This is a genomic window from Providencia sp. CIM-Carb-044, from assembly GCF_033901115.1.
Taxonomy (GTDB): domain Bacteria; phylum Pseudomonadota; class Gammaproteobacteria; order Enterobacterales; family Enterobacteriaceae; genus Providencia; species Providencia hangzhouensis.
On record NZ_JAXADV010000003.1, the window covers coordinates 422124 to 479794 of the forward strand.

Annotated in this window: 50 protein-coding genes, 1 tRNA gene and 1 pseudogene (2 of these 52 cut by a window edge); 28 read left to right on the plus strand and 24 right to left on the minus strand. The window is 39.7% G+C overall.

The window, feature by feature from the left end; translation table 11 throughout:
* Together SJ312_RS08420 and SJ312_RS08425 are read left to right on the plus strand one after the other, a co-directional pair.
* Positions 1-580: the 3' portion of a M20 family metallopeptidase gene (locus SJ312_RS08420; protein ID WP_153673169.1), read on the plus strand. Its footprint begins 551 nt before the window's first position; only the last 580 of its 1131 coding nucleotides appear in the window; the start codon falls outside the window, past its left edge; it ends in the stop codon at positions 578-580.
* 23 nt (positions 581-603) lie between these two features.
* A complete protein-coding gene (locus SJ312_RS08425; protein ID WP_036958490.1) occupies positions 604-2046 on the plus strand; it encodes a YfcC family protein in 1443 nt (480 codons plus the stop codon).
* 77 nt (positions 2047-2123) lie between these two features.
* On the opposite strand, the gene SJ312_RS08430 is transcribed toward SJ312_RS08425, so the two are convergent.
* Positions 2124-2612, minus strand: coding sequence for a DUF7000 family protein (locus SJ312_RS08430; protein ID WP_004262327.1), 489 nt, complete (start codon positions 2610-2612; stop codon positions 2124-2126).
* Positions 2613-2755: 143 nt separating this feature from the next.
* Between SJ312_RS08430 and dbpA the strand changes: the two genes are divergently transcribed.
* On the plus strand, positions 2756-4129 hold the full coding sequence (gene dbpA / locus SJ312_RS08435; protein WP_004262330.1) for an ATP-dependent RNA helicase DbpA: 1374 nt from the start codon (positions 2756-2758) through the stop codon (positions 4127-4129).
* A 69-nt stretch (positions 4130-4198) separates the two neighbouring features.
* On the opposite strand, the gene SJ312_RS08440 is transcribed toward dbpA, so the two are convergent.
* Positions 4199-4642, minus strand: a complete 444-nt coding sequence (locus SJ312_RS08440) for a PACE efflux transporter (protein ID WP_004262335.1) — start codon at positions 4640-4642, stop codon at positions 4199-4201.
* Between the two features lie 101 nt (positions 4643-4743).
* Between SJ312_RS08440 and SJ312_RS08445 the strand changes: the two genes are divergently transcribed.
* The 4 genes from SJ312_RS08445 to cfa all read left to right on the plus strand — a co-directional run bounded on the left by SJ312_RS08445 (position 4744) and on the right by cfa (position 9957).
* Positions 4744-5628, plus strand: coding sequence for a LysR family transcriptional regulator (locus tag SJ312_RS08445; RefSeq protein ID WP_136135160.1), 885 nt, complete (start codon positions 4744-4746; stop codon positions 5626-5628).
* A gap of 161 nt (positions 5629-5789) precedes the next feature.
* Positions 5790-7037, plus strand: a complete 1248-nt coding sequence (codB, locus tag SJ312_RS08450) for a cytosine permease (protein WP_187710470.1) — start codon at positions 5790-5792, stop codon at positions 7035-7037.
* Positions 7030-8322 carry a cytosine deaminase gene (locus SJ312_RS08455; RefSeq protein ID WP_165879225.1) on the plus strand — a complete coding sequence of 431 codons (1293 nt, stop codon included), beginning with the start codon at positions 7030-7032 and terminating at the stop codon, positions 8320-8322. Before codB ends, SJ312_RS08455 begins: the two co-directional genes overlap by 8 nt.
* A 471-nt stretch (positions 8323-8793) precedes the next feature.
* Positions 8794-9957, plus strand: coding sequence for a cyclopropane fatty acyl phospholipid synthase (gene cfa, locus SJ312_RS08460; protein WP_319867416.1), 1164 nt, complete (start codon positions 8794-8796; stop codon positions 9955-9957).
* Positions 9958-10008: 51 nt separating this feature from the next.
* Here cfa and torS read toward each other — a convergent pair whose 3' ends face one another.
* A complete protein-coding gene (gene torS / locus SJ312_RS08465) occupies positions 10009-12762 on the minus strand; it encodes a TMAO reductase system sensor histidine kinase/response regulator TorS (protein ID WP_319867418.1) in 2754 nt (917 codons plus the stop codon).
* Between the two features lie 84 nt (positions 12763-12846).
* Between torS and torT the strand changes: the two genes are divergently transcribed.
* Entirely contained in the window at positions 12847-13878 is a 1032-nt protein-coding gene (gene torT / locus SJ312_RS08470) for a TMAO reductase system periplasmic protein TorT (protein WP_094961310.1), read from the plus strand.
* Here torT and torR read toward each other — a convergent pair.
* Positions 13851-14552, minus strand: a complete 702-nt coding sequence (torR, locus tag SJ312_RS08475; protein ID WP_004262356.1) for a two-component system response regulator TorR — start codon at positions 14550-14552, stop codon at positions 13851-13853. The two genes, torT and torR, sit on opposite strands and share 28 nt — an antisense overlap.
* A gap of 136 nt (positions 14553-14688) precedes the next feature.
* Between torR and torC the strand changes: the two genes are divergently transcribed.
* Genes torC through torD form a run of 3 tightly spaced genes read left to right on the plus strand, consistent with a single transcriptional unit; the run spans position 14689 to position 19014 of the window.
* Positions 14689-15867: a pentaheme c-type cytochrome TorC gene (torC, locus tag SJ312_RS08480; RefSeq protein ID WP_036958495.1), complete on the plus strand. Its 1179-nt coding sequence runs from the start codon at positions 14689-14691 to the stop codon at positions 15865-15867.
* Positions 15857-18403, plus strand: coding sequence for a trimethylamine-N-oxide reductase TorA (gene torA, locus SJ312_RS08485; protein WP_153673167.1), 2547 nt, complete (start codon positions 15857-15859; stop codon positions 18401-18403). Before torC ends, torA begins: the two co-directional genes overlap by 11 nt.
* A complete protein-coding gene (gene torD, locus SJ312_RS08490; protein WP_094961307.1) occupies positions 18400-19014 on the plus strand; it encodes a molecular chaperone TorD in 615 nt (204 codons plus the stop codon). Before torA ends, torD begins: the two co-directional genes overlap by 4 nt.
* Before the next feature lie 99 nt (positions 19015-19113).
* On the opposite strand, the gene SJ312_RS08495 is transcribed toward torD, so the two are convergent.
* The gene (locus tag SJ312_RS08495; protein WP_227528911.1) at positions 19114-19320 is read right to left on the minus strand and encodes a hypothetical protein; all 207 of its coding nucleotides are present in this window, start codon (positions 19318-19320) and stop codon (positions 19114-19116) included.
* A gap of 140 nt (positions 19321-19460) precedes the next feature.
* Positions 19461-20084: an SDR family oxidoreductase gene (locus SJ312_RS08500; protein ID WP_165879221.1), complete on the minus strand. Its 624-nt coding sequence runs from the start codon at positions 20082-20084 to the stop codon at positions 19461-19463.
* A gap of 482 nt (positions 20085-20566) precedes the next feature.
* Here SJ312_RS08500 and SJ312_RS08505 point away from each other — a divergent pair, with 482 nt between their 5' ends.
* The 3 genes from SJ312_RS08505 (at position 20567) to SJ312_RS08515 (ending at position 25835) form a co-directional block, all read left to right on the plus strand.
* The gene (locus SJ312_RS08505) at positions 20567-21313 is read left to right on the plus strand and encodes a Slam-dependent surface lipoprotein (RefSeq protein WP_004262381.1); all 747 of its coding nucleotides are present in this window, start codon (positions 20567-20569) and stop codon (positions 21311-21313) included.
* A gap of 79 nt (positions 21314-21392) precedes the next feature.
* Positions 21393-22847, plus strand: a complete 1455-nt coding sequence (locus SJ312_RS08510) for a porin family protein (protein ID WP_036958532.1) — start codon at positions 21393-21395, stop codon at positions 22845-22847.
* Positions 22848-22871: 24 nt separating this feature from the next.
* Positions 22872-25835: a TonB-dependent receptor plug domain-containing protein gene (locus SJ312_RS08515; protein WP_319867424.1), complete on the plus strand. Its 2964-nt coding sequence runs from the start codon at positions 22872-22874 to the stop codon at positions 25833-25835.
* 77 nt (positions 25836-25912) lie between these two features.
* Here the strand turns inward: SJ312_RS08515 and SJ312_RS08520 are convergent, their stop codons facing one another.
* On the minus strand, positions 25913-26359 hold the full coding sequence (locus SJ312_RS08520) for a GNAT family N-acetyltransferase (protein ID WP_004262388.1): 447 nt from the start codon (positions 26357-26359) through the stop codon (positions 25913-25915).
* Positions 26360-27169: 810 nt separating this feature from the next.
* Between SJ312_RS08520 and SJ312_RS08525 the strand changes: the two genes are divergently transcribed.
* The 4 genes from SJ312_RS08525 to SJ312_RS08540 all read left to right on the plus strand — a co-directional run bounded on the left by SJ312_RS08525 (position 27170) and on the right by SJ312_RS08540 (position 31550).
* The gene (locus SJ312_RS08525; RefSeq protein WP_319867426.1) at positions 27170-27958 is read left to right on the plus strand and encodes a DUF3100 domain-containing protein; all 789 of its coding nucleotides are present in this window, start codon (positions 27170-27172) and stop codon (positions 27956-27958) included.
* A 12-nt stretch (positions 27959-27970) separates the two neighbouring features.
* Positions 27971-28447: a hypothetical protein gene (locus SJ312_RS08530; RefSeq protein WP_319867427.1), complete on the plus strand. Its 477-nt coding sequence runs from the start codon at positions 27971-27973 to the stop codon at positions 28445-28447.
* 18 nt (positions 28448-28465) lie between these two features.
* Complete coding sequence (locus SJ312_RS08535) at positions 28466-29791, plus strand: amidohydrolase (protein ID WP_110592205.1); 1326 nt, start codon at positions 28466-28468, stop codon at positions 29789-29791.
* A 580-nt stretch (positions 29792-30371) separates the two neighbouring features.
* A complete protein-coding gene (locus tag SJ312_RS08540) occupies positions 30372-31550 on the plus strand; it encodes a M20 metallopeptidase family protein (protein ID WP_094961300.1) in 1179 nt (392 codons plus the stop codon).
* A gap of 106 nt (positions 31551-31656) precedes the next feature.
* On the opposite strand, the gene SJ312_RS08545 is transcribed toward SJ312_RS08540, so the two are convergent.
* The 10 genes from SJ312_RS08545 to SJ312_RS08590 form a co-directional block, all read right to left on the minus strand.
* Positions 31657-32634, minus strand: a complete 978-nt coding sequence (locus SJ312_RS08545) for a LysR substrate-binding domain-containing protein (protein ID WP_187710475.1) — start codon at positions 32632-32634, stop codon at positions 31657-31659.
* A 389-nt stretch (positions 32635-33023) separates the two neighbouring features.
* Entirely contained in the window at positions 33024-33272 is a 249-nt protein-coding gene (locus tag SJ312_RS08550; protein ID WP_004262407.1) for a helix-turn-helix domain-containing protein, read from the minus strand.
* Between the two features lie 215 nt (positions 33273-33487).
* Entirely contained in the window at positions 33488-34018 is a 531-nt protein-coding gene (locus tag SJ312_RS08555) for a fimbrial protein (RefSeq protein WP_110592208.1), read from the minus strand.
* A gap of 30 nt (positions 34019-34048) precedes the next feature.
* On the minus strand, positions 34049-34579 hold the full coding sequence (locus SJ312_RS08560) for a fimbrial protein (RefSeq protein ID WP_319867428.1): 531 nt from the start codon (positions 34577-34579) through the stop codon (positions 34049-34051).
* A 212-nt stretch (positions 34580-34791) separates the two neighbouring features.
* On the minus strand, positions 34792-35334 hold the full coding sequence (locus SJ312_RS08565) for a fimbrial protein (protein WP_004262414.1): 543 nt from the start codon (positions 35332-35334) through the stop codon (positions 34792-34794).
* Between the two features lie 58 nt (positions 35335-35392).
* Complete coding sequence (locus tag SJ312_RS08570; protein ID WP_319867429.1) at positions 35393-35956, minus strand: fimbrial protein; 564 nt, start codon at positions 35954-35956, stop codon at positions 35393-35395.
* Between the two features lie 20 nt (positions 35957-35976).
* Positions 35977-37065, minus strand: a complete 1089-nt coding sequence (locus SJ312_RS08575) for a fimbrial protein (RefSeq protein WP_319867432.1) — start codon at positions 37063-37065, stop codon at positions 35977-35979.
* A gap of 37 nt (positions 37066-37102) precedes the next feature.
* Complete coding sequence (locus SJ312_RS08580) at positions 37103-39682, minus strand: fimbria/pilus outer membrane usher protein (RefSeq protein ID WP_319867434.1); 2580 nt, start codon at positions 39680-39682, stop codon at positions 37103-37105.
* 102 nt (positions 39683-39784) lie between these two features.
* A complete protein-coding gene (locus SJ312_RS08585; protein WP_137018917.1) occupies positions 39785-40489 on the minus strand; it encodes a molecular chaperone in 705 nt (234 codons plus the stop codon).
* Positions 40490-40548: 59 nt separating this feature from the next.
* Entirely contained in the window at positions 40549-41067 is a 519-nt protein-coding gene (locus SJ312_RS08590) for a fimbrial protein (protein ID WP_094961292.1), read from the minus strand.
* 578 nt (positions 41068-41645) lie between these two features.
* On the opposite strand from SJ312_RS08590, the gene SJ312_RS08595 reads away from it, so the two are divergent.
* Together SJ312_RS08595 and SJ312_RS08600 are read left to right on the plus strand one after the other, a co-directional pair.
* Entirely contained in the window at positions 41646-42272 is a 627-nt protein-coding gene (locus SJ312_RS08595) for a response regulator (RefSeq protein ID WP_004262426.1), read from the plus strand.
* Positions 42273-42279: 7 nt separating this feature from the next.
* Entirely contained in the window at positions 42280-45897 is a 3618-nt protein-coding gene (locus tag SJ312_RS08600; protein ID WP_319867436.1) for a response regulator, read from the plus strand.
* A gap of 143 nt (positions 45898-46040) precedes the next feature.
* Here the strand turns inward: SJ312_RS08600 and arsC are convergent, their stop codons facing one another.
* From arsC to SJ312_RS08620, 4 genes are all read right to left on the minus strand, one after another.
* Positions 46041-46472, minus strand: coding sequence for a glutaredoxin-dependent arsenate reductase (gene arsC, locus SJ312_RS08605; protein ID WP_319867438.1), 432 nt, complete (start codon positions 46470-46472; stop codon positions 46041-46043).
* A 10-nt stretch (positions 46473-46482) separates the two neighbouring features.
* A complete protein-coding gene (locus SJ312_RS08610; protein WP_110592217.1) occupies positions 46483-47772 on the minus strand; it encodes an arsenic transporter in 1290 nt (429 codons plus the stop codon).
* A 129-nt stretch (positions 47773-47901) separates the two neighbouring features.
* Entirely contained in the window at positions 47902-48234 is a 333-nt protein-coding gene (locus tag SJ312_RS08615; RefSeq protein ID WP_004262433.1) for a metalloregulator ArsR/SmtB family transcription factor, read from the minus strand.
* A gap of 485 nt (positions 48235-48719) precedes the next feature.
* Positions 48720-49250, minus strand: a complete 531-nt coding sequence (locus tag SJ312_RS08620) for a GNAT family N-acetyltransferase (protein WP_096863249.1) — start codon at positions 49248-49250, stop codon at positions 48720-48722.
* Between the two features lie 435 nt (positions 49251-49685).
* On the opposite strand from SJ312_RS08620, the gene SJ312_RS08625 reads away from it, so the two are divergent.
* Together SJ312_RS08625 and SJ312_RS08630 are read left to right on the plus strand one after the other, a co-directional pair.
* Positions 49686-49964, plus strand: a complete 279-nt coding sequence (locus tag SJ312_RS08625; RefSeq protein WP_110592218.1) for a nitrogen fixation protein NifS — start codon at positions 49686-49688, stop codon at positions 49962-49964.
* Positions 49965-50283: 319 nt separating this feature from the next.
* Positions 50284-50772, plus strand: coding sequence for an isochorismatase family protein (locus SJ312_RS08630; protein ID WP_004262441.1), 489 nt, complete (start codon positions 50284-50286; stop codon positions 50770-50772).
* Positions 50773-50984: 212 nt separating this feature from the next.
* On the opposite strand, the gene SJ312_RS08635 is transcribed toward SJ312_RS08630, so the two are convergent.
* Complete coding sequence (locus tag SJ312_RS08635) at positions 50985-51323, minus strand: hypothetical protein (protein ID WP_004262443.1); 339 nt, start codon at positions 51321-51323, stop codon at positions 50985-50987.
* Between the two features lie 373 nt (positions 51324-51696).
* On the opposite strand from SJ312_RS08635, the pseudogene SJ312_RS08640 reads away from it, so the two are divergent.
* Positions 51697-51981: pseudogene (locus SJ312_RS08640) on the plus strand (site-specific integrase); the annotation flags it as partial.
* A gap of 21 nt (positions 51982-52002) precedes the next feature.
* On the opposite strand, the gene SJ312_RS08645 reads toward SJ312_RS08640, so the two are convergent.
* Positions 52003-52079: transfer RNA gene (locus tag SJ312_RS08645), tRNA-Arg, on the minus strand.
* Between the two features lie 187 nt (positions 52080-52266).
* On the opposite strand from SJ312_RS08645, the gene folD reads away from it, so the two are divergent.
* The 5 genes from folD (at position 52267) to fruA (ending at position 57609) form a co-directional block, all read left to right on the plus strand.
* Complete coding sequence (folD, locus tag SJ312_RS08650; RefSeq protein WP_096863250.1) at positions 52267-53124, plus strand: bifunctional methylenetetrahydrofolate dehydrogenase/methenyltetrahydrofolate cyclohydrolase FolD; 858 nt, start codon at positions 52267-52269, stop codon at positions 53122-53124.
* Positions 53125-53142: 18 nt separating this feature from the next.
* Positions 53143-53355 (plus strand): ribosome-associated protein YbcJ, encoded by a 213-nt coding sequence (gene ybcJ / locus SJ312_RS08655; protein WP_094960990.1) that lies wholly within the window; start codon positions 53143-53145, stop codon positions 53353-53355.
* A gap of 446 nt (positions 53356-53801) precedes the next feature.
* Complete coding sequence (fruB, locus tag SJ312_RS08660) at positions 53802-54962, plus strand: fused PTS fructose transporter subunit IIA/HPr protein (RefSeq protein WP_206277281.1); 1161 nt, start codon at positions 53802-53804, stop codon at positions 54960-54962.
* Positions 54959-55903: a 1-phosphofructokinase gene (gene fruK / locus SJ312_RS08665; RefSeq protein WP_004260245.1), complete on the plus strand. Its 945-nt coding sequence runs from the start codon at positions 54959-54961 to the stop codon at positions 55901-55903. The genes fruB and fruK overlap by 4 nt, the downstream gene beginning before the upstream one ends.
* A gap of 11 nt (positions 55904-55914) precedes the next feature.
* On the plus strand, positions 55915-57609 hold the full coding sequence (gene fruA, locus SJ312_RS08670) for a PTS fructose transporter subunit IIBC (protein WP_319867445.1): 1695 nt from the start codon (positions 55915-55917) through the stop codon (positions 57607-57609).
* A 54-nt stretch (positions 57610-57663) separates the two neighbouring features.
* On the opposite strand, the gene SJ312_RS08675 is transcribed toward fruA, so the two are convergent.
* Positions 57664-57671, minus strand: the 3' end of a protein-coding gene (locus SJ312_RS08675; RefSeq protein WP_319867447.1) for a protein-tyrosine phosphatase family protein. Its footprint extends 1054 nt past the window's final position; 8 of the gene's 1062 nt are visible here — the last part of the coding sequence; its start codon lies beyond the right edge, outside the window; its stop codon occupies positions 57664-57666.

The following is a 57671-nucleotide window of genomic DNA, read 5'->3' on the forward strand; positions in this document are numbered from 1 at the left end:
TGTATTAAATATTGAAGGAAAAGCCTCTCATTCAGGTATTGCCCCCGAAGCAGGCATTAGTGCAATTCAGGAATTATCATATAAAATCCAAATGTTACACGCACTCTCTGCTCATGATAAAGGCCTATCCGTTAACGTTGGCCTAATTTCTGGTGGAACCTCTGTGAATACTGTAGCTCCGAATGCCAGAGCAGAAATCGATGTCCGTATTTCGTCTGAAGAACAGGGTATTGAGATCGATAAAAAAGTCAGGGAAGTATGTAGTACACCAGTATTAGACGGCATCAAACTCACCTTAACAGGCGGAATTAATCGCCCACCTATGGCTAAAACGGATGAAAGCACCGTTCTTATCAACATCATTAAAGAAGAAGCTGCGCAACTAAACATTGATTTACTTGATGTTTCGACGGGTGGTGGCTCTGATGCCTCTTTTACTGCAGGTGTCGGAACGGCCACTGTAGATGGGTTAGGCCCGATTGGTGGATACCAGCACAGTGATAAAGAATACTTAGAAATACCGTCACTCACAGAACGTGCACAGTTATTTTTCAATGTATTACAACGCATTACACAATAAATAATAATCCAATAGGAAACTCTATGACAACGATGTCAACAAACACAACAACACCACCACCTAAAAAACGTTCTGAAGGTCTAAACCCTTATGTTCTTTTGTTTTTCATCTTAGTATTGGCAGGTATTGCAACGTGGATCGTTCCTGCGGGGCAATATGCATCAGAAACAAAAGTCATCACCATGGTAAAAGATGGTATAGAAACAAAAGTATCTAGTTCTTATACCATTCCCGGTAGTTATGAGCGCTTACCAGAACAACACGGTATTTTGCCAGGGCAAATTTTCACCTCAATTGCTGATGGTCTAATCAAAGCTGCTCCTATTATCTTTTTGATTATTTTCACTGGAGGTGCTTTACATCTTCTTGAGGAAACTGGGGCCATCAAAAAAGTACTCAATAATATCTCGCGCAGTAAAAGACTTAATGACTTTTTACTAATCAGTATATTCTTTGTCGTTTTTTCTATTTTAGGGACAACAGGGATTGTCGTTAACTCAATTATTGCATTTGTTCCTATCGGTCTTTTAGTCGCTAAATCCGTGGGAATGGACGACAAATTTGGTGCTGCTTTAGTCTATGTTGCGGCTTATTCGGGCTTTAATGCCTCAATCATGGCACCAATGACAGTGGGTTTATCTCAAGGTTTAGCCGACGTCCCGTTGTTATCCGGCCTCGGTTTTAGAATGGCTATTTATATTGCATTTGTTATCGCGGGTATTCTATTTTTAACGATTTATACCAAGAAATGCCGTAATAAAGGCATGGTTCGTCCTGAGATTGAAATTAATACCGACGAACACCAAACCTCTAAAATTTCAGCTTTGCATGTCATTACTCTTTCCTATAGCGCATTCTGCTTAGTCGGATTTATTTTCGGTGCTGTTGAGTGGGGCTGGGGAGAAAAAGAGATGATGGCTATGTTTATCATCTTAGGCGTTGGCGTGGGTGTTTTAAACCGCATGTCTCCTAATACCATTGCAACAGGCTTCTTAAAAGGTTGTGCGGGAATGGTAGGTGGCGCGTTTATCGTTGGTATGGCACGTGCTATTGCTATCGTATTATCTGATGGGATGATTTTAGATACCATCGTTAATGCCATTATTTCAATGATGGATGGCTTACCGAAGACCTTATCTGCCCTTTCCATGTTCGCAACCGCGGCAATTATGCACTTCTTTATTTCATCAGGTTCTGGTGAAGCGGCAGTGCTTGTACCTATTTTTACGCCAATGGGCGATTTATTAGAAATCACTCGCCAAACGACAGTGCAAACTGTATTGCTTGGAGAAGGGGTTGTTAACTGTATTAACCCAACCTCTGGAATTTTAATGGCTGTACTTGCAACGGCAAAAATTCCTTATACACAATGGGTGAGATTTATTTGGCCGTTAGTCTTCACATGGATAGCCATTTCTATTATCGCTCTAATATATGCTGTAATGACAAACTTAGGCCCTATCTAAGACATCAATATTGAATACCCCCATCTTTTTAGCACCACTTTTAAGTGGTGCTAAAAGCCATCGACATTTCCAAAACATCATTTGCTACTTTCAAGATATTGAATAACCTCTTCCATAACTGGAAATATTGTCTTTTCAATATCCATAAATAGTGTATCTTTATCGGTAAAATCAGGTTCAACAAGTAAATTGATTGCTAACACACTGTATTGTGGCATTTCAGTTTTATCCAGATTCCAAGGGCTATTTTTCAAACACTGCCAGTATTCTTTTTGTACGGCTGCATTTTGCCCCATTAACCACAGTTCCAAATTTAGCGTGTTATGATTTAGCACGAGTCCAAATCGAAGTTTTCTTGCCGTCAAAAAACTATTAACTAATGGAAAATAGGTATAATCCAAATAGCCTGGGGATACATTTCCACACTTAAATTCTGTATCTGGATTTCTTGCAATATATTGTTTTACTTGCATGATAGTTTTAATCAAATACTCATAAGCAAATTTCAATTCACCACTTTCTAAGTGCTGCCGATAATTAATTAGCCGCTGTTGCAAATTTTCCATTTCATTACTTCCTGTTGATTTAATTTTGAACTATATCAGTGATAGCCGGATTCTACATTAATGACGAATTAAAAACAGACAGAGTAAGGTAGGAATAGTATTATTAGCGCTATTATGCCTTTTATTCTATTTGAGATTGTATTGTGACTTCATTTGCTGACCTAAATGCGCTTTCTGCGGAACAACTCACTAACTTGCAAGAGTTAGGCTACCTAAACATGACGCAGATCCAAGCTGCCGCTCTTCCCCCTATACTTGCTGGAAAAGACGTCCGAGCACAAGCTAAAACGGGCAGCGGCAAAACTGCGGCTTTTGGTCTGGGTTTATTACAACATATTGACGCCAAATTATTTAAAACTCAGTCATTAGTTTTATGTCCAACTCGTGAACTGGCAGATCAAGTCGCCAATGAATTGCGCCGTTTAGCTCGCGCGATCCCTAATATCAAAATTTTGACACTCTGTGGTGGTGTGCCTTTCAGCGTACAACGCGACTCCCTTGCCCATGCAGCACATATCATTGTTGCCACACCGGGGCGTTTACTTGATCATTTAAATCGTGAAACAGTACAACTTGATGCATTGCAAACTTTAGTTTTAGACGAAGCAGACAGAATGCTCGATATGGGCTTTATGCCAGATATTGAGACCATAATTGATTACGCACCAATTAATAGACAAACATTATTATTTTCAGCCACTTGGCCAGAAGAAATTGCACGAATTAGCCAGCAAATTCAAAATAACCCACAAACTATTGAAATCAATAGTGTTGATGAGCTCCCAGCAGTTGAACAACAATTTTATGAAGTCGCTCGTCACGAAAAAATTGAATTATTACAAAAGCTCTTAAGCCGCGAACAGCCCGCTTCTTGTGTCGTTTTCTGTAATACTAAGAAAGATTGCCAAGCCGTTTATGATGCCTTAACAGCCAGCAAACAAAGTGTCTTAGTGCTTCATGGTGACATGGAACAACGTGAGCGTGACCAAACTCTTGTGCGTTTTGCTAACGGAAGTAGCCGTGTGTTAGTGGCTACGGATGTCGCATCCCGTGGGTTAGATATTAAAGCCCTCGAAATGGTGATTAACTATGAATTATCATGGGACCCTGAAGTGCATGTTCACCGCATCGGCCGAACTGCACGTGCCGGTGAAAGCGGTTTAGCAATTAGTTTATGTGCGCCAGAAGAAGCCCAACGAGCCAATGCTCTAGAAGAAATGTTAAACATGAAGCTTAATTGGCAAACCGAACCGACAGGTTTACGAGTCACTCCGTTAGAAGCGACAATGATGACCTTATGCCTTGATGGCGGTAAAAAAGCCAAAATACGTCCTGGAGATATTTTAGGTGCTTTAACCGGAGAAGTTGGCCTCAATGGTGCCGATATTGGCAAGATTGTGATCCACCCTACCCATGCCTACGTCGCACTCAAACGTGAGGTTGCCGTACAAGCTTGGAAGCATTTACAGCAAGGAAAAATTAAAGGGAAATCCGTTAAGGCTAGGTTATTAAAATAATATGTGTGATTCGAGTTTCCTTCTGCACGATGTTAGTACGGAAGGAAACTCGATAATTTTCTTACTTTTCTATGATGTGGCGTTATTCTCTTGCGGCAAGGCAGATTTAGGTAATCCAAAAATCTTATCAAATGCCCAATTAAAAAAGAAAGTATAAATTGGGATAAAAATAATTAAGGCGAAGTCGAGTATTAACGCCTGTAAAAGACTAATTGATAACCACCATGCAATTAAAGGAATTAAAAAAATCACCAACGTTAATTGAAATAATATGGCGTGTACAAACCGGCGCCTAAAGGTTCTAATGCGTGATTTTTGTTTTGATTCCCAATATTCAAATGCGGTATTGAAAATAAAGTTCCAGCTCACTGCAATAGTCGTTATGACTAAAGCTAATGGGCCTGTTGTTTCCGCTGAATTACCGGAAAGAAAAGCCAATGCCAACGCTGAAATTAACCAACCAATAACCTCATAAGCTGTGACAAAAACAATTTTACGTTTAATCCCCTGCATTTTCCCACCTCCAAAAATATCATTATCAACAAGGTGGTAAAATAAATATAATTCAATGATAATAAAAGTCAGCTTCTATCAGTTTTATTGAAAGGTGAATAATGCCATTTAATAGTGACAACCTAACGATTTTTCTCACCGTGTTAGATAAAGGCTCATTTTCTGCGGCGGCTAGAGCATTGAAACGCGTGCCATCCGCGGTCAGTATGGCCGTGGCGAATCTAGAAGCTGAACTTGGATTTGAACTATTTGATAGACACACTAGAGAGCCTAAACCCACTGAAAAAGCGCTTTCATTAGCGCCCTATGCACGGCATATTGTGGCTAATTTATCACAACTCAATACTTTTTCTTTAGAGTTGACCCAAGGTGTCGAAAGTAAATTGACCATTGGTATTGCAGCAGGTATCAATGCCAATTTACTCTTTGATGCTCTACATATTTTAAGCCAGCGTTATCCTTTACTGCATATTGAACTGATTACCGCACCTCAAGATGATCTTCTACCGTTATTACATGAACAACAAATTCACCTTGCGATTGTCTTTGGCGGTTTAAATGTTAATTCTCAAGAGCAATTTCATTATATTGGCGAAGAATCAATTATTGCCACCATTTCGGCTAAACATCCCTCTTTACAAAATAAAACATCGCTCTATATCGAAGACCTTGTTGAAAGCCGGCAAATTATTATTGCGAGCCGCCAACGTGAATTGAGTGATATACGCATTCTAGTTTCCAGTAATTATTGGAAAACAGACAGTTTTTCTTTGGCTCTCGGTTTAGTCGAGAGTGGTATGGGATGGGGAAATTTCCCTTTGTCACTAATTAAAGATAAATTGAACGATGGCTCACTAAAACCCCTTGAGTTTAAAAATACCCCAAATGGCTTCAAACTGCCTATTCACGCGGTATGTTTGAAAGGCCATGTGCTTAAACGTGGTGCTCAAGAATGCATTGAATTACTGAAAAATAAGGCAATTTAAACCCTAAGTTATCTATTATTTCTACTTTTAATTCCATAAATAAAATTATTCTTGAATACATTAATTATTTTAAATTATTGACGAAAACGTTTGCTTTTTGTTTTGATGGCTATAAAATGCGTCGGATTTTTTTGGCCTGAAAAAAATAACTGGAGACAATCGTGCCTGACGATAAAAATTATAGCCATGGCCCCGTGCCCATATCAGCGCGGAAAGGCGGACTAGCATTAACCTTTGTGATGCTAGGTTTAACGTTCTTTTCCGCCAGTATGTGGACCGGAGGCGCTCTCGGTACCGGTCTTGATTTTCATGATTTCTTCCTCGCAGTTCTTATCGGTAATCTTCTTCTTGGTATCTACACCGCATTTCTTGGTTTTATTGGTTCTAAAACAGGCTTAACCACTCACCTTCTTGCTCGTTATTCTTTTGGTATTAAAGGCTCATGGCTCCCCTCTTTCCTATTGGGCGGCACACAAGTTGGCTGGTTTGGTGTCGGTGTTGCGATGTTTGCCATTCCTGTTGGTAAAGCAACAGGCTGGGATATCAACTGGTTAATTGGTATTTCCGGGGTCTTAATGACCGTTACTGTGTTTTTTGGTATTTCTGCTCTTACAGTTCTGTCAATCGTTGCTGTTCCTGCCATTGCGATACTCGGTAGTTACTCTGTTTACCTTGCTATCACTGATATGGGTGGAATGAGTGCATTGCAGGCTGTCGTACCCGCAAAACCCATCGATTTTAACCTTGCTTTAGCCATGGTTGTAGGCTCTTTTGTGAGTGCAGGAACATTAACGGCCGATTTTGTGCGTTTCGGGCGAAGACCTAAAATTGCAGTACTTGTCGCTATTATTGCCTTTTTCCTTGGTAACTCATTGATGTTTATCTTTGGCGCCGCTGGCGCTGCATCATTAGGTATGGCAGATATCTCTGATGTGATGATTGCTCAAGGTTTACTATTACCCGCAATTATCGTTTTAGGCCTAAATATTTGGACAACTAATGATAACGCCCTATACGCGTCAGGCTTGGGGTTTGCCAATATCACCGGTTTATCCAGCAAAACCTTATCCATTGTCAATGGACTGGTAGGAACGCTATGCGCACTGTGGCTATATAATAATTTTATCGGCTGGCTAACTTTCTTATCAGCGGCTATCCCCCCTATTGGTGGAATTATCATCGCAGACTACCTCATGTACCGTCACCGCTATGAAACCTTTGACCGCAGTAAAATGCGTGATGTCAACATCAGTGCATTAATCGCTGTTGCCGCTGGGGTTATCGCAGGTAACTGGTTACCAGGAATTGTCCCTGTCAATGCCGTGCTGGGTGGTGCATTATGTTACGCTATCCTTAACCCATTATTAAATCGCCGCCATACTACTGATTCGGAGATGACCCGTGCTTAATCAAACTATCAAACATATCCATAATATCCGTTTACCCGAGCGTGATGGGCTGTGGCGTATTGATATCGACAACCAAAAAATTCAAGCTATCCTTCCACAACCTGAAGGCGAAATATTGCCAAACAGCTTAGACGGTGAAGGTGGTTTGGTGACCGCGCCCTTCGTTGAGCCACACATTCACTTGGATACTACTCAAACCGCTGGGCAACCAAGCTGGAACCAGTCTGGAACACTCTTTGAAGGCATTGAACGTTGGGCGGAGCGCAAAGCGCTGCTTACCCACGAGGATGTTAAAAACCGCGCGTGGCAAACCCTTAAATGGCAAATTGCCAATGGTATTCAACATGTTCGCACCCATGTAGATGTGTCAGACCCAAAATTAACCGCACTGAAAGCGATGTTAGAAGTAAAACAAGAAATCGCGCCTTGGGTTGATGTGCAAATTGTGGCTTTTCCACAAGAAGGTATTTTGTCTTATCCAAATGGCGAAGCGCTGTTAGAAGAAGCATTACGCCTTGGAGCCGACGTCGTTGGTGCTATTCCACATTTCGAATTTACTCGTGAGTATGGTGTAGAATCACTCCATAAAACGTTCGCTTTAGCACAAAAATATGACCGTTTGATTGATGTCCACTGTGATGAAATCGATGATGAGCAATCCCGTTTTGTGGAAACTGTCGCAGCGCTAGCACATGCACAGGGGATGGGTTCTCGCGTCACGGCAAGCCATACTACTGCGATGCATTCATACAATGGCGCTTATACTTCCCGTTTATTTCGTCTGCTAAAAATGTCTGGGATTAACTTTGTGGCTAACCCGCTAGTGAATATTCACTTACAAGGCCGCTTTGATACTTATCCAAAACGCCGTGGGATTACGCGAGTGAAAGAGATGCTAGCCGCAGATATTAATGTCTGCTTCGGCCACGATGATGTTTTTGACCCTTGGTACCCACTTGGTACAGCTAATATGCTGCAAGTCCTGCATATGGGGTTACATGTTTGCCAATTAATGGGTTACCAGCAAATCAATGATGGGCTGAAACTGATTAGTGAGTACAGCGCACGTACGTTGAACTTGCAAGATTATGGTGTGAGTGAAGGGAAGCGAGCTAGTTTATTGATTTTACCAGCAGAAAATGGCTTCGATGCCGTGCGCCGTCAAGTTCCTGTACGTTATTCGGTTCGTGATGGTCAGGTGATTGCCAATACCCAACCTGCGGTAACCCAGATTCATTTAGAACAAACGGAAATAATCCGTTATGGATATACTCCAAAAATCTAACCATTAATTTTTTATTCCAAAATGGCTCTCTACAACAGTAGGTGAGCCATTTGTCTTATAGCTCATCATTAATTTAAATAAAACCAGCCCGAAGAACTAATCTTAATCGGATAAAAAGCAACTAATAACGTATTTCTTACACAAAATTCATTCCTATATACTAGACTTAATCCAATACTTATTGCAGAGCTTAAAAGCTTTGGTGAGCAAATAAACGTCTTATAAGAACTCCTTTTTTGGTTATAAGTGCCATTTCTAAGTATTAAACGCAATTTCTATTGAAATTCAATGCGAACGTTTTATATTTTTTAGAGAGTTATCTGAAACTGGATTTGAGCTTTATTTATAGCAACAATAACGCTAATACACTGACTGTCATGCAGCGGTGGCCAATATTCCTGTTTTGCTGTACCGCGAATACGTCACAAATAAAGTTCTCTGAATCCCACTTTGAAAAAAATTGGAGATCAGATGAGTACTGAACAAGTCGTTAACCAAAAAAATACTATCGATTCTTGGCAACGCATTGCTGCTGAATTATTAAGTGAAGCTGGTATTAAAATTAATGGCTCCCGCCCTTTCGATATTCAAGTTCACAACCACCAATTCTTTAAACGAGTGCTACAACAAGGCTCATTAGGATTAGGTGAAAGCTATATGGATGGTTGGTGGGATTGCGAACGTTTAGACATATTTTTCCAACATGTATTACGCCATAAGCTCGATAAAAAAATACCTCATAATTTCAGTGATACATTGAAAATTGCTGTCGCACGCGTTCGCAATTTACAAACCCTAAAACGTGCTCGCATTGTTGGAGAAGAACATTACGACCTCGGGAATGACTTATTTTCCCTGATGCTCGACCCTTATATGCAATATTCTTGCGGCTACTGGAAAGGTTTAGAAACGGTTCCTGAAAACCTCCCTCTTGCTCAAGAACAAAAATTAAATTTAATCTGCGAAAAACTGCAATTAAAACCAGGTATGCGATTACTGGATATCGGCTGTGGATGGGGCGGGCTAGCTGCCTATGCAGCAAAAAATTATGGAGTTTCTGTCACGGGTGTCACTATTTCCGCTGAGCAACAAAAATATGCTCAAGCTCGCTGTGCAGGCTTAGATGTCGATATTAAATTAGACGATTATCGGAATCTCAACGACCAATTTGACCGTATTGTCTCTGTAGGCATGTTTGAGCATGTCGGGCCTAAAAACTATGTGACTTACTTTGATGTTATTCAACGCAATTTAAAAACTAATGGCTTGTTTTTACTTCACACCATTGGTTCTAATCAAAATAAAGTAAATGTCGACCCATGGACTAACAAGTATATTTTCCCAAACGGCTGCCTACCGTCTGTACAAAATATTGGCGAAACCAGCGAAGGCAAACTGGTAATGGAGGATTGGCATAATTTTGGTGCAGATTATGACCATACACTTATGGCGTGGTATTCCCGTTTTCAAGCGGCTTGGCCAGAGCTCGAACATAATTATACGCCTCGCTTCAAACGCATGTTTTCTTATTATTTAAATGCTTGTGCAGGTGCATTTAGAGCGAGAGATATTCAATTATGGCAAATACTTTGGAGCCCACAAGGTGTGACCGGGGGCCTACGGGTTGCTCGCTAAGCTTTTGTCCTGAATATATATCTTTGTTAACCTTACGGGCTAGTTAAAGAGTCAATGTATTTTATTCAACCATTGATCAATAGCCCGTAAGCCTTGCTGGATATCATCCTTCAATTGGGTATCCGCCATTGGCTGCTGTTCTAATAATACGCAGCTTTGTACTGCATTTTGCATTCCCAAACTGGCACAACTGCTTTTTAACTGGTGAGCAAGGCGCTTTATTTGTTCTGCGTTACTTTCTGCTCGTGCAATGTCAATTTGATCGAGCAAAGGCAAGGAATGTTGTTTAAAAATACTCACCCATTCGCGAATTTTCTGGAATCCCATTAATTCGGCATCACTGGCAAGTTGTTGTAAATTTATAACTTCTCCCTGAACACCAGAATCAGACAATGTATATTCACCACCTGAAATATATTTAACAATTAATTGATTTAACATATCTCTTGGTACCGGTTTTTGAATGATACCGCGAAAAACTTGGCTGGTTCGTTGGCGCAATGTTTCATCAATCACATGAGCACTAAAACCAATCAAAATCAATGTAGGGTAAGTTTTCGCTATTTGTTTAGCCAAGGTGATACCATCGATGTCAGGTAAGCCAAAATCCACCAATGCCGCCGTAAATTGTTGACCAGCTTGTAGAGTCGCCAAAGCCTCAGCAGCAGAGCCAACAACGGTTACCTGAGCCCCACTACGGGTTAACATTTCTCCACTAATTTTTTGAGTCAATGGGTTGTCTTCTATGAGTAATAAATTCACACCTCGCATGTCTAATGGCAGCTCAGCCGATTTACCCACTGGATGAGAGGTGATACATAGCGGCAATGTTAAACGAAAGCAGCTCCCGCTCCCCAACTGGCTACTAACCGTCAATTCACCTCCCATCGCTTGCGCTAGACTTGCACTAATTGTCAGCCCAAGCCCTGTACCACCCCGCTGGCTATCTACTTGCACAAATGGCTTAAAAATATCAGTAAATCGCGAGCTATCAATGCCACACCCTGTGTCTTCCACTTCAATAAACCAATATTTACCATAACGGCAACTACGCAAAGTGATTTGCCCCTTTTGAGTAAAGCGCAATGCATTACTGAGTAAATTCGTGATAATTTGTCGGATCCGTAGCGGGTCCCCTTGTAAAGCAATCGGCAAATCATCCGCAATATCTGCAACTAACTGAATAGCACTATTTTTATTACTGGCATTCATTAAATACAAAGTACTTTCTAATAACGGCTTGGGCTCAAAAGGCTCATCATTGATGGAAACATTTTGTCCCCCTGCTTCAATTGCGGAGTAGTCCAAAATGTCATTCAAAATTGCTAATAAAGATTCACCTGAGTCAGTAATCGCATATAAATCATCATGATATTGGTTAAGTGCTTTATTTTCTAATAACAGCTGCGCTGTCCCCAAAATCCCATAAAGAGGAGTGCGAATTTCATGGCTCATTGCCGCTAAAAATGCCGATTTAGCCTGATTGGCTTGTTCTGCTTCAGAACGAGCTTTGCGGTGCTCAACAACCATCACGCGCAATTCTGCCGTCCTCGCTTTGACTTCGTCTGCTAGCTGTTCACGCTGATTATTTAAGGCATGAACACTTTCACGAAATGCATCCATTAAACGGCCAATCGTATCAAGCTCTTTCACCCCTGCAGTTTCAGGAAATGCAGAGTCAATATCGCCCTCTAATAAGCGTTGAAGGGCTTGGGTTTGCTGTGCCAGCGGCTTTGTCACTAAACGATAAACCACTCGCCAAAGGATCAAGATAAGTGAGAGCAATGAGACAATACTCAATGCTAACAACCAATTCTGCCCTCGTTCACTGGCTTGTTTAAGTTGTCCCAATGCGGTTTGGTTACGAAGCTCAATGATGTCAACTAATTGCGCTACTTCACTACTAAAACGTGCAAATTGGTCAATATTATTTTGTGATAAAATCTGTAAACGTGTTGTGATGTCGTTATCTTGCCGGTACAACGCGATTAACTCGGTATAGCGCTTCACGCTATTTAACGCGTTTTCTACTTGGCCTCGCACTGCAGGGTCTTCAATATATTTTTGCCGACGTTGTAAGATTTTAACTGCAGAATTCAACTGTTTTTCTAATTCTGCCATATTGCGGTGGGGCTGGTTTGAACCTAAATTAAGTACCATTTGCTGTACACGCATCGCGCTTAATCGAAGCTCATTCATTTGGCTGGCATATTCAAGGTCAATATCAATTAGTTGATCAAGGGCTTGTTGTGCTTGTTCCCCTTGTTTCCTTTCAATAAGGTCGTAAATACTGACTTGAGTTGCTCCCGCTGAGGTGGCGGCATTGTTTGCCTGACCATGTGCCTTTTGGGCGATATCTCCCGCCGCTGTAATTATCTGCTGCCTTAATTGTTGCTGCTCTGCGCGCAGTTTTAACCGCTGCCCAACTAATTCACCCTGTTGGCTTAATGACTGAGCAATTTCTTTTTCTTGTTGTTCAATATTTTGTGTATTAAAGCCTTGCTCTCTTAATATTTTCAGTAAATTAGTGATTTTAAGGCTTTGTGCCGTTAACATTCGTCCTTGTGCTAACCAAATACTTTCGCTATCTGCATTTGTGAGATTTTGTGCAGAAAATAGCTCCCAAGCGCTCGCTTCACTCAGTTGCCTTGCCATATTCATGGTTGGGATCAGAGCCTCGGTGTTGGCCTGTTCAACTTGGCTAACAAAACGTAAGTTGTACCATCCCACAAGGGTGCTAATAAAGGTCAATGCAGCCATCAACGCAAAGCCCATCCATAGTCGTCTAGTTAGTGATAAATTCACGGTTTGGTTAGCCTAAAAATTAAAATGGTTGAGTTAGCAGCAAGAATGCATTTAGGATAAAGGTTTCTGGTTTGTGAGGCTATCATGCGTGTATTGATTTTACTACTGTTCACATTTCACTCGTTGTTGAGCCTAGCAACGGCGCACGATAGCTCACTAATTCAGTGGCGTGACACACTGCATTTTGACCAGCAACCACATGATCCCGTTACCGCCACAAAAACATGGAAGTTGTGTGCGCTTTATCCTAGCCTAAAAGATTCTTATTGGTTATCAATTAATTACGGAATGCAAAAAGCGGCAAAACACTATGGCATTGACCTAAACGTATTAGAAGCCGGTGGATATAACCAACTAGCAACCCAACAAAAGCAAATTACACAGTGCCAACAATGGGGAGCAGATGCCATCTTACTAGGCAGTAGCACCACAACTTTTCCAAACCTTAGCCAACTGGTAGAAAATACGCCTGTCATTGAAGTCATCAATGCGACACACGATAAAACAATTAAAACCCGCGTTGGTGTACCTTGGTTTCAAATGGGTTATCAACCGGGGCGCTATTTAGTCCAATGGAGTCAAGGTAAACCATTGAAAGTTTTACTTATGCCTGGCCCATTAAATGCCGGAGGCAGCCATGAAATGGAGCAAGGATTCCGAGAAGCTATTGCAGGTAGCCAAGTACAAATTGTGGATGTGGCGCAAGGGGATAACGACCTTGAGGTTCAACGCAATCTATTACATGAAATGTTAGAGCGTAACCCTGATGTCGATGTCGTCGTTGGCACTGCTATTGCTGCTGAGGCCGCAATGGGTGAAGGCCGAAACTTAACGAACCCATTGAATATTGTCTCTTTTTACCTTTCTCACCAAGTCTACCGCGGGTTAAAAAGAGGCCGAATTATTATGGCTGCCAGCGACCAAATGGTTTGGCAAGGTGAGCTAGTGATTGAACAAGCCATCAAAGTACTACAAAAGCAGCCGGTTCCAAACAATATAAGCCCGCCGATTTTAGTGCTTACCCAACAAAACGCAGATAGTGAACACTTACGCAACTCATTATCTCCAGGAGGCTTTAGGCCCGTATATCAATATACATCGGCGGCTAAAAAATAGCCTTCACCATGCTGAGTCACTAATAAATCCGCTTTGATTTTATGGCGTAAACGGCGAATAAGTACATCTATGGTACGTAAGTCAGGGTTATCAACTCGTCGGGCAGATAACATACGTAAAAGACGTTCTCGGCTTAAAATCTCCCGCGGGTTCGTCACAAAAGCCACTAGCATTTCATATTCAGCCCGTGTGAGTTTGATAGCCTGATGCTCAAATTCGAGCGTATGCATCGAAACATTTAGGCAATAGCCAGCAAACTGATAACAATTATCTTGTGAAACAACTTGAGCTTGCGAAGGCTTAGCAAGGTCAATTCGCCAAAGTAAATTTTTAACGCGAACGACTAATTCCCTGAGTTCCAAGGGCTTAGTAACATAGTCATCGGCTCCCATTTCTAAACCCACAATACGGTCAATTTGGTCACAGCGACCTGTGACTAAAATAATTCCTACCGTGAAACGCTCACGTAGTGCCCTTGTTAACATTAACCCGTTTTCATCTGGTAAATTAATATCCAACAGAATCAAGTCAACGGCTTGCTGGTCCATAATTTCGCGTAGCCCCGCGCCATTCCCCGTTACAGAAACACGATACCCTTCTTGCTCAAAGTAAGCCTGTAAGCGAGCCTGAGTAACGGGTTCATCTTCAACAACCACAATATGATGTGATGTCATTGATATACTCTCTTCTGTTCATATCTGTTCATATTTGCTCATATTTTGCCGTAAGCTGTTCATTCTGACTAGTACCGCTATTCATATTAACTCAATAAGATCGCCTGTATTAAACCATATAATTACAGGGGCTATTATGCGGAAACTCTGGAGAGCGTTGCGAAAACCAAGTGCTCGTTGGTCAATGCTAACGTTAATCGTTGTCGGGATTGCAGTGGGTGTTGCGTTAATCGTTGTTCCCCATGTTGGGATGAAAGTGACTAGCACCACCGAGTTTTGTGTCAGTTGCCATAGCATGGAACCCGTTTACGAAGAATATAAGCAATCTGTACATTTCCAAAATGCATCTGGCGTACGCGCAGAATGCCATGACTGCCATATTCCCTCCGACCTTCCAGGCATGATTAAACGGAAACTCGAAGCAAGCAATGATATTTATCAAACATTTATTGCTCACTCGATAGATACCCCAGAAAAATTTGAAGCCAAACGTGCCGAACTTGCGGAACGCGAGTGGGCCCGCATGAAAGAAAATAATTCTGCTACTTGCCGCTCTTGCCATGATTATGACTCAATGGATCACGCTAAACAAAATCCAGAAGCAGCTCGCCAGATGCAAATCGCTGCGAAAGAGAATCAATCCTGCATTGACTGCCACAAAGGAATTGCCCACCAATTACCTGATATGAGCAGCGGTTTTCGTAAACAATTCGATGAGCTGCGCGCTAAGGCAAATAGTGATTCAGATATTCTGTATTCACTTGATATTAAACCTATTTATGCAAATAAAGGGGATAAAGACCCTGCTGGCTCGTTACTTCCTGCCTCAGAGGTGAAAGTCCTAAAACGTGATGGCGATTGGCTACAAGTTGAAATCACAGGGTGGACAGAAACCGATGGTCGCCAACGAGTTCTATCTGAATTCCCCGGCAAGCGAATTTTCGTAGCTTCGATACGTGGTGATGTTCAAGAAAATGTGAAAAATTTAGAAAGCACCGTCGTCGCTGCAACAGATACGTCATGGAGCAAACTGCAAGCGACTGCATGGATGCAGCAAGGTGATATGGTCAATGATATCAAACCGATATGGGCTTATGCAGACTCTTTATATAACGGTTCTTGTAATCAATGCCATGGCGCGCCAGATATTGCTCACTTTGATGCTAACGGTTGGATAGGCACATTAAACGGTATGATTGGCTTTACCAGTTTAGATAAGCGAGAAGAGCGTACCTTATTGAAATACTTACAAATGAATGCATCTGATACCGCAGGATCTTCACACGGTGATAACGGAGTACAGAATGAAAAATAATCCAACTTTTCAAGCTTCTCGTCGACACTTTTTGTTCCAGCTTGGCGGGCTCACTGTTGCGGGTATGTTAGGCCCTTCCCTATTAACACCACGTAAGGCTAACGCTGCAACAGCTGGAGAACAAACTGCGGTGGTACAAGAAGGCATTCTAACTGGGTCACACTGGGGCGCAATTCGCGCTACCGTAGTTGATGGCCGTTTTATCGAAGCAAAACCCTTTGAACACGATAAATTTCCATCAAAAATGATTGCAGGATTGCCTGACCATGTGCATGGCACTGCCCGTATCCGTTACCCAATGGTGCGTGTTGACTGGCTACGTAAACGCCATTTAAGTGACACCTCACAACGAGGTGATAACCGCTTCGTACGTGTTTCTTGGGATGAGGCCCTTGATTTGTTCTATCAAGAATTAGAACGTATTCAAACAACTTATGGACCAAGTGGATTACTTACTGCAAATGGCTGGCAATCGACAGGGATGCTCCACAATGCATCAGGTATGTTAGCCCGCGCCATTGCGCTGCACGGTAATAGTGTCAGTACTGGCGGAGACTACTCGACGGGTGCTGCACAAGTGATTTTACCTCGAGTTGTCGGGTCAATGGAGGTTTATGAACAACAAACCTCTTGGCCACTAGTCCTTAAAAATAGTAAAACCATCGTATTATGGGGCTCTGACCTGATTAAAAACCAACAAGCTAACTGGTGGTGTCCTGATCATGACGTTTATGAATATTATGAACAACTGAAAGAGAAAGCTGCTAGTGGCGAGATAAAAGTCATCAGTATCGACCCGATAATCACCTCTACTCATGATTACCTTGGGCGTACTAATGTTCAGCATATTGCGATTAACCCGCAAGCGGATGTCCCACTGCAATTAGCCATCGCCCACACGCTTTACAGTGAAAACTTGCATGATAAAACCTTCTTAAAAGAATATTGTGTTGGTTTCGAGCAATTTGTTCCCTACTTAATGGGAAAAACAGATGGACAACCCAAAGATGCACAATGGGCGTCTGAAATTTGTGGTATTGATGCCGGCACAATCCAAGCCTTAGCCCGCCAAATGGCAGCAAATAGAACCCAAATCATTGCAGGTTGGTGCGTTCAACGCATGCAACATGGTGAACAATGGTCTTGGATGATTGTCGTTTTGGCTGCGATGTTAGGTCAGATTGGCTTACCGGGTGGAGGATTTGGCTTCGGTTGGCACTATAATGGAGCAGGAACCCCAAGCCGCCAGGGAATTATTTTAAGTGGTTTTTCCGGCTCAACCAAAGTGCCACCTATTCATGATAACAATGACTACAAAGGCTACAGCAGCACCATTCCTATTGCTCGTTTTATTGATGCTATTTTAGAACCAGGAAAAACAATCAACTGGAACGGTAAAGCAGTTAAATTACCTCCACTAAAAATGTGTGTGTTTGCTGGAACCAACCCATTCCACCGCCACCAACAAATTAACCGTATTATTGAAGGTTGGCGCAAACTAGAAACGGTTGTCTCTATTGATAATCAATGGACATCCACCTGTCGTTTTGCCGATATCGTATTACCGGCAACCACACAATTTGAACGTAATGACCTTGACCAATACGGTAACCATTCAAATCGTGGAATTATTGCGATGAAACAACTCGTTGAACCGCAGTTTGAGTCACGTAATGACTTCGATATTTTACGTGACCTATGCCGCCGTTTTGGTCGTGAAGAAGCCTTTACTGAAGGTTTGGACGAAATGGGTTGGATAAAACGCATTTGGCAAGAAGGCAGCCAACAAGGAAAAGGCCGTGGTATTCATTTACCCTCCTTCGATACGTTCTGGGAAAAAGAAGGCTATGTGGAATTTGAACATCCACAAATGTTTGTTCGTCATCAAGCATTTAGGGAAGATCCCGACTTAGAACCTTTAGGGACACCGAGTGGTTTAATTGAAATTTACTCAAAAACTATTGCTGATATGCAATATGATGATTGCCAAGGTCACCCAATGTGGTTCGAAAAAGCAGAACGCTCTCATGGTGGTCCAGGTTCAAAAAAATGGCCACTACATTTGCAATCCGCACATCCCGATTTTCGTTTACACTCACAATTGTGCGAATCCCCTGTATTACGTCAATATTATTCTGTGAGTGGCAAAGAGCCGGTCTTTATTAGCCCTCAAGATGCGAAAGCTAGAGGCATACAAAATGGTGATATTGTTCGTGTTTTCAACGACCGCGGGCAAGTGTTAGCAGGAGCCGTAGTTTCTGACTTATATACAGAAGGCGTTGCTCGTATCCATGAAGGAGCTTGGTATGACCCGACTAAGGGTGGAGAAATCAATTCCCTGTGCAAATACGGAAACCCAAACGTATTAACGCTTGATATTGGAACCTCTCAATTAGCGCAGGCCACCAGCGCACATACCACCTTAGTGGAGATAGAAAAATACACAGGACAAGTGGATAACGTCAATGCATTCGATGGGCCAATTGAAATGGTTGCTCAATGTGAATATGTTCCTGCATCACAGGTGAACAAATGACAAAACAAATCACTTTGTCGCCAGAACAAATAGCATGTGTTTATGCATGGCTAGCACGATTGTTCTCACGTGAATTAGATAATGCAACGTTAGCACAGATTCAATCTAGCGAAATGATGGATTGGTTTACGACTATCGAGCAGGAACCTGTTTTAACTTCGCTAATTCAAGAGGTTAAAACAAAAATCAAAGCGCTAATGATGCGAAATGATGCTCAGCTCGAATTAGCCGCAGATTTTTGTAGTTTATTCTTAATGTCAGATAAGCAATCAGCCTTACCTTACGCCTCAGTTTATCCAAACAGTGAGCATGGTAATGAACAGATTAAGTACCTATTAGCCGAGGCAGGAATGGAAACCAGTGAGGCATTTAACGAGCCTTCTGACCATATTTCAATTTTTTTGGAGCTATTAAGTCACTTACATTTTTCATTAAATGAAGCCCATTTGGACCAAGAGAAAGTGAAACAATTACGCCTAAAAACTTTGTCACTTTTACTGCAATGGCTGCCAGTATTTAGCCAAAATTGCCAACGATATGATGAGTTTGGTTTTTATGCCGCTTTGAGTCAACTGTCGTTAGCGCTAGTTCAACGGGATAAGCAAACCTAGTAGATGCCATTTAAATAATTTATATATTATTCAGCTATTATTAAATGAAGGGATATTGATAAATAATATCCCTTTTAAATTTTAGTCATAACACCTGAGTTACTGTAAAGAAATAAGTTTTTCACGGCTCAGCCCAGTGCTTTTCATTATTATCTCAATACTAACTCCTTGTTCCAAAAGATTCCGTGCCGTTGTTATATTTGCCTCTTCTTTGCCTTTTTGAAATCCTTCCTGCAGCCCTTCTTGCCGTCCTTCTTGTCGTCCTTCTTGTCGTCCTTTATCTTGCAATCGTTGCGCAATATTCATGATTGTCTCCTTATGCTTTTCTGTTTGTTCCCCTAAAACTTGAATAACTTGTTCAAAATTATGCGAGTCTAAGGCAATAAACAAATAATTGAGGATAGTTATGATGTCGTTGTCACTATGCAAAAAAATCCTTGGTTTTATTAAGAGGATGTCAGACCGGGTTGTACCACGCTATAAATTTGTTTTTTCAATTCCCCTTGCTTAGCCAACTGGTAAACATGTGAAGCAACATCCGCGCGCATCACTAAACCATGAACCTCAACCTCTTGTTGAAGAACTGCTTTTCCCGTTGGTTCACCATGTAATAACCCACCAGGGCGAATAATCACATAATCTAACGAGCTAGTTTGTAGCCATGATTCCGCAAGGGATTTTTCTCTCACTGCCTGACCAAACGCAGCGCGTGACCGAGCAGATAAATAAGGCCATGAATCTCCACAACCTAATGACGTAACTAACACCATGCGAGATATACCCGCTTGCTCGGCACAATCAATCACCGTACGGTGAGCTAAATAATCTTGCGTACCTCCCATGGTTGAAATAACTGTGGCATTTGTTCCTGCGGCATGGCAAGCAGCTTTAACCACCTCGCTATCACAAGCATCGCCGATGAAAACTTGCACCCCTACAGCCTCTAACGCTGCTGCAGATTGCCTATTACGTACAACTGCGATGACAGGATGTTTCTCTGCTATTGCCAACTGAGCAATCTGATGGCCAACACCTTTTCCACCAGCGCCAAAAATTAACCATGGTGCCATTACTTTATCCCTTAGCATTTTGAGTAAATATTAATCTAATAGTGATCGGTAAAAACTAAATTACCACACCATTAATGATAATGCGCCTTATTTTCATTTGCTATTTTAATTTATTTAGCCCGCCATTGACTAGCACCGATGATGAAACAGTAAACAACACTAACTTTAATGTTTTTTATGTAATTCTTTTAATCAAACACATTAAAATGTGACTAGTTTAACTTTTTTATTAAAAAATAATTATCATAAAAATTGATAAACCAACAAATTAATTACAAAAATAAATCGTAATATCAACAACTAACAATAAATAAAATACCACTATCCCATTGATACCCATAATTATTTTAATGTTAATGCGAAGAATTATCATTTGCATTTATATTATTATTTGATTTAATAACTCTCGTCATATATATGCGAAATAATAATTTCTTAATCAATAGTATCGTTAATATCTTTAATAAAAATGGAGTATTTCGATGAAAAAGTTAAATATTATCGCTCTAGCACTCGCAACCTGCACAATGACTTTTGGTGCTTCTGCAGCAATCGGTTCTGGCCAAAGCCAACCTTTCGATCCCAATGAACCTTCCATTCGTGTTGGAGCGACAGAAGGAACCGGTGGTGGACATGGTGGTGCTGCGGGTGATCCTGGTATTGGTGTGCAATCTGTTTACGGTGGAAAAATCATTTCATTCTCTGGGTTAACAAAAATGGCGCCAAAACAACCAGGGAATGAAGCACATGTGGTCTCTATGCCTAATAGCTCTGGTTCACATGACAAAATGGGCGTATTTAACTTTGCAAAAGTAGCAGATGCAGAAGTCTATTTCGGCGAATGGTCATCAACCGGACAAGCTAGTGACACAACACACACGGCTTACTACTCTGGTAAAGATGTCACCACCAATATGCCAACAGCGGGCACTGCGGAATACTCTGTTAAAGGGATAAGCCAATATAATGGAGGTGCCCTAGCCGCAGGTACTCTGACAGCCAACTTTGGAACTAAATCCTTAGCAGGGAATATTGGTGCAACCAATATTAATGCCACCATAAATAACAATGCCACTTTCGCCGGAGCGGCCACTCTTAATGGTGAATCAGGCTCAACAAATGGGCACTTCTTTGGCGACCAAGCTAAACATATTGCAGGGGTAACTGAATTTAGCGACCACAGCAAAGACATGGCCTTTGGTGGAAGCCGTGGGAATATCTCCCAGTAATCCGTAAATTAACCTCAGTGGCCAACTATAAAACGTGACAGGTAGTTGGCCACAGCCTTTTATTACCGAAGCTAATCCTATGCGATATCTGCTATTACCCCCTGCCATCATGATGCTTATGGTTGCGTTCTCTGCATTTCCAGCTAGCTTGGATACTGACCGAGAACAGTTGTTATGGCAAAAAGATAAACAAAATTATCGTGATAAAAGTGCAGTTGTCCCCAATAAAGACCAATTGCTACTCCCAGATGACCTATCAATAAAACTAAATGGGGAAAACTATACCCTAAAAAATAACGCTCAAGACTTAGGACAGGCAATTTATCTGGCAATCAACCATCGGCAATTTCAAGACGTACAACGCTTATTGCCTCGCTACCAGCAGCTAACTGATGCGGACCCATTGCTTATTTTATTTGCAAAAGCAGAAACTGCTAAAGCGCAAAACCATTACCCTGAAGCAATTGCCCACTACCAACAAATACTGGCACTTTCACCAAAGTTTCTTCGCATTAAATTGGAACTTGCCCGGGCTTATTTTGAAGATAATCAAAATAAGGAGTCTTTGGCTTTATTCCAAAATTTAATCAACGATGAAACACTCGCATTACCTGCCAGTGTAAAGCAAACCATTCAACAATTTATTGATGCCATAGAAAACCGTACTGCTTGGACAGGAAGCCTCTCTTTTGGCTATAAATACAACAGTAATATCAACCAAGTTCCTGATAAAAATAAAGTTTGGGAAACTCCGGGGGGAACCTGGAAAATGGCTAACCCTAAGTCATCGCCAGGGCTCACCTATGACGCAAGCCTAAGTAAAATTATTCCTATCTCGAGCAACCATTCCTTACAAATTAAGGGCACATCTTATGGCGACCGGTATCCTCACTATGCCGAGTTCAGTGAAAATACCTCTTCTTTGGCAACTTTATATCGTTTTAATGATGCAAATACGACTATCGCCTTTGGCCCATTAATTGAATTAAAAACAGTTAATGAAAAGCGCCGTTATTTAGGTATGGGCGGCAAAATTGAAGCCGACTACCAATTTACACCTCGGGTTATCCTCAGTACCTCCGCTGACTACCAACAACTTCATTACCAAAAACCGTATGACAGTGCTGATGGCAATCGAAGTAGCCTACATCTAACGGGTGTCTATGGTATTACCCCAGATACTTCCCTCTTTTTAGGGGCTGATGCGACTCGTCTCACAACTGAAGTTCGTAGTGATGATTATGACCAGCTAGGTATCCGAGGCGGCTTGTATACCGTACTCACACCCGATATTCATTTACTGGCACTCGCAACTTATCGAGAAAGCCAATTCAAGGCCTTCAACCAAATGTTGAATGTAAAACGCCATGATAAAGAAGCTATGTATTTTGCACGACTCAGCTTTCCAAATTATTCATTGCTCACATTCACGCCTTATACCAGTTACCGCTTTCGTGACAATCGCAGTTCCGCGGATGGAATTTACTCCTACCACCAGCACGAAATTTCTATTGGGTTAGAAACCCGCTTTTAAGCGTTATGGCACAGAGAAAACACTATGTATAAATACAAATTAACACCTATTACTACTGCAATTATTACTGCTCTTTTGATTCCAATAACCGCTTTAGGGGAAAAAGAAGAACACCTCGGCACCATTACCGTTCAAGATTCAGCAAAAACCATCAAAGAACGGGATCAACAAGGTTACGATGACCAATATGATGCCAAAGGTTCTAAAATTTATTTAGGAAAAGACCTTGTTGAACGTTATAAAGGCACCAGTACTGCAGATGTGCTAAATAGTGCAGTTGGTGTCTATAGCGGTGATGCAAGAAACAGTGGTGCGTTAGACCCAAATATTCGAGGGATCCAAGGGCAAGAGCGCGTTCCTGTCACGGTTGACGGCACAGAACAATCACTCACCGTTTATCGGGGTTATAATGGCGCAAATAACCGTAACTATGTGGACCCAAACCTCATTAGTAGCATTGAGATTGAAAAAAGTGGTTCTCTCGCTGGCGATATAAAAACCTCTGTCGGTGGAGGGATAGCCATCAGAACCATAGGGATAGATGATGTTGTTGCACCGGATGAAAAGTTTGGTGTCAGCTTAAAATTGGAAACCAGCAGTAATTCAACTCGTGAACGTATTCCCCACTATGGTTATGGCGAAGATTACCGAGATCACCCTGAGATTTATAAAAATAAGAACTCTGTCCTTTCCGACCCCGTTGTTAACATCACACCGAAATCCCGAGGAAATGCTCAATTTTTCAATTTTAAAGATAACGGAGGAAGGATCGCGGTTGGGACCCGACAAGAAAAATTTGATTTAATGGCCGCCTATGCTTATCGCCGGCAAGGTAACTACTTTGCGGGGAAAAATGGCGCTCACCGTTATAAAGAATCTGTTCAATTAAATGAACAACAAACAGTACAGCAACAACTTGGCCCAGACCCTTATTTACCTTTTGCCGCGAATGTATTTCGCCCCGGAAAAGAAGTGACTAATACCTCTAATAAGCTGGAATCCTATTTAGTCAAAACCAATTTATATCTCACTGAAAACCAAGCATTACACCTTGGCTTTCGCCGGAGTGAAAGTACCTATGGTGAAATTATGCCTTCACGTTTAGGATTTGCTGAGCTGGAAGGAAAACAAGTATTACCACAATGGCCATTAGCTCACTTTACGGTCAATGCCTATAATGCGGAATACAAATGGAAACCCGAAGATAATCAATGGATTGACCTAAATGCAAATGTGTGGATGACGCATTCGGTAGGAGATACCAACACCTCTGGCGGTTACCCGCGAGAACCTAAAGAACGTGATTGGGGGTTTGAATATGGTTATGGTGATGGAAAAGATCCTAACATTGATGGAACTTTAATTAATACCGCAGCAACCAATTCTGAAAATGACCGTATTGGATTTAATTTACGCAATACCATGGCGCTCACGCCCGATCTTGATTTAACCATTCGCGGCTCAATGCTCAAAGAAAAATTAGACTCTAACGACGTACCACCATCGCAGACGGCTAGCCCGTTTATTGCCCTTCCACGTAAAGGACATCGGCAAGAAACCAGTATTGCCTTTAACTTTAACTATCGTCCAACGAGTTGGCTGGAATTGGATGCTGGTGCAAAATATATTGATGGCTGGACAGAGGATGATTACTTAAAAGAGCAAATGCGCAATCGAACCAAAGGTTTTCAAAACCCTGATGAACGACTTGCAAAACAGATCAATTACAACCGAATTTTAACTCAAGAAGAATATAATAAGGCTGTTGCCAATGGTTACCAACCCTTCAATGGTGCCTATCAAAACAAACAAATCTTACTCAAAACAATAGGACTTGATGATACGAACTATACCGTTTTCATCACCAAGAGAAAAAACTCTCAGCACCCAGAAGAAAATGGCGTTTTAGACGTTAATTTCCGCACTGAATGGAAATCAGATAACGATGGGCGCTATACCACCAAAACGAACCCTTTCCATAACGGAACTTTTGACTCTCAAGCTCGCGCAGTCGACCCAGTAACCGGTAAAGAAGTTTATGTGTATGGTTCAAGTTACTCACACCCATCAGATGACATCAAACGTGAACTTACTGAAGAAGAAAAATGGAAATTCTCAGGCAAGCAAAAAAGCCATGGCTGGGCCCCCGCTTTTGGTGCCAATATTTGGTTGTCTGATAACGACCGTGTTTATGCACGTTACATTGAAACAGTACGCTTACCGAGTATCTTCGAAAGTAGCATTGGATTTGCAGGCGAAAGTGAAGCTCGTAAAGAGAGAATGGCATTTAAACCCGAACGTGCAAAAACCTTTGAATTTGGTTATTCACGTAATTTACAAGGTTTACTCGGAGCAGAACGCCATGCCGATGTTAAAATAGGCTATTACCATACGGTCATTGAAAATGCATTTGACCGCGATGGGCGTCTTAATTTCGTTCAAGTAAAAGAACATAAAACCGCAGGGATTGAAGCCTTAGCTCGCTACGATAATGGTGGGATATTTATGGATATTGGTGTTGATTACCGCCTCAAAAATGAGGTTTGTGATGACTCCGCGCCCGCTAATTTAGACCCAACTAACCGTTATAATCTCTCCCAATGTACAACAGCAGGTTTCCCCGGTGGCTTTTTACGCACACAATTACAGCCTAAATATGCGATTAACTCCAACCTAGGCATGCGCTTTATGGATGAAGATCTCGAAGTGGGAACACGTTTACGTTATACCAGTAGTGTGCAAAATAAAGATGAACGCAAACTGATGCAACAGTTCCCGGGAAGTTATTCGATGGCGAACAACAGCCCAATGCACTGGACACCCACCTTTACAGCGGATGCCTATGCAAGTTACCAAATTGACAAAAATATTAATGTCGAATTCTTAGTAACCAACTTAACTGATCGTTATTATATCGATCCACTGACACGTAGTATGATGCCAGCCCCGGGCCGCACACTACGCTTAGGATTAAATGCGCAATTTTAGATAAATACTGCCGATTTACCGCTCTATAAATATCCGCTGCTAACTTTTAGTTGGAGTGGATATTTATCACTTTAGTATCAGAAAAATAACCGCATAATAGTTTCATCAAATTCATCTTGCTCAACAACAGAAAAGCCAAATTGTTCAAAAAAAGGTTTCATGATGTCATTACCTTCGACATAGCAAATTGATACGGACTTATATTTGCCCAAATTTTTAATTTCCTCGAGAACTAGCGGAATAGCCCTAGAACCAAAACCTTTTCTTTGATGTTTTATATCAATCATCAATTGATCAATAAACACCTCTTCAGGCCTACCATTTTCATGGTTTGAATAATATTGAACAAAGCCAACAGGCTCATCATCAACATAGATACCTCGATTAATATAATAATCAAAAAATTTTGAGGCTGCGATTGACTCTGAGTTAAGAGCGACAAAGTCTTCCTGCTCTTTGGTTATTTCGAGACATATGATATCCACCCAATTGTCTTTGGTGATATCTTTTAGGGTAATGGCCATAAACACCTTACTTTAGATTTACCGATTACAATACCGTTGTGATAAAAGGATGACTCACCATAAATTAACAATAAATACTTTTTTGTTCGCGCCATTCGTGCCTTTGTATTTTTTGAGATGCTATAAACAAATAGCAGTTGATATGTTACGGATAACATTAATATCAGCATTTAGACTAAAATAAAATTTCGACTCATTTATTGCTTTCTAATTAATGAATATTCAGAATTGCGATCCAAGTCAAATATCACTGCCAAATACAATATTATTGTAATTTATAAAATTTTTTTGAAAGAAAAACAAAAAAACGCACTGGTTTATTAAACTAATAATTAAATTTAAATCAGATTAAAGTAGAACTTAAAACCCAAAAATACAACAACAAAACCCAGTTAATCCTCAATTTTCACCATTATGCAAACTCAACAAAAATAAAACCTTTTCATATAAAAATACATAAAACCTGAACAACCTCACATTTATTAGGTATTTGATAACTCTTCGCATTAATGCATCTGAAAATAAAAATCACTTATGAAACAACATGTTAAAAATTTAATAAATTTTTGTATCGCACTGAAAAATAAAAATATTTTTAATATTGAAATGCGAAAAACAATTCAAAGACTCCATTTTTATTAATTATTTTAATTTATTGATTTTAACCATGCCTTTTCGGCATGGTTAAGAGACTTTCGGAATATTGTCAGGAAAATAGTTTCATGGATAGTATGAATACGAAAATGATGCATTTTTATTATAAATATATACGAATAACTCTTAAAAACATTTCCAATGAAAGGTAACACTATGGGTATATTAAAAGATAGTAAGTTGCTTTTGGTTAGCTTACTTATCATTCTTCTTTCGGAAGCTATAGGGCAAATTAAAATCAGTTTAGTCATGGTTTTTCCAATGCTTTATTCCATGTTGATGGGTGGTATTATCAGTTTTCCAAAATTCAAAATTCTCAGCGAAAAAAACATGGCACACGCTAGCTCTATAATGAGTGTCGCGTTAGTTATCTTAATCGCAAAATTAAGCACCTCCGTTGGTGCATCTTGGGAAAAAATTATTCAAGCCGGTGGCGCATTAATATTGCAAGAAATCGGTCACTTTATCGGTACCATTTTACTTGGTTTACCACTTGCTATCATGTTAGGCATGGGCCGTGAAGCTGTTGGTGCGACCTACTCTATCGGTCGTGAACCTAATATTGCCATTATTGAAGCCAAATATGGTTTAAGTTCACCAGAAGGCCGTGGTGTTATGGCAATGTATATTTGCGGAACAATGTACGGAGCCGTTTGGATGGGCATCATCGCCAGTGTTATCGCTGGACTCGATATTATGAGCCCTCTCGCTTTAGCAATGGGAGCCGGAGTCGGAAGTGGCTCGATGCTAGCTGCGTCAGTCGCACCATTATTGGAGCTTTATCCTGAACACGCTGCGGATATTCAAGCATTTTCATCCTCCGCAAACTTGATGTCTTCAGTATTAGGTCTGTACATCTATATTTTCTTCTCCTTACCGTTTGCCTCTTTCTTATACAACAAGTTGAAAAGAAAACGTGCAACAGCATCAGCAGATACAGAATAAGGATATAAGATCATGAAAAAGATGGCAGAAATCGCAATAATCATCGTGTTAGTCATCATCTTCACTTCACTGGGTGATGCACTCGGCGGTTCAATTTATGGCCGCGGTAGCTTTGGCACAGTCTTTAGTGACTCATTTATCGCCATGGCATTATTAGGGGGGATGTCATTTGTGGCATACTTAATTGCACAAATCCCACCATTAGGTAAGTTACCTGTAATTTTCTGGGTATCTTTAATTGCTGCCGGTTTGTGTTCACCGTTATTCCCTTACGATAAAGAAATGATCGCAATGACAGGTAAAATATCACTTGCTGTTATTAGTACGACGGTACTTGCATTTGCCGGTCTTTCACTCGGTAAAGATATTGATAAATTTAAAGCTATTTCATGGCGCATCATCCCAGTTTCACTGGCGGTCTTTACGGGAACATTCTTATTCGCTGCACTTATTGGTCAAGTGACACTTTCATGGAGCGGCGTTATCTAACAAGAGGAAATATTTACCATGACAATGACCAAAGACCAATTGAAAGCCATCGTCTGCGAGACAATTGCATCCCATAAAAGGGATATAAAGAAATTAGCAGATGATATTTGGGCAGAGCCTGAGCTAGGCTACAAAGAAATCAAAACAGCAAAAAAAGTGGAAGCTGCATTTTCTGCGCTAGGCGTTAATTACCGAAACCAACTCGCATTAACAGGTGTTAAGGCGCGCCTAAAAGGTGGAAAAGGGAGTAAACATAGTATTGCTGTGATTGGTGAGCTCGATGCGATTATTTGTGCAGAACACCCAGAAGCCGATGATTTAACGGGTGCTGCCCATTGCTGCGGGCACAATGCTCAAATCGCTAATATGATGGCTGTGACTATTGGTCTGGTTAAGTCAGGTGCTATGCAATACCTCGCGGGAGACGTCGTTCCTTTCGCCGTTCCCGCTGAGGAGTATGTTGAACTGGCTTATCGTAATAAACTGATTGAACAAGGAAAAATTAGTTATATCGGCGGTAAGCCAGAGCTGATATCTCTTGGTGAATTTGATGATATCGATATGGCGATGCAAATTCATTTAACCAGTGTCAAACCAGAACGTGATACCGGTTTTATTGAAATGTCGACCACCACCAATGGGTTTATTGGCAAGTTGATTAATTACAAAGGGAAAGCATCTCATGCTGCGGCAGCTCCTCACTTAGGTGTCAATGCCCTCAATGCCGCAATGATGGGGATTATGGGAGTGAATGCGATCCGCGAGACCTTCCAAGAAAAAGATTATATTCGTTTTCATCCGATCATCACGCAAGGCGGTGATTTGGTCAATGTCACCCCAAGTGATGTCCGTATGGAAAGTTATGTCCGAGCGTCAAATGTCCCTGCAATGATTGATGCGAATGAGCGTATTACTCGCGCATTGGTTGCTGGTGCAATGTCTGTCGGTGCAGAGGTAGAAGTCAAAGATTTACCGGGTTACCTCCCACTGTATAACAACGATACGTTGAACCATTTGTTGCAGCAAAATGCCCATGACTTGATTGGTGAAGAAAATGTTTGGGTTGCTGGGCACATGACGGGAAGCACGGATACAGGTGACTTATCACATATCATGCCAGTGAGTCACCCATGGATTGGCGCAATTCGTGGTGGTTTGCATGGTAAAGATTACGTTGTTTTTGATGATGATATGGCCTATATCCGCCCAGCTCAAATGATGGCAATGGCAATTATTGACCTGTTATTTGATGATGCATCCCAAGCTGATGAGATGTTAGCTGATTACACCCCATTAATGAGCAAAGAGGAATACCTCTCATTTATCGGCTCTTTTAAGAACTAATTATTAAAATATTCCCCTTATTGCTATGTTAATTATAATAAGGGGAATATGATTTTTTTAGCTTTTATCCCACCTTTAAAATTTTTTCTTCGCATTAATTAATTTCTTTTTACATTCGCCATCTCATTTAAAAAAATTTCTAAAATCATGCCAATCACCGCCCTACTTTAAATAAAAAATTTAACTTAAACCCTATTCAGGCTCGCTTTAAAATATAAATATCCTTAATATTAAAATTGAAAAATAAAATCATAACAAATTGATATAAAAGGATTTTAATTGAAATGATGATTTTTTATTATTATTTTAATAAATTACCATCCTTATTATTCATGAGCCATGCAATACTGATATGATATAAACACGATCTCCGTCACGCTCACTTTTTTAATATCCACGCTAAAATTGACCTATAAATTGATAGATAAAAAATAACGAGTAGAAGTAGAAATCACCCTATTTCTGAATCTAGTTTTTAAAATACACATAAATTAAATGAGCGTGCTGTTCATTATTCCATGCTCACACCAGGGGCCCTTTAACAGCATTAAAAACGCTTTTGTATACGGGATAAAACGTAATGACCAATAAATACAATATCAGTGAAAAGCTCTTTGCTTTAGAAACATTTAGCAAAAAAACACGTCAGGATTTACATAAGATCCCTGAATTGTCTGGGCAAGAATTCAAAACCTCACAATATTGCCGTGAATTGATGGAAAGCTTTGGCTATAACATTCGTTTATTCGAAGGCTACACAGGTTTTACCGCTGAATTGATTGTCGACCCAACAAAGCGCTTGATTGCCTATCGTACTGATATCGATGGCCTTGAAATGCCTGATTTAACGTGCAATGAGCACAGTTCTGTCCATGAAGGTTGCGCTCATAACTGTGGACATGATACCCACATGACCATCGCCTTAACGGCAGCAAAGTACCTCAGTGAAAACCGTTCTGAACTCACCCATAACGTCCGCTTTATCTTCCAAATGGCAGAAGAAGATATGCGTGTGCCAGGTGCTAACAAAATGGTAGAAATGGGGTGTATGGAAGGTGTCGACGAAGTTTACGGCCTACACAATGATGCTGCATTTGAAACGGGTTATATTAAATTTAATTCTGGGGTTATGTCTTCATACGGCTCAGCGTGGACGCTAGATGTCCACGGTGTTTCTGCCCACGGCTCAACCCCTCATAAAGGGTTAGATGCTATCCGCGAAGCAACGCGTATCATTGATTATATGGACTACATTGTTGCCAAAAAAACTGATCCTTTCAGCCCTGCCGTATTTGGTTGCGGCATGATTAACGGCGGAACCATCCCAAATGCGCTGGCGGATCATGTGCAAGCACGCGGAACGATCCGTTCAATGGATGAAGAAACGGACAAAATATTAAAAGCCAGCTTCCATGAAATTGTGGCTCGTAGTGAAGCCGGTGGGTTTAAAACAACACTGGAAGCCAGCGGATATCCTGCCGTTGTCAACCACCCACAAGCAGCCAAAGTGATTTATGATGCCGCTGCCGCCTTCTTACCGATTGAGCAGATTGATTCAAATGGTAAGCCAATGACTGGCAGTGAAGACTTCAGTTATATGATCAATGCCACTAAAGATAAACTCGGTGCCATGTACTTCTTAGGAAGTGGTAATCAAGCAAAAGGGATTAATAATTACTTACATGCTAACCCTTATTTTGTTGATGACGATTGTTTACTGATTGGCGCTCAAATTTTTATTAATATTGCCACTCGTTAGAATAAATATAATACACACAGTAATACTAAAGCCGAGTAAATTGAAGTGCCCCCCAATAGTTGGACAATCAATTACTCGGCTTTTTTCTTAGTCATTCACTTATAAGTTACAATTCTGGCAATTCTCGGTATAACTGATCACGCTCGCTTTGTTCTGTAGGTACCCATTGATTCGGCTGATGAATATAATTCAAATCAAGGTGAGGTGCATAATGAGAGATAAAATCATACATATAATCTTTTAAATGCATGTGCCGGTTAATACATACATGTGTATAACTTGGTTTTACTAAGTGACTGATATCAATACAACGTAATGCTTCGCTATCTTCCTCTGGGTCAAAAGCCACGGTTGAAATAATACCAACCCCAGCACCCCGTTTTACATAGTATTTAATAATTTCAGTATCTACAGCAGTTAAAACAACATTTGGCGTTAATTTATGTTGATAAAAGACTTGATCGAGCTTTGAATGCCCTGTAAAACCAAAAACATAAGTAATTAGCGGGTAGTCTGCAAGGTCTTCAATCTTAAGCTGCTCGCATTGAGCCAATGGGTGGTCATGTGGAACAATAATACTGCGAGACCATTGGTAACAAGGCATCACCAATAAATCATCATAAAGGTGCATAGACTCGGTCGCAATGGCAAAGTCCACATCGCCATTGTTTACCATCTCTGCAATCTGAGCAGGCGCACCTTGATGGAAATGCAAAGAAATATTGGGGTAGCGTGTGTTAAAACGCTCAATCACTTGAGGCAATTTATAGCGGATCTGTGTGTGAGTAGTTGCAATATGCAGGTTTTGTTTTATCGTCGAGTCTTCATGAGACACGATACTTTTAATTTTATCGAACTGCGCAAGAATATCACACGCAACATGATGAACTTTTTCACCAATCGGACTCAGCGACAATAAGTTATTATTTTTTCGATTGAATAATGAAACGTTTAACTCATCTTCCAATATTTTAAGTTGTTTACTGACAGTTGGCTGAGAGGTATACAATTTTTCAGCCGCATTGGTGATATTAAAATCACTCCTCACTACTTCAACAAAGCTTTTAAGCTGACTAATGTTCATTACTGGGGTATCCAATGTAAAATGGATTAAAAATAAGATTTAAAAAGTATAGCTGTAGCACAATATTTTTGTGCGATTATTATACCATAAGCAACCAGCCAGCTAGAAGCATCCTTTTAGCATTGCTGAGTTAGCATTTACATTTTTCACAAGATCCCCAAATAATACCGTTTCTATTCGTCCCAAAAAACATAATACTGCTATAACCATAGCAATATATGTAAACTAAACATACTTTTTTATAAAACAGACAGATATTATAAATAAGCATAGGAGCTTATTTGTTGCCATCTTTTTTGATGTTTTCATCAAGTATAAACAGATTATGTCTACATATGTTGATTTTTAATAGCTCCTCTCTCAAGAAGCTATTAAATTTAATATTCAACTTATAATGGGTAGCCAAGATCAGTTTCATGCCCCAAAAAGTAATTTAAGTCACATTCCAGTATATTTGCAAATATACATAAACGATAAATAGTGAAATTCTGTGTTCCTCTTTCATAGCGTGAAATTTGTTGTTGGCTCAAGCCTGATTTTTTCCCCAATGTACTCGCAGACCAACCTAAAAGAAGGCGGCGTTTGCGAACCTGCTGCCCAATAAAACTATTAGAAATTTCAGTGTTATATACGCTCATACGTACTGTCCTAATTATAACGACACTATTATTTTTAGTGTTGTAGCCTTAAAGTTTAACGCCCTGATATGCTATAAAAAAGCGTATTCGAGATTTACAACTTCCAATAAACTTATATTTCTCAAATAAAAAAACAATCATAAACTCATATAATAAAAGTTATTAAACCATTATTATTAGATTAATTAACACACTATTATTTTTCTATATTAAAATTAACGATAATTAACGCTAAACTCTGCATTTACATTCACTTTACCGTTAGTGATATCACTCGTCTTAATTAATGCACCATTATATGTTAATAATTGTTCACTACTTGATGAATTAAAACGCCATGTCACTACTTTACCTGAAGGGTTCTGAACTTCCCCATTTGTTGATTTAATACGCAGTGCTATTCCTTTTGCTGAATCTTGGCTCGTAGAATCTAATGCAAAATAATCCGCATTAAAACTATCTGGGGTACCACTCATCGAAACATCAGCAACTGCGGTTGATTCACAATTTTGTAGTTTAATCGTAAATGGTTTCTCGGCTACAACACTTCCTGAAGGGTAACTCACCGGCACATTGACCCTTTTAAAATCAACAGTTTGATCTTTTGATCCGGTATCAACCTCGCATCCCATCAATTTTATTTTGCCTTTAATCTGAACAGAAGCATCCAAAGCCAGTGCCCCTGATGAAAAGAAGCTTATACCTGCAACTAAAACAGTTCCCCTGAATAAACGGCTTATGTTCATCCTCTCTCTCCCATATTAAATAGCTATTATTTATTGATACCCAATACTGATATCAATACTCGCTTGTGCGAGACCACCATCAACATTCCCTGTTTTATACAAAGTGGCTTCATATTCTAATGGCTGTGCCGTTGATGACCACTCAACAACTGTACCATCGGGTTTTTGCTTTTTATTCTTGTCCCCTTTTACGTTCACACCATAAACCAACCCTTGCGCACTGCCAGTGCCACTATTAATGGCAAAGTATTCAGAAAAGCCGGTATCAGCCTTACCAGACATACTCACAGAAACTTTATTAATTGTTCCCGCGCAATCAGATAATTTCAATGAAAATGGTTGAGTAACCAAGCCAGAAAGACCTGTTCCACTTTTCGTCGTTGTTACTGTTTTAAAATCGATTTCTTGATTCTTACCACTATTTCCAAATTCAACATCACACCCTGTAACAATTGCATTTCCAGTAAAATTTAACGATAAATCACTAGCTGATGAAAATAGAGGGCATAGCGAAAAAACTATGCCAAAAATATAACAATACCTATACGAATATAATTTCATAATCAGTCCAAATAATAATCGCAAATCAAAATTAACGAATAAAGATGCTAGTTCTTGAATTAATCATTGCCTTATAATGTGCATATAAATTATTGAATCACTTCTATAGTAAAAGTAGATAAATTAAACTTTCTTTGTCGTTTTAAGAGAATAAAACGACAATGCCATCAGTTATTTTAAATATCTATAACACCATTCAATCTATTAATATTTTATTTATATGCTACGCTAACTTCGGCAACTGAACGAACATCCCCACCGGTTATTGTATCTAACGTTTTAACTAATTCAGCACGATAAGGTAAAGTCACGCTAGCCCCTGAAAGACTTCCCCAAACAACCGTATCACCGACTGGCTTCTGGACTTTTTCTCCACCAGTTGTTTTCGCAATAATCTTAACACCAACGCCTTTGGACATATTTGCACCTTTATCAATCGCAAACAGTTCTCCACCCGCGAAATCCGTATCAGCAGTACCTTTCATTGAAACATCAATGCCCTTCAAGTCTGCACAATTTTGAAATTGCAGATTAAAATCTTTTTTAGCTATTGAGCTCCCTTTGACCGCATTTTTAACTACGGTAACATCTGAAAAGTCAACTAATTGGTCTTTACCTGTGCCTGTTGAAATATCACAACCCGCCAATTTTATTGTTGCTTTCAATGTTAATGTTGCATCAGCCGCTTGTGCGCCTGAAATTAAAGCGATACCTGCCATAGCGCTTATTAGCGTTAATACAAAAGTTTTTTTCATTTATATAACCTTTGGTTCTATATTATTAGAAGTAATATTTTTAAATAGATAATTTATACTAATTATATTTCACAGTAACATTCACAAGCCCAGTAATTGCCCCTGCAGTTACTGCACCGGTTTTATATAATGTGGCTTTAAAAGGAATATTATTTGTTGCCGCTGTGTTTGCCCATAAAACCTCTTTTCCTGGTGATTGAACAGTTTTTGCTGTATCTGTTCCCTTAATACCAACCGCTAAGCCACCGGCTTTCCCCGCACCTTCATCGATAGAATAGTAATCAGCAAATCCCGTCACAGCTTTGGTTGTATCCATCACTAAGCTGATATTCTTAAGGTTCACACAATTGGTAAAATCTAAAGAAAAATCCACATCTTTTAAGGCCGAAGACCCTGTCCCACCAGCTGCCGCTTTCGCCAAATCCACAGTACCGAAAGCTATCGCTTTTGTTTTACTACTTGCAGAAATATCACACCCTGTTACCACAACATTTCCACTAAAGTTCAAAGTAATATCCGCTGCATGTGCTGCACCACTGACTGCAATCAATAATGATAAAACACCCACTTTTTTCATTGTTGACCACGGAAAATGATGACTACGATCCATTGCCTTACTCATAATAGTTATCTCCATTGTTATTATCTAAAGTCTAAACGCACAGTTACAATTGATGAATACTTGCCAACCGCAGGGGCTAGACCAGTACTACTGATAGGGTAAGTTTTGATAGTTACCGAACCATTTTGATTAGCATCTAATTGCAAAGGGAGTTTCCCTGTAGTCGGTGTTAAGCGACCATTAGGCCCTTCTATTGCAATTGCAATATCTTTATTGCTGGTACTAAAGCCATCACTAGCTCGATTTGGGTCTGCTGTACCAATAAAGCGCATATCTAAATTTGCATATGCATCCATATTTGAGCACTTAATACTCAATGTTTTAGATTGTGGAACTACCCCCGCTGGCATGCCTCCCTTGCCTGCCGTAACAAAATTTCGCTGAGCAGCGTCATTGAATGGAATCGATATACTCTGACCCGCGTTGATTTCACATGACTGCGGGGCGGTGATATCAACATGAATACTCACAGTAACAATAGCCGGTCCAGTACTCCGATTGTCATTGTTAGCATACATCGTATAGAAACGCGGAAGACTAAAGGTAGTACGGCCAACAAATGGTTTCTTTATATAAAGATCCATTTTTCCGGTTCCACCACTAGTGATAGTCTGCCTTATTCGACTTCGACCAAATTGATTAAGCTCAGTATTCGGGCATACCCCTTCTGGGGTCTCATTAGAAACGTCTCTGAATGGAACTTGATGCATAACAGTACTACCGATACTTTGCTTCCAAATTGCAACAAAAGTTCTGACATCTATATACTCATTAGCACTAACCCATCCTGGCGCATGACCATTAGTAGACAAATCACTCCCCATGTAATACGTTGAATAAGAAGTCTGATTCCATTGTTCACCAGGTATGCATGCGCAGACTATCTTATATGATTTCCCTTCATTCCAAGTAAGTTTCGATTGGAGTTCAGTACCAGCCTTGTTAAATGATGCACCAAGATCACCAGTAAGATTGACTGAATAGTTCGTCATTGCTCCGTCAGGATGGCAAACGTTATACCACTCATCCTCAATCCCAGCAGCATAACTGTTAGAAACCATTAGAAAAGAAGAAGCCAATAAGCTAGAAGAATACAGTCGCTTTATCATATGAATATTAAATAACTTTCTCATTACAATCCCCCAATTACTGGCATACCGCTTGAGTCTGGATAATACCAACGGCATCTTTACTCAATGGTTTCACAGGTAATTGATAATTAACGAAGCAACTCTGCGCTGCCTGACGTCCCCATTTAATTTCCAGCTTGCCGCTTTCCGGTAACCCACTGATAAATAACTGACCACCCTCTCCAACTATGGAGCTATTCATTGCTTTTCCATTGTTTTGAACTAATTGTGCCGATGCACCAAAAGGTATCACTGTGCCGTTTTTATGTTTCAATGTAATCAGTGCGCGATAGCCAACTTGTGTAATAAATTCAACCTTAGAAATTGCCCCTTTACTTGGCACAACACTCTTAGCACTTTCTTGTAATTCCACATTGTCACCCAATGTTTTTGTATCTAACTCAACATGGTTAAATCGATAGGCTTGAGCAAAAGGTAATACGGCATAACCCCGCCAGTCTGTTTTAACACCGGTATAACTTGTAATATTGGTATCTTTGGCACCAACCGCTTTCACTAATATTGCAGTTTCATTAATTGGTTGGGAAAGTGTTACACCATCTCCATGAATTAAAACACCACCTTCAACACCATAGTTTAACTGCCTAGAATCTTTACTATAGTTATAACCAAAATTCATATTACCGTAGCCACCGCGGTAGCTAAGACTGGCTCCACCACCGTTACCCTGCCCTTTAGAACCATAGCTCTCCTGAACGCTATAACTGAGGTTATTATCATCGAGTAATGTGCCTGATATCCCCGCTTGATGAGTTGTGGGTCCATGGCGCTGGCTAACCATATTGTAAGTCGCCCATGTGTTAGGTAATAACGCAGAGAGTGGAAATGAACCATTGAAGCTGAAAATTTGGTCTGTTTCTCTTTGGTTTGGATATGTCGCTCGACTATAAGAAACACCGTAATTTAAAGGGCCCCAGTTATTGTTATAACCTACTTGCAATCGAGTCTGCTTACCTTGCCCTTTCCAGAAATCTTGTCGGTTAGCAGAAAAATAGATAGACCCTAAATCTTTACCTAGTTGCTGCGTTAATGTTCCTTCAAGGCGATAGCGTCGGTGGTAAGAATAGCGGCTATCATCTGCAAAATCCCAATCTTGATATCGACGCTCAACAGCTTCTTGGAAGGTATAAAACCCTTCTGTTGAGTAACGGTATCCTAATAAACGAAAGTCCGTTCCCGTATTTGCAAAAGATTTAGAATACAATAAGCGATAAGATTGGCCTGTAGAACCATTACCATATCGCGTTACATCTTCACTATGAGCTGTTGTAATATCAAAAGAATATGCACCAAAATCGCCGATATTCTGACCAACCCCTAACACCAGAGAACGGTAGCGTTCTGCAACTTGCAGACCACCATAAGCGGTCAAGCTATTTAGGATCCCCCAAACAAGTGAGCCCTGCGTTATAAATGGCCGCTGGCTACTGTGACCATTGCGATATTTCCCCGCTGAAAATGCATACTTAATTTGCCCTTGACGGCGCAAAACAGGCACACTCGCAAAGGGTTGAATAAAGCTCTGGATTGTTCCATCCGACTCTTTTATTTCTACTTCAAGGTCGCCACTCGCGGCGGTTGGATACAAATCAGTGATAGCAAATGGGCCAGGAGCCACATAGCTCTGGTAAACGGTATATCCGTTTTGCTTAATCGTCACCGTCGCATTAGTACGTGCAATCCCACGTACCACAGGTGCATAGCCCTTCAGGCTGTCTGCTAGCATGTCATCATCGGTACCAATTTGTGCACCACGAATCTGTACACTGTCGAAAATATCGCCAGGTGTATAGGTATCCCCCATAATTATTTGCGACTTCAACTGAGTAATATACCGCTGGAGATAGGTATTAATATTTCTCCAGCTATTATTACCATTGCTACTGTTCCATGTTGAATAATTACGTAAGCGCCATGCCCCCACGTTAAGCCCAGAACGTAAACTCAAAAAATAGCTATCACTTGACTTATCACTAATATGACTGCCTGTGTTCGTCGAGTTACTCCCTGTAAAGCTATAATTTGTTAGTAGAGCAGGGATTCCTTCATCCCACATTGACGGGTCAATCGTTCCCTTTGCTAAATTGGTCAAAGATGCTTGTGGAAAGCTCAAATACAATCTCTGCTGATTAAAATCAAAATGAGATGATGCATAAGGGATAATTTTCTCAAAAGCTGAGAATGGCTTGCATTGAACGGGGTCCTTTCCATATTGTGCTAACTGTGGAAAGGCTTCAACACGTACACCATAAGCTTGTAGTTGTTCATATGATATACAAGGCTCAAGTGCTACGCTATCAGAGGAATAGCTTGCTTTATTCTCTCTGGTACTAAATTTTATATTCTGTTTCGCTACTGATTGTTCATTAACATAAATATCAACCAAATACTCACCAGGTAATTGGTCTACATCACCTTTTGATAATAAAGAAAAATCCGCAACGCTATTACTATTAATATTTTCTAAAAATTGAGAGTTAAACAATTCTTTGGCTAAAACAGGATAGGCGCTAAATATTCCCAATGTAATGCAAGAGAAGGCCAAAAAATTCTTTCTATATCGTGTTTTGTTCATTCCCTCGTTCCCTCTAATAAATATATTGCGCAAAAAATTTCCATAAAAATTTAATAATAAAATGCACTAAAACGTTATTATTCTATTTAATATTTTGCTTGTTTATTGAAGTATTGCTTTTTGCAATTCAGAAGTACCGCCATAATCATTAATAGTTGTAAACACTACCTGAGCACCTATATTTACTTTTGATGGTAGTTTATAACTAGTACTACTCATTGGCAGGACAAGGTCGACTTTATCTATTTCACTACCATTCACTTTCACTTCACTTAATGTTACAGAAAAAGGCGTATTATTAACTATACGCAAGCTATCACCCTCTTTTTTCCATACCAGAGCCTTATAGGAATCCATTGGGTTACCTTTCAAACCAGCAGGTCTATAGAATAATTTCATTCTAGTTTTAATTGCTAGTTGTAAAGTATTAGCACTTTCTTCAGCTGGAGCGGGTGGAATAGCTTTTACATTGACATAATAAACCGATTCGCGATCTTCAGGTAAATTTCCACCAGCACGCACAATACGCAACATATTTTCTTTAACCGGGTCTAATTTAAAAAGTGGCGGTGTTATAATAAATGGAGTCTTATTATTCCCTGATGCATCTTCAACCCAGGACTGAATTAAATAAGTACTTTTATCATTGTTATTCTTTAAACTAAGATTAGCTTCTCTCTTTGAGCCATCAAATACAACACGGGTGGAACCGACAACGACACCACCAGCAGCATAAATAGAGAAACTAAAACACATGAGTAAAAAAACAAGTATTAACTTATTAATAAAAAGGCTATTAAGAATCATTACATCCCCTTCGAACAAAAAGCAGGCCACCGACATAGTGGCCTGAAGGAAATTCAGTATTATTTATATGTCAGGTTGAAGTCTGCTGTTGCATTAGCAGAACCCGCTTTCACATCTTTCTTAGTAGAAACATAAGCTGCTGAGAAGTAAAGAGTATTTGAGCCAACTTGTAATGCAGTATCAGCAGTCGCTGTACCTAAAGCCAATTTTTTACCTTTACCGTCATAGATTGCCACACCAACGTTTTCAGCTGCACCTTGGCCGCCATCAAGTGCTAAAAGTGTTGCATCATCTCCGTTAGCCTGGCCCGCGAATGAGACAGCTACATTCTTGAATTGCGCCACATCACAATTCAGCAAGCTGATTTGGAATTTCTTATCCGCTGATTTAGCTCCTGCATCTGCGAATGTAGCTGTTTTAACTTGAGCCATTTGAACAGTTTGGTCCCAAGAGTTCTGTGCTACCTCACATGGTGCAGTCACGATATCACCTACGAATTTAACTGTACCGTCTTTAGCATTAGCAACTTGACCAACACAAAGCGCAGCAAAAATAGCAGTAGCAATAATCTTTTTCATTTCTAATTCCTTTTTTACTGAATCAATATATAACCCAGTGTTAAAATATTTAATTTATTAATATATTATGGTTGTCACTACCACATTAATTCCCATTAATGTCTATGGTACCTGTTTAATCCATTAACTTATTAATCCTTATGCTATTGATCTGTCAAATAGAAATAGCGAGATACACTCTATGTAGTGAAATAGAGAAAAACATAGTTTCGTAAAGTTAGTTTCCATGATCGTCATTATCTATTAAAATTATATCATTCACCTCCTAGGTTTAGTTTAGGCTAATCTAATTATTAAGAATTGAAGGCTCTATTGTATTTTCCATAAAACAGTAGAGACATCTGAACACAGCCACAGTGCATAGGTGTATTTTGAGAGGAATAGCCATAAAATGTAATAAGACAAAAAAGCAATTTATGTAAGTTAATTATTAAATTTATGACAGATAAATATTACAAAAATATACATTGCAGCAAATTCAAACGCTCATTAAACTAATAAAAAAACAATTAATTTTTCATTTGGCACCTGCACCTATGTTCATCGCGCTTTAATTTACTAGCCAGAAAGGGAAAAACATGAAAACAGTACTGATAGTCGATGACCATCCAGTAGCACGGCTTGCTGTAAGAATACTATTAGAAAAAGATGACATGACCATTGTAGGGGAAACCGCTGATGGCCATGAAGCTATCCAACTTGCTAAAACTCTCTCTCCCGACTTAATCATGATAGATATAGATATCCCATCACTTAATGGGATTGATGTCATGCAGCGATTGCGTAAAAATAACTACACGGGAGGGCTTCTTGTGTTATCTGCAAAAGATGATGACCATTACATTCGTCGCTGTGCAAGTGTCGGTGCCAGTGGTTTTATTAGCAAACGCAATAACTTAACGGAACTACATGTCGCAATTCATGCGATTAGAAATGGATATGGCTACTTTCCACTTAATCTGAATAAAATGGATGCTTCCCCTAGTAATCATCTTAATGATAAACAAAAAATCGCCGAGCTCTCCACAAAAGAGCTACAAGTCTTACATTTACTGGCTAAAGGGATGAAAAGCATTAACATTGCACAACAAATGCGCATCAGCGATAAAACTGTTAGCACTTATAAAAGACGACTAATGCTTAAATTAGATCTTCATAATATTGCAGAGCTATACGACTTTATTCAACGCAATAATTTGGATTAATATATCGATGCGTAACCTAATCCTAATAGTTTGCTTGCTTATTGGTCTGTTTCCTTGCTCATTTTCTGCATTCCAACCTTATGAAGTCAGACTTTATAGCCAAATTGAAATTCTCCCATCAAAATTTGAATTAAGTGATTATGATTGGAGATGGCTAGGAGAAAAACAAGAATTAGCGATTGGTGTCTACGCTCCTAATAACCCCCCCTTTGATTTAGTATTAGAATCAGGAATTTATAAAGGGATTTCTGCAGATAGCATTATGACCATCATGCGTAACTTAGGTTTGCGTTTCAAAATCATCTACTATCCCGATAGAGATATGGCATTACAGGGCCTGCTCAGTGGCAAGATAGATATGTTAGCTGATGATGGTAAAAGGCAAAGAAACGAGAGCTATGGTTTTCTCAAAAGCGCTCCATATATTCCTGATTATCCTGTACTTATTTCACGAAAAGCGGCAATGTCCAACAAGCATCCCATACCTCATGGTGCTCGTATTGCTACCGTTCAAGGCTATCCAAGCAATGAATGGATCAAAAAATATTTTCCTGATGCTAAAATCGAACGTTTTCCTTTACCGCAAAATGCGTTATCTTCCGTCGCATTTGGTGAAAATGATTATTTCCTAGGCAGAATGATCGTGGCTAATTTTTTACTTGAACGCCACTATGCAACAACATTATCCACTGCTGAGATTTTCTCTAATGAAAATATTGGCCCAGTCTTTCTCTTCCATCCTAAAAATGCGCAATTAAAGCGTACTGTGGATATCATTTTAAGCTCAATATCATTAGCTCAGCATGATATTATTTTCCATCATTGGAGTTCAAAACCCGATTTATGGGCACTAAAACAATCTGTGGTATTCACACAAAAGGAAATAGATTGGCTAAAACAACACAACGAGTTAAAGGTCGTCATTAATTCACTAAATGCCCCCTTCACATTTTTTGACTCACAGAAACAATTTCATGGCCTTTCTGCAGATATACTTAATCTCATCCATTTCAAAACAAATATTAATTTTAAAGTCATTGAAGCAAGCTCTGAAAAAGATGAGATTGCTTTATTGAAAAAAAATAAAGGGGATTTCATTGCTTCAATTACAAAAAATTCAAGAAATGATAAAGAATTACTATTTACTCGTCCTTATGTTCTTCCCCCATTTGTTTTAATTGTTAGAGACACGCCATTAGCCCACAAAAAAATTGCTCAGACAGCAAAACTTGCAATTACCCCTGACAATGCAATTCACGACTGGCTAACAAAGAACTATCCTCAAGTGGAATTAATTGAAGCTCAAGATACCTATACTGCTTTGCAAATGGTCAATGAAGGAAAAGTAGATGGTACCATCGAGAATCTTATCAGCGCTCACTATATGATTGACCGATATTTTCGTAGTCGATTAAAAATCAGCGAACAATTAAGCGAGGATACAGCTTATATATCGTTTGCCGTAGGACGTGACCAGCCTGAGTTATATAGCATATTAGATAAAGCGATTGCATCTATTCCGCCGAGAGATATATCAGTATTAACTAATAAATGGCTAGGCTCACCAGATGTTAAAATGGATACATGGACAGTATACCGCACCGAGTTCTACACATTAGCTTGCATTGCCACTATTCTTATTATTACCTCTTTAATATGGAATTATTATTTACATCGTGAAATTCGATTAAGAAAATATACACAAAAACGCTTACAAGAACAGGCTATATTCTTAGAAACTCTTTATAATGGTACTCCTGTTCCTATTTATGTCATTGATAAAAGCGGAACGATAATAAATAGTAATTCAGCATGGGAGAGTTTTTTCAGCCCTGATAATGAAAACATAAAACAACTTTCATTGACATCACAACAACACCCGCTATCGACAATTTATCAAGAATTGCATTCTCTTTTCGATGAGCCTAATAGGCTAGTTTCTCCGCCTAAACGTTATCAAATAAAAAATAGAATGGGTGAAAGGGTCATAGTGCATCAAGCCGTCGCATATAGAGACAATCAAGGCAATATCTCTGGCCTTATATGTAGTTGGCAAGATATAACTGAACATGAACAGCTCCTTATCGAGCTCTCTAGTGCTCGCCAACGCGCAGAACATGCAAGCCAAACAAAAAGCAATTTCCTTGCTATCATGAGCCATGAAATTCGTACCCATATCAGCGCAATTATTGGGTTATTAGAATTAGCCGCCACGAATAAAAATCAGCAAGATGATATAACAGAATCAATTCAAATACCGTATGAGTCCGCATTATCATTGATGGGACTTATAGGCGATATTTTAGATATGGCAAAAATTGAGTCAGGAAAACTGGAACTCGTTCCTGAGTGGGTAAAAAGTAATGAATTAGCAACTCCCGTTGTCCGTTTGTTTGAAGGATTAGCTAAACAAAAAGGTATTTCTCTACATTATCATCTTAATGCAATCCATCCTGATGAAATATATATTGACGTTTTTCGACTACGTCAGGTTATTTCCAATCTACTTAACAACGCAATTAAGTTTACTTCAGAAGGAACTATTGAAGTTATCATTAATTATCTCCCCCAAAACCATGAAGAAAATATTTTAAGGATCATTATTTCTGATACAGGAATGGGAATTGAAGAGAACAGACAAGAATTGATTTTTTCCCCCTATACCCAAGCTGAATCAAGCAGTAAACATAAAGGAACAGGTCTTGGCTTAGCTATTTGTAAGCAACTTATATCCATGATGAATGGGACTATTACCTTATACAGCCAATTAGGGCATGGCACTCAATTTTTAATAGATATCCCCGTCAAGCATCGTAAAAACACTAGAGTTTCGCTTCCGACACTTTATAAGACCACAAAAAATAATAAACGCTTACGAATACTTGCCGTTGATGACCATCCTGCAAATCGCCTGCTATTAGTACGTCAATTAACAAGATTTGGTCATCATGTCACTGAAGCAAAGAGCGGGAAACAAGCCCTCGAATTATGGAAGAAAAATGCAATAGACATCGTAATTACCGATTGTAATATGCCTGATATTGATGGGTTAGAATTAACTCGGCAACTACGGGAAATATCCCCCCAGACTCTAATTATTATTGGATTAACTGCAGATGCAAGGCAAGAAGAACGCCAACGCTGTATAGAGGCGGGTATGGATGACTGCCTATTTAAACCTTTACGTCTATCTCAGATTGAAGCCCTGCTATTACGCTGCACCCTTCAACAAATAGAAGAAGATACAGAAGAGCCCATTCCACCAATGTTAAATAGTTTAATTAATTTAGATGCATTAATGCAGTTGACTCAAGATGACCAACAGCTATTAAATAAATTACTTCAAACGAGTCTTCAAGAAAATATAGAAGATATACAACAAGCAGAACGCTTATTCGAAAAACAAGACTGGCTTAATTTAGCGCATTATTGCCATCGTTTAGAAGGTTCTAGCCAAATTATTGGTGCTAAAAAAATCGCATTAGAATGTAAATTACTAGAAGAGTACTTCCTTACTGGTAATACATCTGATGAAGTAATATTACAATTTAACCAAACAATGCGATCAATCAAAACCTTAAACCAAGCTATTGAAATATATATCACTATGCCGCTTCAGCGCTAGATTTCCATGAGATGATTAGCAAGAAAATAGGGAACCGATAGCTAACGTGAATAATAGTTAGTTGTATTGTGTTCCCTAGAACAAGTTTTATTTAATTACATAGATAAAACACTCAACTTTCTTAGATTTTAAACTAATTAACCTCATTCTTTTTTGTGTTTTACATGGTGATTACTAATCACTATTTGACCATCTTCCTTGATGAAATCACTTGTAAGAGGTTGAGGCAAAATATCTAACACAACTTCAGAAGGCCGACACAACTTTACGCCTAACGGCGTGACGACAATTGGCCTATTAATCAATATTGGGTATTGCAACATAAAATCAATAATTTGGTCATCAGTATAGCTATCTTTTTTTAAATTTAATTGCTCATACGGCTCAACATTTTTTCGTAATAATGCCCTTACCGTAATTTTCATATCGGCAATAAGTTTTATTAACACATCTTTAGTTGGTGGCGTTTCTAGATAATAAATAATCGTCGGCTCAACCCCACTATTACGGATCATGGCTAGGGTATTGCGCGAAGTACCGCAATTGGGGTTATGGTAGATGGTAATCTCATTCATTGGGTTACCTTTAATTTAACAGTGAAAGTCGAAGCACTAACGCAACGAGTGTGATAATGAGTACAGGGATAGTCATGATAATCCCTGCTTTGAAATAATATCCCCATGTAATGGTCATGTTCTTTTGTGATAAAACATGCAGCCATAACAATGTCGCCAAACTCCCTATTGGGGTGATTTTAGGACCTAAATCTGCACCAATCACATTGGCGTAAATCATCGCTTGTTGAATTAACCCTGTCGCTTCACTCCCTTCAATGGATAGAGCCCCAATTAATACCGTGGGCATGTTATTCATTATGGATGATAAAAATGCCGTAATAAATCCAGTGCCTAGCGTTGCTACCCATAGTCCTTTATCAGCAAGATAATTGAGCGTTTCAGAAAGATAATCGGTTAGCCCTGCATTTCTTAAACCATAAACAACCAAATACATACCTAGGGAAAAAATGACGATTTGCCACGGCGCACCACGTAATACTTTTTTGGTATTAATCGTATGGCCTCTGGCCGCAATCACCCAAAGAATTAAGGCGCCAATAGCGGCAATCGCACTAATCGGAATACCTAAAGGCTCTAAGACAAAAAAACCAACAAGTAATAACACTAATACAAGCCAACCTGCTTTAAACGTCGTTATGTCTTTAATAGCTAAAGCAGGTGCACTCAATTTAGTGGCATCATATTGCTTAGGAATATCTTTACGGAAAAACCAATGCAACGTCACGAGCGTTGCGATAATTGCTGCAATATCCACTGGCACCATAATTGATGCATATTCCGTAAATCCAATATTAAAGAAGTCCGCAGAAACGATATTCACGAGGTTCGAAACAATCAGCGGCAAGCTCGCTGTGTCTGCGATAAACCCAGCAGCCATAACAAATGCCAATGTCGTACCTTTGTTGAAACCAAGTGCCAATAACATCGCAATCACAATGGGCGTTAATATCAATGCTGCACCATCGTTGGCAAATAAAGCCGCCACCGTTGCACCAAGTAGCACGATATAACTGAATAGTAATCTTCCTTTACCCCCGCCCCACTTAGCAACATGTAATGCCGCCCATTCGAAGAAACCACTTTCATCTAAAAGTAGGCTAATAATAATTACTGCAACAAATGTCGCAGTGGCATTCCACACAATATTCCAAACTATCGGGATATCTTGAAAACTGATCACACCAAAGATCAGTGCCAATACAGCCCCGACTGTAGCACTCCAGCCAATACCCAGTCCTTTGGGCTGCCAAATAACAAAGGTGATCGTTAAAATAAAAATGAATGCGGCAATAAACATAACAACCTCATTTAAAAGGTGCTTTCGTGCACCTTTTACTCCTCTAAAATAAGCCTTATCGACTATATGTATTTAATACTTATTGAATCAACATATACGAATTTTCATATGCGTTTAGTTAAAAAATCACTAAGAGCAATGATTATTTATCTCTTTTGCATTCAAACTTTGAAGTAAGCCTGACACTCTATTTTTCTCTGTAGCATAGGTGACATCAATAATGCTTTTTACCCATGGTAGTAATGCCGGAGATAAGCGATAGTGAACCCATTTGCCATGCTTTGAATCTAACAGAAGACCTGACTCTCTTAGCATTGCTAAGTGCCGAGATGTCTTTGGTTGCGATAGATTTAAAGCCGTATAAATATCACACACACACAGTTCACCAGCTGCTTTCAAAAGCAGCACGATATCGAGCCTTGTTTGGTCACCTAAAATTTTAAACAGTTGTAATGGTTCCATGTGTACCTCTTCAATCTTTTCTTTAAATTACACATAAATAATACATACGTCAAATCGCATATATTATTTATGAACTATTTTGATTTTTTGCACTAACTGACTGGCGCATGATGAACAGTCGCGTTTCCATGATAATCAATACATTTAAGAAACTGATATAGCTAGACGTCAGTTGAACGAAGAAGGGTTAAAGGCCTACAGGATTCAATATAAAACCATAACCAATTGATTATAAATACTTTAAATTCATTAAATTTCGTATTATGCCCCCTTTTTATTTTATGACTCAAAAATTAAGAGGTTTAAGCTTCTATTTTCCCAAAACCACCAACATTGCAAAAACATCATCAGTTAAAGCTTTTATTGCAGATAATGAAACTCCAACCAGCCCCCCTACTCGTGTTTTCCACAACTCCGTTTCAAACGGAACCGTAAAATTAACACTAGTGCGATTTCAAATGACGGCAGTGATTAACCAATCTTATTTAAACTTCATTTTCAGGCTTTAGCTTGAACATGATGGTAGTTGATTCAAGGTCACCATTAACTGATTGAGCAAACTCAGGGATTTCACCGCTAACCTGCCATCCTAGAGAACTATATAAGCTAACAGTTATTCCTTTGGTATTTGTATCTAATGTTAAAAGTGCCAATCCTGTTTCCCATGCTATTTGCTCAGCCGCTAGCATTAGTCTCCTTGCTAGCCCTTTGCGCCTGTAATCAGGTAACACCAATAACTTACAAATTTCCCCTCGATGTTTACCATTTGGTTTTATACATAGCTCAAGCCCAACGACACCAACAATTTTATTGTCTACCTCTACTGAGATCAGCTTAAAATTACTTGTTGATAAAGAGTGATTAACACCAACCCAATAATTTCTCATATCCTCTATTTGAGCTTTTGCGTCAGTATACCCAACACTAGCCCCACCAAGGACGCATCTATACAATAAATTGGTCAGCTCATCTATTTTGTTATCGCTTATTTTGCCACTATAGCAACGTATAATCATATTTGCGCCTCAATAAGTGTGTCATTGCACAACAAGTTAGTAGATTAACTATGAATTAATTGAGCACACAAGTAACTAAAATTTTATAGATATATTTGAAATTGCCTCGGTAACTTCGGAGCAAATGATCTGGTCATCTTAAAGAGGGTCAGTTAAAGGTAGGTAGCTATCCGCGCTCCTGTTAGCTGATAACCATTAAACCATCCATAGTGCCTGTAGCGATTACATTGTTTTCTTTCTGACAGGTCATAAGCTCGTAGCTATATCTAAGTAACTAAAACTAAACAAGTGACGGTAACAATAAAATTGACACCTACATTAATGAGTATAATAATCATTTTCATATATGGGGTTTATCTTAGGGAGCAAAATGGAAAAGAATAAAATTTATTTAATCTATAGCCGAAGCCCTACACTTGGAAGAACAGCGTTCCCATGGGTTATACAGTTGATAACTATGTTTCAGCCCTACAAAATAAGATAAACAAAATTAACTTAGATTGGGAAGTTTACCCTGATAATACAGAGTCAGACATAGAAAAATTAATTTCTCAAAATGCAAAACTGCTCATTTACACTCCAGGTCTAAGGTTTCAATTTAACAGAACGGGATTTGATAAAAATAATATTATCTACCTTAGCTCAATGGAATACGCTAATAACGTAATCTCTCGTGCTTTAAAGAGAATTAATGAAATAGATAAAACACAATAAGATAGTTTGCAGTAGACCACATGCGGGATTATACCGCATGTAGATATAATCTATTGATAATGCTTAATTTGTCACAAAACCAGAATAATGATAATTGGTCATCGTTTCAGTGACCAATGGCAATAGGCAGCAACACATTGTTTTTATTACTAACGATCACTGTGATCTCTTTAAACCTTAGCGTAACCTCACCGTTACTGGCTTAACCCTTGCTGTAATCTTGCCGATTATAATTGATATTTAACACTCAAAAATTATTGTAATTTCTATCGTCCTATTTCATATTCAAATAGAACTTAACTAAAATTAATGAGGCATTATGGACAAGGCATTAATTGTCATTGACGCACAAAATGACTATCTTTCTGATGGTCGGTTTCCCTTATGGAATATTGATACTACTTTGGAGCATATATCCAATAAAATTTCAGAGTATGAAAGAACTGGTGATATTGTGATTTTTATTCAACACTTATCACCACAAGGAGCCGTTTTTTTTGATGAAACAACAGATGGTTGTGAACTTATCTCTAAACTCACTAGCTTATCTCCAGGCCATTTGATTGTGACTAAAAAGCATGGTAATTCCTTTGATGAAACAAATCTCAATGACTTGCTTATAACCCATAATATTAACCATATCGAATTATGCGGGATGATGACTCAAAATTGCGTCCTATTTACTGCTATTTCTGAACAAGCAAAAAAATATAAATTATCAGTATTAGGTAACTGCTGTACAAGCGTCTCACCTGTAATTCATGCTGTAGCACTGAGGGGCTTATCTAGAATAACGAATGTTATTTAAATTACTATAAATACTCACCAAAGCTACGTACTCGTAGCTTTCTTTCTATTTTCTTTGCTGTAACTTATTGATATTTATTCAGAGGACCAAATTGTCCTGCAGGTATCGCAATACTTATCTGCATTGTGGTTACTTTTATCTCATGGGCATTATTAGAGTATTGCCAGCCAGTGACGAGCCACTAATTTCAGAGTCTCTTAATGCTAGATTAACTATTGAACAATATAATCAGCGGTCAATATCATTATATTTCCACCATGTCCGTTGCAATCAATCCTAACTACATGTTTTGGTGTCTGTGTTATTAATGTGTGCGCGTTTTCAAAATGAGTTATTGATGTCAATTTATGATCGATTGCGCCAGATGTATAAATAGCCTCTACTGATAGCTTACATAAATCATAGTTCATTTTTTCAGCATAAAGAAAATCCCAATCACCATAATTAGACCTTTTTCCATCTGCTACTAATGGGTCAATACCATTACTAGAATGTGCATAAAAACCAGAGCAGGCAATCATTAACAAGCTAGCAACTATGTATCCTTTCATCTCACCATCCCGTCAATTAGTTTCAGTCATGTTAGCTTAGCGGAAGTGCAAATTAAAGTTAATTAGTTGGAGGCACATAGCCTGGGAACATAGTCAAAGTGCAATGCGTTATTAGAAATATGATTACGGCTAACACCGTCATCCCAACCCAAGGATTCCATGGTTTCATTGAAAATCTCCATTTTTCATTGATAAAACATCATCCTGGAATGTTGGCATTTGGAGTTATAGTCATAGTGCATTTTGCTATAGCGAATATAATAGAGAAATATATTAAGTACCCAAGCCAATTACGTATATCCCCCTCCAGTTGTATAGAAAACAAATACTAGGATAGATACAGATTTCAGGCAATAACCAGCAATACCCCTAGCAAGTTGATGATAATAACGCTTGGTATGCAGGATTAAAAAGAGCAGGAATAGAAAACTTCCGCTTTCATGACTTGCGGCATACATGGGCTAGTTGGTTAATTCAGTCTGGCGTCCCGCTTTCAGTTCTACAAGAAATGGGCGGCTGGGAGTCGGTTGATATGGTGAGAAGATATGCTCATTTAGCACCTAATCATTTAACTGAACATGCGAAGCAAATAGACACGATTTTCGGTACTTGCGTCCCAAATACGTCCCAGTTAGCAAAAGTGGAGAATTTTAAATGATGGTAAGTGATTGAAAATTAATGGTACGCCCTACAGGATTCGAACCTGTGACCTACGGCTTAGAAGGCCGTTGCTCTATCCAACTGAGCTAAGGGCGCATTGATAATGCAGGCAGCCTATCTGGCTGATGGCGTTGAATTATACGGTTGCTGAGCGCTGAGTCAATGGCTTTTCGCTACTAAAATAACTATATGCTCATTTTATGTAACAGTTTGAACTGACAAGGGCGCTAACTTCTGACAAAATAGAGCCATTACCGTGTCTCATATATGGATTAAGTTACAGATGTTAGCAAAAATTATTGATGGGAAAACGATTGCGCAGACAATTAGGCAGGAAGTTGCCCAAAAAGTACAATTACGTTTAGAACAGGGAAAACGTGCTCCCGGTCTTGCCGTTATTTTAGTCGGCGCTAACCCAGCTTCACAAATCTATGTCGGCAGCAAACGCCGCGCTTGTGAAGAAGTCGGTTTTATTTCACGTTCTTATGATTTACCAGATACAACGACAGAAGCTGAATTACTCAAGCTAATTGATGATTTAAACCAAGATGCTGAAATTGATGGAATTTTAGTTCAATTACCATTACCTGCGGGTATTGATAATGTCAAAGTCATTGAGCGCATTCATCCAGACAAAGACGTTGATGGTTTTCATCCCTATAATGTTGGTCGCTTGTGCCAACGTGCACCACGCCTTCGTCCATGCACTCCCAAAGGGATTGTTACTCTACTTGAGCGTTGCGGTATCAACACTTATGGTTTAAACGCCGTCATTATTGGCGCATCCAACATTGTTGGTCGTCCAATGAGCCTAGAGCTTCTGCTAGCAGGTTGCACCACAACAGTAACGCATCGCTTTACCAAAGATTTAGAACACCATGTTCGCCATGCTGATTTAGTTGTCGTCGCTGTGGGGAAACCCAATTTTATTCCTGGTGAATGGATTAAACCTGGAGCGATTGTGGTCGATGTCGGTATTAATCGTTTAGAGAGCGGCAAAGTCACGGGGGATGTCGATTTTGACGAAGCCGCGAAAAACGCCGCTTGGATAACCCCTGTTCCTGGTGGTGTTGGCCCAATGACTGTTGCAACTTTAATTCAAAATACCCTTCAGGCATGTGAAGAGTACCACGATATTTAATGTAATTTTGGAGTTATCATGGATATATTCAATTTAGATGGCCATCCACACGTCGAACTGTGTGATTTGCTAAAAATTGAAGGCTGGGCTGAAAGCGGAGCAATGGCAAAAGCCATGATTGCAGATGGCTTAGTTGAAGTTGATGGCGTGGTCGAAACACGCAAGCGCTGTAAAATTGTAGCGGGTAAAATCGTTTCAATGGGCAGCGAAAAAATCAAAGTTGTAGAATAGATACAATTAGGTAAGCTGAAAAATTTCAGCTTACCTCCTTTCTAGAATCAACAATGCACTCCCCCTCCCTTTAATTCAAAATATTCTGATTTATTACAAGACTGACAAAGCCATTTTGAAGTTCTAGAAGAATTTTTTCTTTAAATCATTTTTACTGTATTAAGCATTTAAGCAATCAAATATATTGAAAAACTAATTTATTGTTTTATATAAATAAAAACTTTCAGCAACCACTTCAGCTTTAACTTAAAACAGATAAAAAATGCGAAAATCACCCCTTAAAAAAATTTAACTTAGATCTCATTTTTTGTATTTCACATCTTAACTGCATAGACAAGACTAAACGATTCAGCTAATCTTGTTAACGATAACATGATTAACAAATAATCAGGTCCGCTTGCAAGTCTTCTGGCTGATCCGTCTATGAATAATAATCAGGAGAAATTATGTTTAACTTACCAATAAGTGATATCCACCTTGCAGCTGCTGCATCTGATAAAAAAAATGCAATAGAACAAGTCGCTAAGGCATTAGAAAATGCTGGCTATGCAAAAAGCGGTTATGCGCAAGGGATGCTTAACCGAGAAACCCAAGCTCCTACCTTTTTGGGAAATGGCATCGCTATCCCACACGGGACAACAGAGACACGAGACCAAGTGTTGAAAACAGGTTTTGCTGTTTTCCAATTCCCTGATGGTATTGATTGGGGTGATAACCAAACTGCTTATATTGTTATTGGCATTGCCGCTCAATCAAACGAACATCTCGAATTACTTCGTCAATTAACCCATATAATCAGTGATGAACACACAGCGGATGCAATGGCCAAAGCAAACACTCCCGAAGCCTTAAAACAACTTCTAATGGGTGAACGCCAAACTCAACCGGTGAAACTTGATGACTCTATGGTCACCGTTAATGCCAGTGTTGATAATATAAACACATTAAAAATACAGAATATTATTAACCTACAAAACGCCCAAGCTGTTAGCACCGACTTCATTACCCAAGTTCTCACTCAAACACCTTCATATTTAGGTCAAGGTATTTGGTTAAGTGATAGCCCTATTGGAAATATTCAGAATGCAATTGCAATAGCGACCGTAAAAAATCCATTTAACTTTCAAGATAACCCAGTCAATGCCCTGATCACCCTTTCTTATGCCAACTATCAAATAGAGTCTTTTTTACTAAAAATTAATGACTTATTGAAAAATAAAGAAGTAAATCTAATTTCCGATGATGGTAACGTTAACAGCCTAATTGGTTTATTGCGCAGTGAAAACTCACACGAAGAAAACGGATCATCGGATACGAGTACATCTGGAATCACTCAGGACTTCACCATTCTTAATCCACATGGGTTACATACGCGCCCTAGCACCCAGTTAGTTACCACCATTAAGCAATTCGAAAGCACAATTACCGTCAGTAATCTTGATGGTACTGCAACTCCCGTAAATGGCCGTAGCTTAATGAAAATTGTTAGTTTGGGCGCTAAATGTGGGCACCGTTTACGAATTCACGCAGAAGGCACAGATGCACAAAAAGCCATCGTTACCATCGGTGAGGCAATTAATTCAGGTCTTGGAGAAGAAATCGCATGAGCAGAAGAGTCGCCACTATCACTTTGAACCCCGCCTATGATTTGGTTGGGCTATTACCTGATATTCATCGAGGTGATGTGAATTTAGTCAAAACGGCTGGGCTTCATGCCGCTGGAAAAGGCATAAATGTGGCCAAAGTACTTAAAAATTTAGGGATTGATGTCACTGTTGGTGGTTTTTTGGGCAAAGAAAACCAAGATGGTTTCCAAAAAGCTTTCAGCGAAACAGGAATTGCTAACCGCTTTCAAGTTGTTGAAGGCCGCACCCGTATCAATGTGAAACTGACAGAGCACACAGGCGAAGTTACCGATTTTAACTTCTCAGGCTTCAGTGTCACTAAAGCGGACTGGCAACGTTTCGTCACCGACTCACTTAGCTGGGCAGGTCAGTTTGATATGATTTGCGTCAGTGGGAGCTTGCCTCAAGGAGTTGATTTAAAAGACTTTACTCAATGGATGTTACGCCTTAGAGAACAGTGCATGTGTGTCATTTTTGATAGTAGCCGCGAAGCCTTTGTCGCTGGGCTCAAAGCTTCTCCTTGGTTAGTAAAACCTAATCATCGTGAACTTGAAATTTGGGCAGGCAAACCGCTCCCAACTCATCAAGATATCGTTGATGCCGCGAATCAACTTCGCCAACAAGGTATTGCGCATGTAGTAGTTTCTTTAGGCGAAAAAGGCGCTATGTGGGTCAATTCATCAGGCGCTTGGTTTGCTAAACCACCTGAATGTGACGTTATTAGTACCGTTGGCGCAGGGGATTCAATGGTTGGTGGATTAATTTATGGGTTAATGATGAGGCAAACAAGTGAGCACACACTACGCTTAGCTACCGCTATCTCCGCGCTTGCAGTCTCTCAACCCAATGTCGGTATCACTGACCGAGCGCAACTTGCACATATGATGACAAAGGTTGACTTACAACCGTTTACGGCTGAATGAGGATGAAAAACATGAAAATATTAATCGCTCCAAGCCACCAGCACGGCCCTGCTATTTGCTGGCTAGCCATCGATGCTTTAAAGAATGTATCTGCCTTACAAAATATCACTTTCACTGAACAACTTACTGATGCAGATATTGTGATTTGTTTTGATACCGAGTTACCTGAAAATTTTAATTGTGCAGATAAAAAAATCTATTTCGGTCACCCCGATATCGCTGTTAGGCAACCTGCTGAATTCCTAACATCAGCAATTAATGAAGCCGCACTTTGTGAGCAACACATCAGTGAGCCACAACACACGAAATCGTACTCTGTATTAGCCGTTACAGCTTGCCCTACAGGGGTTGCACACACTTATATGTCCGCAGAAGCACTTGAAGCTGAAGCAAAAAAACGCGGCTGGAATATCAAAGTTGAAACCCGTGGTTCTGTCGGGGTTGGGAATGAAATTACGCCAGAAGAAATTGCACAAGCTGACTTAGTCATTGTCGCAGCTGATATCGAAGTCAATGTGGATAAATTTGCGGGGAAACCCATGTACCGCACCTCCACCAGTGCCGCATTGAAGAAAACAGCACAAGAAATGGATAGAGCAGTAAAAGAAGCGAATATATTCACGCCACAAAGCGGAAAAACATCATCGCAAGCGAGTAGATCGACAGAAAAACGTGGAGTGTATAAGCACTTACTTACCGGGGTATCATATATGCTCCCCATGGTTGTCGCTGGGGGATTATGTACTGCGCTTTCATTTGCATTTGGCTTAGATGCATCCAATGTAGAAGGATCACTGGCTTGGGCGCTTAGCCTCATTGGCGGGCAAACTGCCCTTGCCTTAATGGTCCCCGTGTTATCCGGTTATATCGCCTATTCCATTGCCGACAGAACGGGTTTAACCCCAGGTTTAGTCGGTGGGGTACTTGCAACCACTTTAGGCGCCGGTTTCTTAGGCGGGATCATTTCCGGTTTCCTTGCGGGTTATAGTGCTCACTTTATTAGCACCCGATTAAAATTGCCACAAACTATGGAAGCGTTAAAACCAATTTTAATCGTGCCACTCATTTCCACTTTATTTACGGGTTTAGCCATGATCTATGTTATTGGTCACCCTGTAGCGTGGTTAATGGATTGGCTAACTAACTGGCTAAATACCATGGGGACGACTAATGCGGTGATCTTAGGCGCAATTTTAGGGGCGATGATGTGTACGGATATGGGAGGCCCTGTCAATAAAGCGGCATATGCCTTTGGTGTCGGTCTATTAAGTTCACAAACCTATGCACCAATGGCGGCAATTATGGCAGCGGGGATGGTGCCACCGCTGGCAATGGGTGTTGCAACACTATTAGCACGACATAAATTTGTACCTGCTGAACGCGAAGCGGGTAAAGCCTCTTTTGTTCTCGGTTTATGTTTTATTTCAGAAGGTGCAATCCCATTTGCCGCCAAAGACCCGATTCGTGTTCTTCCTACTTGCATTATTGGTGGCGCAATAACAGGGGCGCTATCCATGTACTTTGGTATTCAGCTAATGGCACCTCACGGTGGTTTATTTGTGCTGTTAATACCCGGAGCTATTAATCATGTATTGATGTATTTATTCGCGATAGTGGCTGGTACGGTGGTTTCAGGTGTGCTTTATGCCATTGTCAAAAAAGCAACACCTAAAGAAGCTCAACAAGAAATGGCGAGTATCGCTTAATCACACCAATTTAAGTTTCATTCCCCCCTTAATTGGGGGGTATTTCAATAACTTTTATTGTG

Bases quoted from the DNA above. Each gene is read 5' to 3' on its own strand.
- SJ312_RS08565 (WP_004262414.1), bottom strand. From the start codon at position 35,334: ATGAAAAAAACTTTTGTATTAACGCTAATAAGCGCTATGGCAGGTATC.
- SJ312_RS08530 (WP_319867427.1), top strand. From the start codon at position 27,971: ATGAAAAAGATGGCAGAAATCGCAATAATCATCGTGTTAGTCATCATC.
- torR (WP_004262356.1), bottom strand. From the start codon at position 14,552: ATGACATCACATCATATTGTGGTTGTTGAAGATGAACCCGTTACTCAG.
- SJ312_RS08630 (WP_004262441.1), top strand. From the start codon at position 50,284: ATGGACAAGGCATTAATTGTCATTGACGCACAAAATGACTATCTTTCT.
- arsC (WP_319867438.1), bottom strand. From the start codon at position 46,472: ATGAATGAGATTACCATCTACCATAACCCCAATTGCGGTACTTCGCGC.
- SJ312_RS08520 (WP_004262388.1), bottom strand. From the start codon at position 26,359: ATGGCCATTACCCTAAAAGATATCACCAAAGACAATTGGGTGGATATC.
- SJ312_RS08555 (WP_110592208.1), bottom strand. From the start codon at position 34,018: ATGAACATAAGCCGTTTATTCAGGGGAACTGTTTTAGTTGCAGGTATA.
- torD (WP_094961307.1), top strand. From the start codon at position 18,400: ATGACAAAACAAATCACTTTGTCGCCAGAACAAATAGCATGTGTTTAT.
- SJ312_RS08540 (WP_094961300.1), top strand. From the start codon at position 30,372: ATGACCAATAAATACAATATCAGTGAAAAGCTCTTTGCTTTAGAAACA.
- SJ312_RS08595 (WP_004262426.1), top strand. From the start codon at position 41,646: ATGAAAACAGTACTGATAGTCGATGACCATCCAGTAGCACGGCTTGCT.
- cfa (WP_319867416.1), top strand. From the start codon at position 8,794: ATGAGTACTGAACAAGTCGTTAACCAAAAAAATACTATCGATTCTTGG.
- SJ312_RS08515 (WP_319867424.1), top strand. From the start codon at position 22,872: ATGTATAAATACAAATTAACACCTATTACTACTGCAATTATTACTGCT.
- SJ312_RS08580 (WP_319867434.1), bottom strand. From the start codon at position 39,682: ATGAACAAAACACGATATAGAAAGAATTTTTTGGCCTTCTCTTGCATT.
- SJ312_RS08525 (WP_319867426.1), top strand. From the start codon at position 27,170: ATGGGTATATTAAAAGATAGTAAGTTGCTTTTGGTTAGCTTACTTATC.
- SJ312_RS08570 (WP_319867429.1), bottom strand. From the start codon at position 35,956: ATGAGTAAGGCAATGGATCGTAGTCATCATTTTCCGTGGTCAACAATG.
- torT (WP_094961310.1), top strand. From the start codon at position 12,847: ATGCGTGTATTGATTTTACTACTGTTCACATTTCACTCGTTGTTGAGC.
- SJ312_RS08625 (WP_110592218.1), top strand. From the start codon at position 49,686: ATGGGTTATACAGTTGATAACTATGTTTCAGCCCTACAAAATAAGATA.
- SJ312_RS08535 (WP_110592205.1), top strand. From the start codon at position 28,466: ATGACAATGACCAAAGACCAATTGAAAGCCATCGTCTGCGAGACAATT.
- torA (WP_153673167.1), top strand. From the start codon at position 15,857: ATGAAAAATAATCCAACTTTTCAAGCTTCTCGTCGACACTTTTTGTTC.
- SJ312_RS08445 (WP_136135160.1), top strand. From the start codon at position 4,744: ATGCCATTTAATAGTGACAACCTAACGATTTTTCTCACCGTGTTAGAT.
- fruA (WP_319867445.1), top strand. From the start codon at position 55,915: ATGAAAATATTAATCGCTCCAAGCCACCAGCACGGCCCTGCTATTTGC.
- SJ312_RS08425 (WP_036958490.1), top strand. From the start codon at position 604: ATGACAACGATGTCAACAAACACAACAACACCACCACCTAAAAAACGT.
- SJ312_RS08635 (WP_004262443.1), bottom strand. From the start codon at position 51,323: ATGAAAGGATACATAGTTGCTAGCTTGTTAATGATTGCCTGCTCTGGT.
- torC (WP_036958495.1), top strand. From the start codon at position 14,689: ATGCGGAAACTCTGGAGAGCGTTGCGAAAACCAAGTGCTCGTTGGTCA.
- ybcJ (WP_094960990.1), top strand. From the start codon at position 53,143: ATGGATATATTCAATTTAGATGGCCATCCACACGTCGAACTGTGTGAT.
- SJ312_RS08500 (WP_165879221.1), bottom strand. From the start codon at position 20,084: ATGGCACCATGGTTAATTTTTGGCGCTGGTGGAAAAGGTGTTGGCCAT.
- fruK (WP_004260245.1), top strand. From the start codon at position 54,959: ATGAGCAGAAGAGTCGCCACTATCACTTTGAACCCCGCCTATGATTTG.
- SJ312_RS08615 (WP_004262433.1), bottom strand. From the start codon at position 48,234: ATGGAACCATTACAACTGTTTAAAATTTTAGGTGACCAAACAAGGCTC.
- SJ312_RS08545 (WP_187710475.1), bottom strand. From the start codon at position 32,634: ATGAACATTAGTCAGCTTAAAAGCTTTGTTGAAGTAGTGAGGAGTGAT.
- SJ312_RS08560 (WP_319867428.1), bottom strand. From the start codon at position 34,579: ATGAAATTATATTCGTATAGGTATTGTTATATTTTTGGCATAGTTTTT.
- fruB (WP_206277281.1), top strand. From the start codon at position 53,802: ATGTTTAACTTACCAATAAGTGATATCCACCTTGCAGCTGCTGCATCT.
- SJ312_RS08505 (WP_004262381.1), top strand. From the start codon at position 20,567: ATGAAAAAGTTAAATATTATCGCTCTAGCACTCGCAACCTGCACAATG.
- SJ312_RS08585 (WP_137018917.1), bottom strand. From the start codon at position 40,489: ATGATTCTTAATAGCCTTTTTATTAATAAGTTAATACTTGTTTTTTTA.
- SJ312_RS08440 (WP_004262335.1), bottom strand. From the start codon at position 4,642: ATGCAGGGGATTAAACGTAAAATTGTTTTTGTCACAGCTTATGAGGTT.
- SJ312_RS08550 (WP_004262407.1), bottom strand. From the start codon at position 33,272: ATGAGCGTATATAACACTGAAATTTCTAATAGTTTTATTGGGCAGCAG.
- SJ312_RS08575 (WP_319867432.1), bottom strand. From the start codon at position 37,065: ATGATAAAGCGACTGTATTCTTCTAGCTTATTGGCTTCTTCTTTTCTA.
- folD (WP_096863250.1), top strand. From the start codon at position 52,267: ATGTTAGCAAAAATTATTGATGGGAAAACGATTGCGCAGACAATTAGG.
- SJ312_RS08590 (WP_094961292.1), bottom strand. From the start codon at position 41,067: ATGAAAAAGATTATTGCTACTGCTATTTTTGCTGCGCTTTGTGTTGGT.
- SJ312_RS08610 (WP_110592217.1), bottom strand. From the start codon at position 47,772: ATGTTTATTGCCGCATTCATTTTTATTTTAACGATCACCTTTGTTATT.
- SJ312_RS08430 (WP_004262327.1), bottom strand. From the start codon at position 2,612: ATGGAAAATTTGCAACAGCGGCTAATTAATTATCGGCAGCACTTAGAA.
- SJ312_RS08510 (WP_036958532.1), top strand. From the start codon at position 21,393: ATGCGATATCTGCTATTACCCCCTGCCATCATGATGCTTATGGTTGCG.
- SJ312_RS08620 (WP_096863249.1), bottom strand. From the start codon at position 49,250: ATGATTATACGTTGCTATAGTGGCAAAATAAGCGATAACAAAATAGAT.
- SJ312_RS08600 (WP_319867436.1), top strand. From the start codon at position 42,280: ATGCGTAACCTAATCCTAATAGTTTGCTTGCTTATTGGTCTGTTTCCT.
- SJ312_RS08495 (WP_227528911.1), bottom strand. From the start codon at position 19,320: ATGAATATTGCGCAACGATTGCAAGATAAAGGACGACAAGAAGGACGA.